Source organism: Nocardia cyriacigeorgica GUH-2 (assembly GCF_000284035.1).
GTDB lineage: Bacteria > Actinomycetota > Actinomycetes > Mycobacteriales > Mycobacteriaceae > Nocardia > Nocardia cyriacigeorgica_B.
On sequence record NC_016887.1, the window covers coordinates 627,101 to 683,795 of the forward strand.

The 56,695-nt window shown below is 68.3% G+C and carries 52 protein-coding genes and 4 tRNA genes (2 of these 56 cut by a window edge); 30 read left to right on the forward strand and 26 right to left on the reverse strand.

Features of this window, described 5'->3' with window-relative positions:
* Positions 1-196: the end of a phosphoribosylformylglycinamidine synthase subunit PurL gene (gene purL / locus NOCYR_RS02960; protein WP_193364730.1), read on the forward strand. The gene continues 2,126 nt to the left of window position 1, outside the view; the window shows 196 of its 2,322 coding nt (coding positions 2,127-2,322); the start codon falls outside the window, past its left edge; its stop codon occupies positions 194-196.
* Between the two features lie 129 nt (positions 197-325).
* On the opposite strand, the gene NOCYR_RS02965 is transcribed toward purL, so the two are convergent.
* On the reverse strand, positions 326-616 hold the full coding sequence (locus tag NOCYR_RS02965) for a YiaA/YiaB family inner membrane protein (RefSeq protein ID WP_014348876.1): 291 nt from the start codon (positions 614-616) through the stop codon (positions 326-328).
* 124 nt (positions 617-740) lie between these two features.
* Between NOCYR_RS02965 and NOCYR_RS02970 the strand changes: the two genes are divergently transcribed.
* Together NOCYR_RS02970 and NOCYR_RS02975 are read left to right on the forward strand one after the other, a co-directional pair.
* The gene (locus NOCYR_RS02970; protein ID WP_014348877.1) at positions 741-2,477 is read left to right on the forward strand and encodes an alpha/beta hydrolase; all 1,737 of its coding nucleotides are present in this window, start codon (positions 741-743) and stop codon (positions 2,475-2,477) included.
* Positions 2,474-3,091, forward strand: coding sequence for a CPBP family intramembrane glutamic endopeptidase (locus tag NOCYR_RS02975; protein WP_014348878.1), 618 nt, complete (start codon positions 2,474-2,476; stop codon positions 3,089-3,091). Before NOCYR_RS02970 ends, NOCYR_RS02975 begins: the two co-directional genes overlap by 4 nt.
* A gap of 18 nt (positions 3,092-3,109) precedes the next feature.
* On the opposite strand, the gene NOCYR_RS02980 is transcribed toward NOCYR_RS02975, so the two are convergent.
* Together NOCYR_RS02980 and NOCYR_RS02985 are read right to left on the reverse strand one after the other, a co-directional pair.
* Complete coding sequence (locus NOCYR_RS02980; RefSeq protein WP_148280514.1) at positions 3,110-3,511, reverse strand: sterol carrier family protein; 402 nt, start codon at positions 3,509-3,511, stop codon at positions 3,110-3,112.
* A 170-nt stretch (positions 3,512-3,681) separates the two neighbouring features.
* Entirely contained in the window at positions 3,682-5,211 is a 1,530-nt protein-coding gene (locus NOCYR_RS02985; RefSeq protein ID WP_231856020.1) for a YhgE/Pip domain-containing protein, read from the reverse strand.
* Positions 5,212-5,400: 189 nt separating this feature from the next.
* Here NOCYR_RS02985 and purF point away from each other — a divergent pair, with 189 nt between their 5' ends.
* The gene (gene purF, locus NOCYR_RS02990) at positions 5,401-6,981 is read left to right on the forward strand and encodes an amidophosphoribosyltransferase (protein ID WP_014348881.1); all 1,581 of its coding nucleotides are present in this window, start codon (positions 5,401-5,403) and stop codon (positions 6,979-6,981) included.
* Positions 6,982-7,056: 75 nt separating this feature from the next.
* The gene (gene purM, locus NOCYR_RS02995; RefSeq protein WP_014348882.1) at positions 7,057-8,136 is read left to right on the forward strand and encodes a phosphoribosylformylglycinamidine cyclo-ligase; all 1,080 of its coding nucleotides are present in this window, start codon (positions 7,057-7,059) and stop codon (positions 8,134-8,136) included.
* A 419-nt stretch (positions 8,137-8,555) separates the two neighbouring features.
* Here purM and NOCYR_RS03000 read toward each other — a convergent pair whose 3' ends face one another.
* The 4 genes from NOCYR_RS03000 to NOCYR_RS03015 all read right to left on the reverse strand — a co-directional run bounded on the left by NOCYR_RS03000 (position 8,556) and on the right by NOCYR_RS03015 (position 11,774).
* Positions 8,556-8,771, reverse strand: coding sequence for a DUF3073 domain-containing protein (locus tag NOCYR_RS03000; RefSeq protein ID WP_048832696.1), 216 nt, complete (start codon positions 8,769-8,771; stop codon positions 8,556-8,558).
* A 164-nt stretch (positions 8,772-8,935) separates the two neighbouring features.
* A complete protein-coding gene (locus NOCYR_RS03005) occupies positions 8,936-9,889 on the reverse strand; it encodes an asparaginase (protein WP_014348883.1) in 954 nt (317 codons plus the stop codon).
* Positions 9,886-10,614, reverse strand: coding sequence for an MOSC domain-containing protein (locus tag NOCYR_RS03010; RefSeq protein WP_014348884.1), 729 nt, complete (start codon positions 10,612-10,614; stop codon positions 9,886-9,888). The genes NOCYR_RS03005 and NOCYR_RS03010 overlap by 4 nt, the downstream gene beginning before the upstream one ends.
* A gap of 44 nt (positions 10,615-10,658) precedes the next feature.
* Positions 10,659-11,774 (reverse strand): YgfZ/GcvT domain-containing protein, encoded by a 1,116-nt coding sequence (locus NOCYR_RS03015; RefSeq protein ID WP_014348885.1) that lies wholly within the window; start codon positions 11,772-11,774, stop codon positions 10,659-10,661.
* 118 nt (positions 11,775-11,892) lie between these two features.
* Between NOCYR_RS03015 and NOCYR_RS03020 the strand changes: the two genes are divergently transcribed.
* The 5 genes from NOCYR_RS03020 (at position 11,893) to cydC (ending at position 19,225) form a co-directional block, all read left to right on the forward strand.
* Positions 11,893-12,813, forward strand: coding sequence for an aminodeoxychorismate lyase (locus NOCYR_RS03020; protein WP_048832699.1), 921 nt, complete (start codon positions 11,893-11,895; stop codon positions 12,811-12,813).
* Positions 12,814-12,930: 117 nt separating this feature from the next.
* The gene (locus NOCYR_RS03025; RefSeq protein ID WP_014348887.1) at positions 12,931-14,424 is read left to right on the forward strand and encodes a cytochrome ubiquinol oxidase subunit I; all 1,494 of its coding nucleotides are present in this window, start codon (positions 12,931-12,933) and stop codon (positions 14,422-14,424) included.
* 9 nt (positions 14,425-14,433) lie between these two features.
* Positions 14,434-15,465, forward strand: coding sequence for a cytochrome d ubiquinol oxidase subunit II (gene cydB, locus NOCYR_RS03030; RefSeq protein WP_014348888.1), 1,032 nt, complete (start codon positions 14,434-14,436; stop codon positions 15,463-15,465).
* Between the two features lie 3 nt (positions 15,466-15,468).
* Complete coding sequence (locus tag NOCYR_RS30240) at positions 15,469-17,547, forward strand: ABC transporter ATP-binding protein/permease (protein ID WP_014348889.1); 2,079 nt, start codon at positions 15,469-15,471, stop codon at positions 17,545-17,547.
* On the forward strand, positions 17,540-19,225 hold the full coding sequence (cydC, locus tag NOCYR_RS03040; protein ID WP_014348890.1) for a thiol reductant ABC exporter subunit CydC: 1,686 nt from the start codon (positions 17,540-17,542) through the stop codon (positions 19,223-19,225). Before NOCYR_RS30240 ends, cydC begins: the two co-directional genes overlap by 8 nt.
* A gap of 286 nt (positions 19,226-19,511) precedes the next feature.
* Here the strand turns inward: cydC and NOCYR_RS03045 are convergent, their stop codons facing one another.
* The 6 genes from NOCYR_RS03045 to NOCYR_RS03075 form a co-directional block, all read right to left on the reverse strand.
* On the reverse strand, positions 19,512-20,219 hold the full coding sequence (locus NOCYR_RS03045) for an FABP family protein (RefSeq protein ID WP_014348891.1): 708 nt from the start codon (positions 20,217-20,219) through the stop codon (positions 19,512-19,514).
* A 214-nt stretch (positions 20,220-20,433) separates the two neighbouring features.
* Positions 20,434-20,739, reverse strand: a complete 306-nt coding sequence (locus NOCYR_RS03055; protein WP_048832701.1) for a DUF1416 domain-containing protein — start codon at positions 20,737-20,739, stop codon at positions 20,434-20,436.
* 5 nt (positions 20,740-20,744) lie between these two features.
* The gene (locus NOCYR_RS03060; protein ID WP_014348894.1) at positions 20,745-21,578 is read right to left on the reverse strand and encodes a sulfurtransferase; all 834 of its coding nucleotides are present in this window, start codon (positions 21,576-21,578) and stop codon (positions 20,745-20,747) included.
* Between the two features lie 29 nt (positions 21,579-21,607).
* A complete protein-coding gene (locus NOCYR_RS03065; RefSeq protein WP_014348895.1) occupies positions 21,608-22,096 on the reverse strand; it encodes a DUF4395 domain-containing protein in 489 nt (162 codons plus the stop codon).
* 291 nt (positions 22,097-22,387) lie between these two features.
* Complete coding sequence (locus NOCYR_RS03070) at positions 22,388-22,822, reverse strand: thioredoxin family protein (protein WP_014348896.1); 435 nt, start codon at positions 22,820-22,822, stop codon at positions 22,388-22,390.
* Entirely contained in the window at positions 22,819-23,622 is an 804-nt protein-coding gene (locus NOCYR_RS03075) for an LmeA family phospholipid-binding protein (RefSeq protein WP_014348897.1), read from the reverse strand. Before NOCYR_RS03075 ends, NOCYR_RS03070 begins: the two co-directional genes overlap by 4 nt.
* A gap of 148 nt (positions 23,623-23,770) precedes the next feature.
* Between NOCYR_RS03075 and NOCYR_RS03080 the strand changes: the two genes are divergently transcribed.
* The 6 genes from NOCYR_RS03080 (at position 23,771) to pstB (ending at position 29,731) form a co-directional block, all read left to right on the forward strand.
* Entirely contained in the window at positions 23,771-24,535 is a 765-nt protein-coding gene (locus NOCYR_RS03080) for a winged helix-turn-helix transcriptional regulator (RefSeq protein ID WP_014348898.1), read from the forward strand.
* A gap of 115 nt (positions 24,536-24,650) precedes the next feature.
* The gene (mshD, locus tag NOCYR_RS03085; protein WP_014348899.1) at positions 24,651-25,571 is read left to right on the forward strand and encodes a mycothiol synthase; all 921 of its coding nucleotides are present in this window, start codon (positions 24,651-24,653) and stop codon (positions 25,569-25,571) included.
* A 283-nt stretch (positions 25,572-25,854) separates the two neighbouring features.
* On the forward strand, positions 25,855-26,964 hold the full coding sequence (pstS, locus tag NOCYR_RS03090; RefSeq protein WP_014348900.1) for a phosphate ABC transporter substrate-binding protein PstS: 1,110 nt from the start codon (positions 25,855-25,857) through the stop codon (positions 26,962-26,964).
* 13 nt (positions 26,965-26,977) lie between these two features.
* Positions 26,978-28,030 (forward strand): phosphate ABC transporter permease subunit PstC, encoded by a 1,053-nt coding sequence (gene pstC, locus NOCYR_RS03095; protein WP_048832703.1) that lies wholly within the window; start codon positions 26,978-26,980, stop codon positions 28,028-28,030.
* Positions 28,030-28,935: a phosphate ABC transporter permease PstA gene (gene pstA, locus NOCYR_RS03100; protein WP_014348902.1), complete on the forward strand. Its 906-nt coding sequence runs from the start codon at positions 28,030-28,032 to the stop codon at positions 28,933-28,935. The genes pstC and pstA overlap by 1 nt, the downstream gene beginning before the upstream one ends.
* Before the next feature lie 19 nt (positions 28,936-28,954).
* A complete protein-coding gene (gene pstB / locus NOCYR_RS03105; RefSeq protein ID WP_014348903.1) occupies positions 28,955-29,731 on the forward strand; it encodes a phosphate ABC transporter ATP-binding protein PstB in 777 nt (258 codons plus the stop codon).
* A 72-nt stretch (positions 29,732-29,803) separates the two neighbouring features.
* On the opposite strand, the gene phoU is transcribed toward pstB, so the two are convergent.
* The 3 genes from phoU to dusB all read right to left on the reverse strand — a co-directional run bounded on the left by phoU (position 29,804) and on the right by dusB (position 34,371).
* Positions 29,804-30,466, reverse strand: coding sequence for a phosphate signaling complex protein PhoU (phoU, locus tag NOCYR_RS03110; protein WP_014348904.1), 663 nt, complete (start codon positions 30,464-30,466; stop codon positions 29,804-29,806).
* Positions 30,467-30,531: 65 nt separating this feature from the next.
* Positions 30,532-32,991, reverse strand: coding sequence for an LCP family protein (locus tag NOCYR_RS03115; protein WP_231856021.1), 2,460 nt, complete (start codon positions 32,989-32,991; stop codon positions 30,532-30,534).
* Positions 32,992-33,225: 234 nt separating this feature from the next.
* On the reverse strand, positions 33,226-34,371 hold the full coding sequence (dusB, locus tag NOCYR_RS03120; RefSeq protein WP_014348906.1) for a tRNA dihydrouridine synthase DusB: 1,146 nt from the start codon (positions 34,369-34,371) through the stop codon (positions 33,226-33,228).
* 192 nt (positions 34,372-34,563) lie between these two features.
* Between dusB and NOCYR_RS03125 the strand changes: the two genes are divergently transcribed.
* On the forward strand, positions 34,564-35,178 hold the full coding sequence (locus NOCYR_RS03125; RefSeq protein ID WP_014348907.1) for a lipase chaperone: 615 nt from the start codon (positions 34,564-34,566) through the stop codon (positions 35,176-35,178).
* Positions 35,179-35,209: 31 nt separating this feature from the next.
* Here NOCYR_RS03125 and NOCYR_RS03130 read toward each other — a convergent pair whose 3' ends face one another.
* The 3 genes from NOCYR_RS03130 to NOCYR_RS03140 all read right to left on the reverse strand — a co-directional run bounded on the left by NOCYR_RS03130 (position 35,210) and on the right by NOCYR_RS03140 (position 38,134).
* A complete protein-coding gene (locus NOCYR_RS03130) occupies positions 35,210-36,181 on the reverse strand; it encodes an acyl-ACP desaturase (RefSeq protein ID WP_014348908.1) in 972 nt (323 codons plus the stop codon).
* Between the two features lie 313 nt (positions 36,182-36,494).
* Positions 36,495-37,340 (reverse strand): pentapeptide repeat-containing protein, encoded by an 846-nt coding sequence (locus tag NOCYR_RS03135; RefSeq protein ID WP_014348909.1) that lies wholly within the window; start codon positions 37,338-37,340, stop codon positions 36,495-36,497.
* Between the two features lie 721 nt (positions 37,341-38,061).
* Positions 38,062-38,134 (reverse strand) — tRNA-Lys (locus NOCYR_RS03140).
* Positions 38,135-38,903: 769 nt separating this feature from the next.
* Here NOCYR_RS03140 and NOCYR_RS03145 point away from each other — a divergent pair.
* The 6 genes from NOCYR_RS03145 (at position 38,904) to NOCYR_RS03170 (ending at position 41,359) form a co-directional block, all read left to right on the forward strand.
* Entirely contained in the window at positions 38,904-39,569 is a 666-nt protein-coding gene (locus NOCYR_RS03145) for a TetR/AcrR family transcriptional regulator (protein ID WP_048832707.1), read from the forward strand.
* A 95-nt stretch (positions 39,570-39,664) separates the two neighbouring features.
* A tRNA-Glu gene (locus NOCYR_RS03150) sits at positions 39,665-39,737 on the forward strand.
* Positions 39,738-39,767: 30 nt separating this feature from the next.
* Positions 39,768-39,841 (forward strand) — tRNA-Asp (locus NOCYR_RS03155).
* A 58-nt stretch (positions 39,842-39,899) separates the two neighbouring features.
* Positions 39,900-39,973 (forward strand) — tRNA-Phe (locus NOCYR_RS03160).
* Between the two features lie 304 nt (positions 39,974-40,277).
* A complete protein-coding gene (locus NOCYR_RS03165) occupies positions 40,278-40,460 on the forward strand; it encodes a hypothetical protein (RefSeq protein WP_048833881.1) in 183 nt (60 codons plus the stop codon).
* 179 nt (positions 40,461-40,639) lie between these two features.
* Positions 40,640-41,359, forward strand: coding sequence for a polyprenol monophosphomannose synthase (locus NOCYR_RS03170; protein ID WP_218582357.1), 720 nt, complete (start codon positions 40,640-40,642; stop codon positions 41,357-41,359).
* Here NOCYR_RS03170 and NOCYR_RS03175 read toward each other — a convergent pair whose 3' ends face one another.
* Both NOCYR_RS03175 and NOCYR_RS03180 read right to left on the reverse strand, forming a co-directional pair.
* On the reverse strand, positions 41,360-42,826 hold the full coding sequence (locus NOCYR_RS03175) for an HAD-IB family hydrolase (protein WP_014348912.1): 1,467 nt from the start codon (positions 42,824-42,826) through the stop codon (positions 41,360-41,362). It abuts the gene before it with no gap.
* On the reverse strand, positions 42,826-45,279 hold the full coding sequence (locus NOCYR_RS03180; protein ID WP_014348913.1) for a glycerol-3-phosphate 1-O-acyltransferase: 2,454 nt from the start codon (positions 45,277-45,279) through the stop codon (positions 42,826-42,828). The genes NOCYR_RS03175 and NOCYR_RS03180 overlap by 1 nt, the downstream gene beginning before the upstream one ends.
* Before the next feature lie 175 nt (positions 45,280-45,454).
* Here NOCYR_RS03180 and NOCYR_RS03185 point away from each other — a divergent pair, with 175 nt between their 5' ends.
* On the forward strand, positions 45,455-46,768 hold the full coding sequence (locus NOCYR_RS03185; protein ID WP_014348914.1) for a salicylate synthase: 1,314 nt from the start codon (positions 45,455-45,457) through the stop codon (positions 46,766-46,768).
* Positions 46,769-46,842: 74 nt separating this feature from the next.
* Here NOCYR_RS03185 and NOCYR_RS03190 read toward each other — a convergent pair whose 3' ends face one another.
* Positions 46,843-48,483 carry a (2,3-dihydroxybenzoyl)adenylate synthase gene (locus NOCYR_RS03190; protein WP_014348915.1) on the reverse strand — a complete coding sequence of 547 codons (1,641 nt, stop codon included), beginning with the start codon at positions 48,481-48,483 and terminating at the stop codon, positions 46,843-46,845.
* Between the two features lie 138 nt (positions 48,484-48,621).
* Between NOCYR_RS03190 and NOCYR_RS03195 the strand changes: the two genes are divergently transcribed.
* The 3 genes from NOCYR_RS03195 (at position 48,622) to NOCYR_RS03205 (ending at position 51,409) form a co-directional block, all read left to right on the forward strand.
* Positions 48,622-49,503 carry an oxidoreductase gene (locus NOCYR_RS03195; protein ID WP_014348916.1) on the forward strand — a complete coding sequence of 294 codons (882 nt, stop codon included), beginning with the start codon at positions 48,622-48,624 and terminating at the stop codon, positions 49,501-49,503.
* 89 nt (positions 49,504-49,592) lie between these two features.
* A complete protein-coding gene (locus tag NOCYR_RS03200) occupies positions 49,593-50,063 on the forward strand; it encodes a carboxymuconolactone decarboxylase family protein (RefSeq protein ID WP_014348917.1) in 471 nt (156 codons plus the stop codon).
* Positions 50,064-50,317: 254 nt separating this feature from the next.
* Positions 50,318-51,409, forward strand: a complete 1,092-nt coding sequence (locus tag NOCYR_RS03205) for a 3-deoxy-7-phosphoheptulonate synthase (protein WP_014348918.1) — start codon at positions 50,318-50,320, stop codon at positions 51,407-51,409.
* 30 nt (positions 51,410-51,439) lie between these two features.
* On the opposite strand, the gene NOCYR_RS03210 is transcribed toward NOCYR_RS03205, so the two are convergent.
* Positions 51,440-51,976, reverse strand: coding sequence for a class I SAM-dependent methyltransferase (locus NOCYR_RS03210; protein ID WP_014348919.1), 537 nt, complete (start codon positions 51,974-51,976; stop codon positions 51,440-51,442).
* Positions 51,977-52,099: 123 nt separating this feature from the next.
* Positions 52,100-52,750 (reverse strand): GNAT family N-acetyltransferase, encoded by a 651-nt coding sequence (locus tag NOCYR_RS03215; protein WP_014348920.1) that lies wholly within the window; start codon positions 52,748-52,750, stop codon positions 52,100-52,102.
* A gap of 108 nt (positions 52,751-52,858) precedes the next feature.
* Here NOCYR_RS03215 and NOCYR_RS03220 point away from each other — a divergent pair, with 108 nt between their 5' ends.
* Complete coding sequence (locus NOCYR_RS03220; protein WP_048832709.1) at positions 52,859-53,782, forward strand: sigma-70 family RNA polymerase sigma factor; 924 nt, start codon at positions 52,859-52,861, stop codon at positions 53,780-53,782.
* Between the two features lie 49 nt (positions 53,783-53,831).
* Here NOCYR_RS03220 and NOCYR_RS03225 read toward each other — a convergent pair whose 3' ends face one another.
* Positions 53,832-54,035, reverse strand: coding sequence for a hypothetical protein (locus tag NOCYR_RS03225; RefSeq protein ID WP_014348922.1), 204 nt, complete (start codon positions 54,033-54,035; stop codon positions 53,832-53,834).
* Between the two features lie 200 nt (positions 54,036-54,235).
* Between NOCYR_RS03225 and NOCYR_RS03230 the strand changes: the two genes are divergently transcribed.
* The gene (locus tag NOCYR_RS03230) at positions 54,236-55,414 is read left to right on the forward strand and encodes a pyridoxal phosphate-dependent aminotransferase (RefSeq protein ID WP_014348923.1); all 1,179 of its coding nucleotides are present in this window, start codon (positions 54,236-54,238) and stop codon (positions 55,412-55,414) included.
* A gap of 120 nt (positions 55,415-55,534) precedes the next feature.
* On the opposite strand, the gene NOCYR_RS03235 is transcribed toward NOCYR_RS03230, so the two are convergent.
* Positions 55,535-56,179 carry a LysE family translocator gene (locus tag NOCYR_RS03235; RefSeq protein WP_014348924.1) on the reverse strand — a complete coding sequence of 215 codons (645 nt, stop codon included), beginning with the start codon at positions 56,177-56,179 and terminating at the stop codon, positions 55,535-55,537.
* 156 nt (positions 56,180-56,335) lie between these two features.
* Between NOCYR_RS03235 and NOCYR_RS03240 the strand changes: the two genes are divergently transcribed.
* Positions 56,336-56,695, forward strand: partial view of a DNA repair helicase XPB gene (locus NOCYR_RS03240; protein ID WP_014348925.1) — the start only. Its footprint extends 1,299 nt past the window's final position; the window shows 360 of its 1,659 coding nt (coding positions 1-360); the start codon lies at positions 56,336-56,338; the stop codon falls past the right edge of the window.

The following is a 56,695-nucleotide window of genomic DNA, read 5'->3' on the forward strand; positions in this document are numbered from 1 at the left end:
CGTCGCCGTGCCGCGCTCGGAGGAGACCCGGTTCACCCGCATGTGCACCGCGCGCGAACTGCCGTGGGTGCGCATCGGCGTGGTCGATCAGGGCTCGGATTCGATCGAGGTGCAGGGACAGTTCACGGTGCCGCTTGCCGAACTGCGCGAGGCGCATGAAGGCACGCTGCCCAAGCTGTTCGGCTCGGCCGTCTGAGCCGAGTCCCACTGGGACCGAACACGACACGAACGCTCACCCGCCGGACCCGGACCCCTCGATGACCGGGCCCGTGCGGGTGAGCGTTCTGCTGTACAGGCGAACCGCCTGGGTGGCGCCCGTGCGGGCTCAGGCGACGGACTTGAACGGATCGTGCTCGGCGATCAGCTTCTCCATCCGCGCCTCGTCGATTCGTCCACGCAGGGAATCGGCTTCGTGCTTGTCCCTGACCACCTTCGCCAAGGTGAAGGTGCTGGTCACCAGGAACAGCACTGTCATGCCGAGGAATCCGCGCTGCCACGGATCCAACGGCAGGTAGAAGATTCCGACGCCCGCCCCGAACAAGCTGACGCCGAACGCGATCGCGGCCTGGGCGATGTAGGCCGAAGTGGTTTTCGGCGCTGCGTTTGGTGTGCTCATGGTTATCGAGTGTGCGATGTGCGTGGCCGCGGCGACCGCGTACAACTACTCGAGTGCGATGGGTAGTTGCCGCGCCGTGCGTGGGTAACGCACCGGCGTTGTCGGGGCCTGCCGCCATACTGTCTTGGTGCTCGAAACGGCGTCCACCCTCACGAAGCTGCGCTCGCGCGGCGTCGCAGCGGTGCGCCGGGCCGAGGTGGTCATCGACCTCAACTATGTCGGGCTGGTGGTCGCGACGGTGTTCTTCGCGCTGTCGGTGACCCCGTCGCTGGTGCCGCGCGACTGGATGTTCCAGGGCCTGATCAGCGGTATCAACGCCGCCATCGGATACGGCGTCGGCTGCCTGCTGGAATGGCTTTTCCGGCTGTGGGTGCGGCCGCGGCTGAAGATCCCGGCGCCACCCACCTGGGTGCGCTACGGGGTGAAGTCGGCGATTCTGCTGACCGCAGCGGTTCTCGCGGCGTACATGCTGGTGCAGTCGGCGCGCTGGCAGCGCGAGATCACCGCGCTGATGGATATGGAAGGCACCACCACGCCTGCCTATCTGCGCACGGGACTGCTGAGCCTGGCTGTCGGTGTGCTGGTCGTCGCAGTGTATCGCACGGTGCGTGAGCTGATCCTGTACCTGGCGCGTCAGCTCAACCGCTGGGTGAAGGTGCCGCGCGAGCTGGCGCCCGCCGCCGGATTCCTGGTGCTGGTGCTGCTGGCGGTCACCCTGTTCAACGGCGTGGCGACGCAGGCGTTCTTCGCGGTCGCCAACCAGGCGTTCAGCGTGCGCAACGACCACACCTCCGAATACGCGGTGCAGCCGCAACTGCCGGAGAAGTCGGGCAGCCCGATGTCGCTGGCGAAATGGGACACTCTCGGTTTCGAGGGCCGCTGGTTCGTCTCGCACGGTCCGAACGCCGCGAGGATCGCCCAGGTCACCGGTAAGCCGGCCAAGGAACCGATCCGGGCCTACGTCGGGTTGGAGTCGGCCGAGAACGGCCAATCGCAGGCCGAACTCGCCGTCGCCGAACTCGAACGCGCGGGCGCCTTCGAGCGGCAGGTGATCGTGGTGATCACCACCACGGGCACCGGCTGGGTGAATTCGATGGCGGCGGGCGCGATCGAGTACATGTACGGCGGCGATACCGCGCTGGTCGCCACCCAGTATTCGTACCTGCCCAGCGTGCTGTCGTTCCTCGCAGACAAGAGCAAGGCCGCCGCGGCGGGGCGCGAGGTGTTCGACGCGGTGTATCAGCACTGGTCGGCGCGACCGGAGCAGCAGCGGCCGAAACTGTTCGTCTACGGCGAGAGCCTCGGATCGCAGGGCTCGGAGGCGGCGTTCGAAGGACTGGCCGATCTGCGGGAGAAGGTCGACGGCGCGCTGTGGGTGGGGCCGCCGAACTCGAATCGGCTGTGGCAGCAGTTCGTCGCGCGCCGCGATCCCGGTTCGCGGGAGGTGGAGCCGGTGTACGCCGACGGGCTGGTGGTCCGGTTCGCCGCCGACGCCGCCGATTTCGCCAGGCCCGGCCCGGAATGGCGGGCACCACGCATCGCCTACCTGCAACATCCATCCGACCCCATCGTCTGGTGGTCGGCGGATCTGATCTTCTCGCAACCGGATTGGCTGTCCGAGCCGCGCGGATCGGATGTCTCCGGGCGCATGCGGTGGGCGCCGTTCGTCACGTTCTGGCAGGTCACCGCCGACCTCACCAACGCACAGGGCGTCACCGACGGGCACGGCCACCGCTACGGCAGCCTGGTACTCGACGGCTGGGCGGCCATCGCCACGCCGCCCGGCTGGAATCCCGAGCTGGCCGAACGCATCCGGTACGAGATCGAGATCTCCGAAGCCTATGAGCGGCAGATCAAATGAGGGGACGGGTCGCGTTCGCGGTGAGCCTGCCGCTGCTGTGGAGCAACGGGGTGGTGCCGCGGCTGCCGGAGGATATGCGGCTGCGCACGCTGGTGAATGCCGGTGCCGCGACCGGCTATGCGCTGGCCTTCGGTGCGCGTCCGAACTGGTGCTCGGCACGCGGCCGGCGCTACGGGCTGGGCAGTGCGGGGATCGTCGCCGCCGGTTACGGTGCGGCGCTGGCCATCCCGGCCGTGCGCCGTGAGCTGGCCGAGCGCCCAGACCGCGCGCCTGGAGTCTCGACCGCCGAATGGGTGGGCATACACATTCCGCTGGGCACCGTCTACAGCGAGGAACTGATCTTCCGCGCGACCCTGGAGCCCTTGCTGGACAAGACCTTCGGGCCGCGCATCGCAACCCTGCTCGGCGCCACCACCTTCGGGCTCTGGCATATCGCCCCGGCCCGCGCCACCGGGGAGAATGTGGCGGTCACCGTCGGCGCCACGGCCGCCGCCGGTGCGCTGTTCGGCCTGCTTCGCCGTTGCACCGACAGTGCCACCGCCCCTGCCCTACTGCACTGGGCGATCAATGCTGGTGGGGCGCTCGCGGCCCGATTCGCCGTCGGCAACCGCTGACTACAACAAGCGGGACTCCTACTCGGGGCCTGCGTCCACCCGAAGGATCGGCAGCCAGCGGGATACTTCGTCGGCGCGGTTGCCGGAGGCGGTCAGCTTGCCGTCGTCGCGCACGGCGGCGAAATCCGCCAGACCGGTCGCGAGCAGCAGCCACGTGCGCGGATCGGTTTCGACCACATTGGGCGGGGTGCCGCGGGTGTGCCGGGGACCTTCGATGCATTGCACCGCCACGAACGGCGGCACCCGGACCTCCACCGAATGCCCCGGCGCCGATTCGGCCAGCGCGCGCGCCGTCATCCGTACGGCGGCACCGAGCTCGCCCCGCGCAGGGACAGCCGCCTCCTCATCGAGCAGCCACGGCCGCACCGCCGCGACCGCCGCACGCATTTCTTCCGGTTTCACCGCCGCACGTCGAACCACGGGCCGACCATACTGCGGCCCGCCGACGCGCCCGCGTACGGCTTCGACCGACCGTGGCCCAACCAGGCCTGCGCCCTGCCGGAAACCCCGCGTGCTCGCCGATGGGTTGTCGGTGCCTGTCGGTGGACCGGTCTGCGCCTCGGGCAGCGGCCTGCCTGTAGCCGGAGCTTTCAGTCCTTACCAGTACCGGCCGAGCCGCTCTTGCCCGACGATTCGGCATCGGCATCGGCATCGGCATCGGCATTGGTATCGCCATCGGCGTCAGGTGCTGCGGTGGGACCAGCCGATCCCGGCTTCGTCTCGGTCGTCCCTTCCTCGTCATCGCCCGCGGGCCCGGATCCCGACCTGCCGACACCGGAACCGACCGCCTGCGCTCCCGCAACAGCCACCCGGTTCTCCCGATGCAAACCCTTGTAGTCGTAGAACCGGGTGATCACCGCGCCGAACACGATGGCGATGGCCAGGCCGAGCAGAGCCATCCAGACGCCGCGGCTCAGGCCCGCGGAGAAGCTGCCGTCGAAGTAGAGGATCGAGCGCACGCCGAGGAAGACCTGATGCATCGGTTCCCAGGCGGCCAGCCAGTGGAAGTACTTGGGGGTGGCCTCGATGGGCACGGTGCCGCCGGAGGAGGGCAGGCCCAGGATGATGAACAGGATCAGGTTCACCAGGAGGCCGGCCGAGCCGATGGCGGCGAGGATGGACAGGCCGGTCATGCCGACGGCGGTCAAGGCCAGTGCGCCGTAGAGGAACAGCCCCAGCGGATGGTCGATCGGCATGCCGAGCAGCTTGGCCACACCCAGATAGATGGCCGAGACGAGGGTGGCCGCGACCACCATCACACCCCATTTGATGAGCAGCGTGTGGAAACGGGAGATCGGCGTCGGCGGGAAATGCACGTACCAGGGCCCGTATTCGGTCGGCACGAAGCCCAGTGCGGCGTCGATCATGGTGTGGATGACCATCGCGCCGACCACGCCCGCCAGCAGAATCAGCAGTGCGTAGAAGAAGGCCGTCAGGCCTTGGCCGGTGCCGTCGGGCAGCGGACGGTACTGCTGGTAGACGATCTGCACCGGGTCTTCCAGCGCCACCCGAGCCGCGCCGCTCGGCTCCGGGCTCGGCGGTGCGCCCGGTTCCGGCGCGAGCTGCGCGTTCACCTGATCGGTGAGCTGCTTGCCGACCTGCTGACGCACCTGAGTCAGAGCCTGATCGCCGACCCGCAACACGATCTGGGTGCCGAACGCGCCCATGCGCGGGTTGGTTTGCAAGGTGATGATCGGTCGTTCGATATCGCCGGGAACGATGCTGCCGACACCCAGAATGCCGAGTCGCTTACTGAAATCGCTCGGGATGACCATCGCGCCGTAAATCTGGCCCTGCTGCATCATCCGCTCGGCCTCGCTGATGCCGACCACCCGCAGATCGATCTTGTCTTCGGGCATGCCCTGCTGTAGCGCATCGGTGATCTGTTTGCCGTAGTTCACCTGCTGCTGCGCGTCGGGCGGGCCTGTGACGTCCCCGACATCCTGATTCACCAGCGCGATGGGGAAGTCGTGCAGGTTCCCCTCGGGGTCGGCGACGTAGTCGAGGTACATCACCCCGAGCAGTGCCGTGAGCAGGGCCAATACGCCGATCGGCAGCAAGATGCGCATTCCGAGGCGGCGATCGGTTCGATTCGCCGCTGCGCTGTCGGAAGTCGTCACGGATCGCACGGTAACAGCCGGATGGGCCCGATACCGGGGACTGCGCCGCACCGGTTAACTGCCCGTATGCCTGGATCCGCACCGGCGACGGGCACGCCGAGCCGCCCCATTTGGCGGCGGCGGTCATCGGCGGGCGGTTCGACCCGTAGAATGACGGTGCCCCCAGCCCGCCCGAACAGGGAGCACACGGTGACCAACGCCGACCTGCCGGTTGTCAGCAATCCCGCCCCCGCGGATCAGGACGAGAATCCACCACGCGAGGAGTGTGGTGTCTTCGGAGTCTGGGCGCCCGGCGAAGACGTGGCCAAACTCACGTATTACGGCCTGTATGCGTTGCAGCACCGTGGCCAGGAGGCGGCGGGCATCGCCGTCGCCGACGGTTCGCAGGTGCTGGTCTTCAAGGATCTCGGCCTGGTCAGCCAGGTGTTCGACGAGCAGACCCTGGCCGCGATGCCGGGCCACGTCGCCGTCGGGCACTGTCGCTACTCCACCACCGGCGCCACCACCTGGGAGAACGCCCAGCCGATCTTCCGCACCACCGCGGTCGGTTCCGGTTTGGCCCTGGGGCACAACGGCAATCTGGTGAACACGGCCGAATTGGCCGATCGGGCAAGGGAACTCGGCGTCCTCGGCGGAATGCCGCGCGGCGGGCGCCCGGGACCGGTGGCCGCAACCTCCGACTCGGATGTGATGACGGCGCTGCTGGCCCACGCCGCCGCCGATTCCAGCATCGAGCAGGCCGCGATGAAGCTGCTGCCCACCCTGAAGGGCGCCTTCTGCCTGACCTTCATGGACGAGCGCACCCTCTACGCCGCCCGCGACCCGCACGGGGTGCGCCCGCTGTGCCTGGGCCGGCTCGACCGCGGTTGGGTGGTCGCCAGCGAGACCTCCGCGCTCGACATCGTCGGTGCCTCGTTCGTGCGTGAGATCGAGCCGGGCGAGCTGCTGGCCATCGACGCCGACGGCGTGCGTTCGCTGCGTTTCGCCACGCCCGAGCCCAAGGGCTGCGTCTTCGAATACGTCTATCTCGCCCGCCCCGACAGCACCATCTCCGGCCGTTCGGTGCACGCCACCCGGGTCGATATCGGCCGCAGGCTGGCCAAGGAGCATCCGGTCGAGGCCGATCTGGTGATCCCGGTGCCCGAGTCCGGTACTCCCGCCGCGGTCGGTTACGCGCAGGGCTCCGGTGTGCCGTACGGGCAGGGCCTGATGAAGAACGCCTATGTGGGCCGTACCTTCATCCAGCCCAGCCAGACCATCCGTCAGCTCGGTATCCGCCTGAAGCTCAACCCGCTGCGCGAGGTGATCCGCGGTAAGCGGCTCATCGTGGTCGACGATTCGATCGTGCGCGGCAACACCCAGCGCGCGCTCATCCGGATGCTGCGCGAGGCGGGCGCCCTGGAGATCCACGTGCGCATCGCCTCGCCGCCGGTGAAGTGGCCCTGCTTCTACGGCATCGACTTCGCCTCGCGCGCCGAGCTCATCGCCAACGGCGCAGGCTCCGACGACAGCTACGCCGACATGGTGGAGAACGTGCGCCGCTCGATCGGCGCCGACAGCCTCGGCTACATCTCCACCGAGGGCATGATCGCGGCCACCGAGCAGCCGCGGTCGCGGTTGTGCTGCGCCTGCTTCGACGGCGATTACCCGATCCCGCTGCCGACCGAGGCGTCCATCGGCAAGAACGTGCTCGAGGGCATGCTCAGCGGCAAGTCCGAGACCGAACTGCTGGGCCGCAATGCCAACGCCAGTGCGTTGAGCAGGCCCTGAACTCGCCCCGCCGACGCGCGACGGTAGCGTGATCAGGCAATTATCCGCCGATTCGGTTTGGAGCAATCACCGACAATGAGTGAACAGACCCCCAGTGGTGCCGGAGCCTCGTATGCCGCGGCCGGTGTTGACATCGAGGCCGGCGACCGCGCAGTCGAGTTGTTCGCACCGCTGGCCCGCAAGGCAAGCCGCCCCGAGGTGCAGGGTGGCCTCGGCGGTTTCGCCGGTCTGTTCGCGCTGAAGGGTGGCTACAAGGAGCCGCTGCTGGCGGCCTCCACCGACGGCGTCGGCACCAAGATCGCGGTCGCGCAGGCGATGGACAAGCACGACACCGTCGGCCTGGATCTGGTGGCCATGGTGGTCGACGATCTGGTCGTCTGCGGCGCCGAGCCGCTGTTCCTGCAGGACTACATCGCGGTCGGCAAGGTCGTGCCCGAGCGGGTCGCCGAACTCGTCTCCGGTATCGCCGACGGCTGTGTGCGCGCCGGTTGCGCGTTGCTCGGCGGTGAGACCGCCGAACATCCCGGCCTGATGGATCCCGACGATTACGACCTGTCCGCGACCGGCGTCGGTGTGGTCGAGGCCGACGCGGTGCTCGGTCCCGAGCGGGTGCGTCCGGGCGATGTGGTGATCGCCATGGGTTCCTCGGGCCTGCACTCCAACGGCTACAGCCTGGCCCGCAAGGTGCTGCTCGATATCGACCGCATGTCGCTGACCGGGCATGTCGAGGAGTTCGGCCGCACCCTCGGTGAGGAGCTGCTCGAGCCGACCCGCATCTACGCCAAGGACTGCCTTGCGCTGATCGCCGAGACCGATGTGCGCACCTTCGCGCACGTCACCGGCGGCGGCCTGGCCGCGAACCTGGCCCGGGTGCTGCCCGCCGGCCTGGTCGCCGAGCTGGACCGCGGCACCTGGAATCCGGCGCCGGTGTTCAAGATGATCGCCCAGCGTGGCCGGGTGGAGCGTCCGGAGATGGAGAAGACGTTCAACATGGGCGTCGGCATGGTGGCCGTGGTCGCGCCGGAAGACGTCGATCGCGCCCTCGCGGTGCTCACCGCCCGGCATATCGAATGCTGGACGCTGGGCACGGTCACCAAGGCCAAGGATGCCGGTGCGCCGCGTGCGGTGATGGTGGGCGAACACCCGCGGTTCTGAGTTGTCGATAGCTTCGTCAGCCGGTCGGCCCACGGGTCGGTCGGCTGATTCTTTCTTGGGTGTGCCGGCTGAGGTTAATCGGCCCGGAGATATTCGCCCGCAGGGATGTGCTGAGCGAGGGGCCTAGCGCTGGGCGTCGGGGTGGCGTTCCGGAGGGTCGCCGAGGAGCGAGTTCGCCTATCTCGGACGATGTCCGGACGGCGGGGCATCGGGACCGCCCGAGCTGCGCTGCGGGCGCCGATGCTGTCGGAGTACCTCGAGAGCCGGTGCGAGTGATCGAACCGAGCTCTCGATCAGGTCTCGACCAGGAGCAGTCGAGACCCGATGTCGGGCGAACCTCGACGGCCGGCTACGCCGACCGGATGACAACAACTGAAGGGGGAGGCGCCTCGGCCTCCCCCTTCATGCGTCGCATCCGGTCAGCGTCGCCAATCGTCGTAGTCGTCGTCCTCGCTGTTCCAGCGGGACAACGAATCATCCGCGTCGTGCTCATCGGACAGCACACCACTCCGCTGAGAGTGGGGGCGGCTACCCGACAGCTCGCGCTGAAGGCTCGCGAAGTCGGTCGACGGCGAGCTGTACTTCAGCTCGCGCGCAACCTTGGTCTGCTTTGCCTTAGCCCGGCCACGGCCCATGGCTGACCCCCTCGCGTCACAGCGGGGCGGCCTGGGGATTGGTGGCGGCCCCGTTCGAATTAATACTCTTCCTGACAGACACTCTAGCGCGTGTGCGGCGGTCGCGCTTCCAGGAGTGGGGGAACAGGTGCCGAACCGAAGCCGTTTGCCCGATGCTCGCCCGGCTACAGCACGCCGGGGATCGCACGGATGACGCCGACGCGGGCACCGCCGCCGAGGACCGGCGGTGCCGCCAATTCGGCGAGGGCATCCGACCACGCGACGCCGATGCGTTGCAGAATCGCCAGCGTCAGCGGCATCCGGGCCCGGTCCGCGCCGTCGTCGATCTTGTAGGCGAAGGCCGTTCCGTCCGGTAGCGCACCCGCGTGCACGCCGTCGGCGCCGATCTTGCACACCAGGCCGGGGGTGGCGTTCATGGTCAGCAGGTCGGGTGCGTTGGTGCCGGAAATCACTCGCGGGTGGGTGCGGATGGCGTCGGCGACCCGGCGTTCGGGGGTGCCCGGTTCGGCGGTGGCCAGCGTGGCGAAGGCGCGGGCCAGGTTGATCAGTGAGACCGGAATGATCGGCAGGCCGCAGCCGTCGATGCCGAGGTCGGTCTCGGGTTCGCCGGTCAGCTCGACGACGGTGGCGAGCACGGCCCGTTGCAGCGGGTGCGCGCTGTCGAGATATCCGGTGGTGGGCCAGCCGTTGATGGCGCAGGTGGCCAGCATCGCCGCATGTTTGCCCGAGCAGTTCATGAACAGCCGGCTCGGCGGACGCTCGTGGCACAGCACCGAGGCCCGGGCGCGTTCGTCCAGCGGCAGGTCCGGCGGGCACTCCAGGGCCGACTCGTCGAACCCGAATCGGTCCAGCAGCCGCTTGACCAGCTCCACATGGTCGGGCTCGCCGAAGTGGGAGGCGGTGGCGATGGCCAGCTCGGCGTCGTCGATCGGATCGAACCCGTTGCGCAGCAGGGTCACCGCCTGCATCGGCTTGTTGGTCGAGCGCGGGAAGATCGGCACGTGGATCTCGCCGAGCTCGCAGCGGGGCTCGCCGTCGGCGCCGAGGACGACCACCGATCCGCGATGCACGCACTCCCGGAATCCGGACCGTACGACCTCGACCAGTTCGACGCTCACGCTCGCGCTCCTGCCTTCAGTGGATCGCCGTCGTCGCGGCGCTGGGCCGCGCGTTCGGCATTGGCGCGGCGGCGGTTGTGGCGGTCGATCTGCATCCGGACGTCGTCGGAGACGGTCGGCTCGACGGCCAGCAGCCGCTCGAGCCGCTCCGGGTCGGCGCCGGTGAACACATCGCGCACGGTGATGCCGTGCTCGGGCACGTGCACCACGTGGACGGTGTCGCCCGCGCCGATCGTGCCTTCGGTGAGCACCCGGAAATAGGTGCCGGTATCGGAGCGCAGGGTGAAGCGTTTGACCCACTGGCGCTCGCCGCTCCAGTGCTGGAAGGTCGCGCACGGCACGCGGGGCTCGCTCACCTCGAGCAGGGTGTGGTCAGGGCCGACGGGTCCGGGGCCGATGGCCAGGCGCGCACCGATGACGGCGTCGCTGACCGGCAGGCCGCGAATGCGCAGATTCTCGCCGAACCAGCCCGCGGGCAGGTCCCGATCGAGTTCGGTGGCCCACCGGTGCGCGTCTTCGTCGGCGTAGGCGTAGACGGCCTTGTGCGGGCCGCCATGGTGGTCGGTATCGCAGACGTGGTCGCCGTCGAGGCCGAGCGCGCGCACCGCGACCCGATCCGGCCGCGGCCGCTTGTCGATCGCTGAGCGGCCCACCCGGCCCGGCACCTCGATTTCGGCGTGCAGCACACACACCGCGAGCACCTCTCCGGTGTCACCGACGCGCATAGACGAGCTCCTCTCCCCAGGGGCGGATGGCGGCGGGCCCGGGCTCAGCGGCCACGGAGCCGATCGACCGCGACGCGGCCCGCCTGCGGGGTGTCGTCGACGACCACCGAATCCGGGTCGATGGCGGCGGCGGCCGGGCCCGCTTCCAGCTTCGCGTCGACCGGGACGGCCCGCTTGACCAGCGCCAGCGCGATCGGACCGTATTCGTAGTGGTCGATGACGGTGCCGATGCGGCCGACCGAGCGTCCGCCCGCGGTCACCGCGTCGCCGGGTGCCGGGCGGTCGTCGGCCGAACCGTCCAGGTGCAGCAGCACCAGCTGACGGGGCGGCTTGCCGAGGTTGTGCACCCGCGCGACGGTCTCCTGGCCGCGATAGCAGCCCTTGTCCAGGTGCACCGCGCCGTGCTCGGTGACGCCGCCGATCCAGCGGGCCTCGTGCGGGATGGTGCGATCGTCGGTGTCGACGCCGATCCGGGGGCGCAGGGCCGTCACCCGCAGGGCTTCGAAGGCCCACATGCCTGCCGGTACCGCACCGGCCTCGGTGAGGGTGGTCCACCAGGTAGTGAGCCGTTCGCGGGGGATCACCAGGTCGAAGGAGTCGGCGGTCGGCCAGGGCATCCGGCGCAGGAAACCGCCGTCGGGCAGCGGCACCGCTTCGTAGACATCGGGAAGAGTGTCGATGCCGAGCGCGCCGGTCAGGGTCTGGACCTGCGGGCCGAGCAGGCTCAGTACCGCGTGATCGGTGGCCTCGCGCGGTTTCGCGTCGGCCCAGAAGACCATCTTGGTGAGGAAGTCGAGCAGCGCCGGGCCGCGTTCGGCCTCGGTGTCGATCCAGACGGTGCCGTCGAGGTCGGTGAGCACGAAATGGTGCTGCACGCGGCCGTTGAGGTCGAGGTCGAGGTTCTCGGCGGAGTGGCGGTCGGGCAGGTTCGCGACATGCTGGCTGGTGATGGTGTGCAGCCAGCTCAGGCGTTCGGCGCCGGTGATGGCGAGTACGAAGCGATGCGAGCGGTCCACGATCGCGACCTGCTGCACGGCGGCGCGTTGTTCACCGAAGGGATCACCGTAATGCCACGCGACGGCGGCGTCGGGGGTTCCCGGCGCTCCCGCGACGGCTCCCGGAACAGCTAGGACAGGGCTGGGTGCGGCGACCACGGACACGCAACCCACTCTAGGCGAAAGCTCTGACACGGTTCCGCCGCGCACGGCCGGCGGCCCTCTTGGCGGCGATGAGCCCGTAGCCCGTCGCGGCGGGCCGGTGTGGCCTACGCTTCATCGCATGGTGGATCGAGTTCTTGTAACACTCGACGGCGAGGTCCGAGATGCGGACGCGCCGTTGTTGTTTGCCGACGATATCGGCGCATTGCGTGGTGATGGCGTTTTCGAAACGATTTTGGTCCGTGAGGGCAATCCGTGCGCCCTCGAATTCCATCTCGCGCGGCTGCGCCGCTCGGCCCAGGCGCTCGATCTACCGGAACCCGAACTCGGCCGCTGGCGCGAGGCGATCGAGACCGCGGCCAAGGAATGGGGCGCCGAGCAGGAGGGGCTGATGCGGCTGGTGCTGACCCGCGGCCGCGATGCCGACCTCAACAGCGTCAAGGCCTCGGTGACCTCCGGCGAGCTGTCGGAGACGGTGCCGGTGCCGACGTCGTATGTGCTGGTTGTCGGCGTGCCGGCTCGTGTCGCCAAGGCCAGGACCGAGGGCGTCTCGGTGGTGACGCTGGCGCGCGGTATCTCGATCGATCTGGCGCAGGCCGCGCCGTGGCAGCTGCTCGGCGCGAAAACGCTGTCCTACGCGACGAATATGGCCGCGCTGCGGTTCGCCGCCCGGATGGGTGCCGACGATGTGATCTTCACCAGTACCGAGAATCGGGTGCTCGAGGGTCCGCGCTCCACCGTGGTGATCGTGCGGGACAAGCAATTGATCACCCCGCCCGCGAAGAACGGTGTGCTGCCGGGGGTCACCCAGCGCGCGTTCTACGCCGAGGCGGAGAAGGCAGGCTACGACTGCCGCTACGAATCGCTCTACACCGCTGACCTGCTCACTTGCGACAGCATCTGGATGCTGTCGAGCATCACCCTGGCCGCCCGGGTGAACTCGCTGGACGGGCTGCGGATGTCGGCGCCGGACAATGCCGCCGAGATCGTCGAGCTGGTCGAGCGCGGTATCGAGCGGGTGGGGTCGATCGCCGACTGGTGAATCCCGGGCCCGACCGGCCCGCGAACGGTCGGCGTGTCGTGTCGCGCGACACGTTGACCGGGCTGACCTGCCGCGTAGTCTTTACTACGACACGTCGTAGATCGCCAGGAGGTCGGTGTGAGTGCCTTGGACGTCTCGCGGTGGCAGTTCGGCATCACGACCGTCTACCACTTTCTGTTCGTGCCGCTCACCATCGGCCTCGCCCCGCTCATCGCGGGTATGCAGACCGCATGGGTGATCACCGGCAAGGAACACTGGTACCGGCTCACCAAGTTCTTCGGGAAGCTGTTCCTGATCAACTTCGCCCTCGGCGTTGCCACCGGCATCGTGCAGGAATTCCAGTTCGGCATGAACTGGAGCGAGTACTCCCGCTTCGTCGGCGACGTCTTCGGCGCACCGCTGGCGCTGGAGGGCCTGGTCGCCTTCTTCATGGAGTCCACCTTCATCGGACTCTGGATCTTCGGCTGGTCCCGGCTACCGAAACTGCTGCACCTGGCGACCATTTGGATGGTGGCCATCGGCGTCAACGCCTCGGCGTACTTCATCATCGCCGCCAACTCGTTCATGCAGCACCCGGTCGGCGCCCGGTACAACCCGGAGACCGGGCGCGCGGAGCTGACCAGCATCGTCGAGCTGCTCACCAATAACACCGCGCTCGCGGCGTTCCCGCACGTCGTCGCGGGATCGTTCCTCACCGCCGCCACCTTCGTCGCCGGCATCTCGGGCTGGTGGATGGTGCGCAACGCGCGCAGCGGCGACGAGAAGAAGCTCGCCGACGCCCGCACCATGTGGCGGCCGGCGGCGCGGGTGTCGCTGCTGGTGATCGTGTTGTCCGGGGTGGCGCTGATCTACACCGGTGACGTCCAGGGCAAGCTGATGTTCGAACAGCAGCCGATGAAGATGGCGTCGGCGGAATCGTTGTGCCACACCGCGACCAACCCCGACTTCTCGGTGCTGACCGTCGGCACGCACAACAACTGCGACAGCGTCACCCACGTCATCGAGGTGCCGTATGTGCTGCCGTGGCTGGCCGAGGGCAAGTTCACCGGCGTCACCCTCGACGGCGTAGTCGACCTCCAGCAGGCCTACAACGAGAAGTACGGCGTCGGCGACTACCGGCCCAACCTGTTCGTCACCTACTGGTCCTTCCGCGCCATGATCGGCCTGGCCGGCGGCTCGGCCCTGCTCGTCTTCGCCGGGCTGTGGGTGACCCGGCGCGGGCGGGTGCCCGATCAGCGCTGGTTCTCCTGGCTGAGCCTGCTCGCCATTCCCACCCCGTTCCTGGCCAACAGCGCGGGCTGGGTGTTCACCGAGATGGGGCGCCAGCCCTGGGTGGTGGTGCCCAACCCGACCGGCGATCCGAACCTGCGGCTGCTGGTGCAGGACGGTGTGTCGAACCATTCCGCGACCACGGTCTGGATCTCGCTGATCACCTTCACGATCCTGTACGGCCTGTTGGCGATGGTGTGGTTCTACCTGATGCGCCGCTACGTCATCGAGGGGCCGGAGAAACCCGCCGAACCCAAGGGCGGCCCGGACGATACCGGGGCGCCGGGTGCGAAACCACGCACCGAAGAGCCTGCCGTCGAACAGCTTTCGTTCGCCTACTAGGAGCCGACGATGGATCTGCAAGAGTTCTGGTTCGTTCTGATCGGCGTGCTGTTCACGGGGTACTTCGTGCTGGAGGGTTTCGACTTCGGCGTCGGCATGCTGATGCCGGTGCTGGGACGGGCCTCCGATACCCGGCGGCGCGTGGTGCTCAACACCATCGGCCCGGTCTGGGACGGCAACGAAGTGTGGCTGATCACCGCCGGTGGCGCCATGTTCGCGGCCTTCCCGGAGTGGTACGCCAGCCTGTTCTCCGGGTTCTATTTCCCGCTGCTGTTGCTGCTGGTCGCGCTGATCCTGCGGATCTGCGCCATCGAATACCGCGGCAAGATCGATGATCCGGTCTGGCGGGCCCGCTGCGACCTCGGCATCGGCATCGGATCCTGGGTGCCCGCGCTGGCCTGGGGCTGGGTCTTCGCCAATATCGTGCGCGGCGTCCCGCTCGACGCCGACCACCAGATGACCGGCTCGTTCCTGGACCTGCTCAGCCCGTACGCGCTGCTCGGCGCGCTCACCACCGGCCTGCTGTTCGCACTGCACGGCGCGGTGTTCCTGAGCCTGAAGACGGGCGGCGAGGTGCGCGAGGCCGCCATGCGCACCGGGCGGCTGCTGCTGGCGCCCACCGCGCTGGTGGTCGGCGGCTTCGGGCTGTGGACCCAGCTCGCCTACGGCGCGGACTGGACCTGGATCCCGCTCGGGCTCGCGGTGCTCGGCCTGGTCGGCGCGGCGGCGGCGCACTTCGCGCAACGCGACGGCTGGGCGTTCACCGGGACCGCGCTGGTGGTGGCGGCCGCGACGGTGCTGCTGTTCGGCTCGCTGTTCCCGGACGTGCTGCCCTCGACCATCGACCCCGCGTTCAGCCTGAACGTCGACAACGCCTCGTCCACGCCGTACACCCTGAAGGTGATGAGCTGGGCGGCGCTGATCGTGACGCCGGTGGTGCTGCTCTACCAGGGCTGGACCTACTGGGTGTTCCGCAAGCGGATTACCGTGGAGCAGATCCCGCCCGGTATCGGTCTGTCGCGCCAACCCGTCGAGGAGTAGGTCATGGCCCGCCGCCCGCCCGTCGACCCGCGTCTGTGGCGGTACGCGCGTTCGGCCCGGCGCTATCTGGCGCTCAGTGTCGGGCTCTCGGTCCTGACCACCGTCGCCATCGTGGTGGCGGCGGTGATGATCGGGCGGGTGCTGGCCGGGGTGATCACCGATCCTGCGGTCCGCACGATCGGCGCGTGGACTGTCGAGTTGATCGTGCTCGCGGTGGCCGTTGGCGGGCGGGTGCTGGCGACCTGGGTGCAGGCCAGAATCGCGCACCGGGCCGGCGCCTCGGTGGTCGCCGAACTCGAACAGTCGGTGCTCGAAGCGGGGGCGCAGCTGCCGCCGCGGGAATTGGAGTCGCGCCGAACCGAATTGGCGGTCGTGGTCGGCACCGGCCTGTCCGGGCTGCGCGGCTACCTCGTCGGCTATCTGCCGGCCCTGCTGCTGGCGGTGCTGGTGCCGCCGGTGGTGTGGATCGTCATCGCGCTGCACGATCTGACCTCCGCCATCATCGTGGTGATCACGCTGCCGCTCATCCCGATCTTCATGATCCTCATCGGGCTGCTCACCGAGGGACGGGCGCGCGCGACGCTGGACGCGACTACGCGGCTGTCGGATCAGTTGCTCGACCTGTTTGCCGGCATGCCGACTTTGCGGGCGCTGGGGCGCGAGAGTGCGGCGGGTGAACCACGCACCATGGCGGGGCGGGTGCAGGAACTCGGTGACGCACTCCGCCGGCGCACCATGTCCGCGCTGCGCATCGCCTTCCTGTCCTCGATGGTGCTGGAGATGCTGGCCACGCTGTCGGTCGCGCTGATCGCCGTCTCCATCGGCCTGCGCCTGGTGTTCGGTGAGATGAGCCTGTACGCGGGCGTCGTCGCGCTGGTGCTGGCGCCCGAGGTGTATCTGCCGCTGCGGACCGTGGGGGAGCGGTTCCACGCGGCGCAGGACGGGATGGCTGCGGCGGATAAGGCGTTCGCGGTGCTCGATCCGGGCGGTTCGGATGGGGAGGCGGACGACTCGGCAGCCGAGGGCGATCGCCGGATCGACTCCTCGACCCACCGTTCGGCGGACGACGGCGGATCCACCGATCTCATCGATCGAGCGACTGAGCCCCCTGGCAGCGCGCGCTCGTCCGAGACTTCGCTGCACGAGGCGAGTGGCCCGGGCAACCGCCCGGTGCAGGCCGGTCCGGCCGTCGACAGCAGCGATCCGGGCCGTGGACGTGCCGGGAGCGAGCGTTCGACCGAGACTTCGATCCATGTCTCGAACGGGCCCGGCGGGCGCGCGTCCGACGCGCCACGCCAGGACGTTGCGAGGCACGGCGCCGCGCAGAATGGCGCCGCGGTGCATTCCGGTGGATCTGATGCGAAGCCGTCCGCCGGCCTCATCGAACTGCGTGATCTCGCTGTCCGCGCCCGCGATGGTCTCGCGCCGGATGGTCTGTCGGCGGTGCTGAAACCGGGTGCGGTGACGGTGCTGACCGGGCCGAACGGATGTGGGAAATCGACTGTGCTGCAAGCTGTGCTCGGGCTGATCACCCCGGATCGCGGTGCGGTGCGGGTCGACGGAACCGACGTGCGCGACCTCGATTCGGCGCGGTGGTGGTCGCGGGTGGCGTGGTTGCCGCAGCGTCCGGTGCTGGTGCCGGGCACCCTGCGGGAGAACCTCGAACTGCTCGGCGCCCGCATCACCGAACCGCCGCGCAAGCAGTCGGCTCGCGTGCTGGACGAACTCGAGGCCGCCTGCACGGCAACCGGTTTCGACGCAGTGCTGGACGAGCTTCCCGACCGCTGGGACACCCGGGTCGGCGCCGGCGGTGCGGGCCTGTCTCTCGGCCAGCGTCAACGCATGGCGCTCACTCGCGTTTTGGCCGCCGACCGTCCCATCCTGCTCCTCGACGAGCCCACCGCCCACCTCGACGCCGAGAGCGAGGCCACCGTCCTGACCGCCCTCACCGCCCGCGCCCGCACCGGCGCCACCGTCGTCATCGTCGCCCACCGCCCGCCCCTGCTCGCGGTGGCGGACAACGTGATCGAGGTGCCCGCCTCCACGACCGTGGCGGCAGGGGAGGAGCGCAGCCATGGGTGAATTCGTGACCGACCTGCGCGGGATGTGGGCGATGCTGAGGCTGTCGCCGTGGCGGGTGGCGGTGGCCATCGCGTGGGGTGTGCTGGCGCTGGGCAGCGGGCTGGCGTTGGCCGCGTTGGCGGCGTGGTTGATCGCGCGGGCCTGGCAGATGCCGCCGGTGCTGGATCTGACCGTCGCGGTGGTGGCGGTGCGGGCGCTCGGTATCTCGCGCGGGCTGTGCCGGTATCTGGAGCGGCTGGCCACCCATGATGTGGCGTTGCGCGCGATGACGACGGCGCGGACGTCCACCTACCGCACCCTGGCACGGTCGAATCTCTGGATCCCGCGCCGGAATTCGAGCCCGGGGGCATCGGGTCGATCGACCACCCACCTGCGCCGCGGTGACCTGCTGGTGCGGGTCGGCAGCGATATCGACGATCTCGGTGCCGTGGTGGTCCGCTCGTTCGTGCCGATCGCCGTTGCCGCGATCCTGTCGATCGCCGCCGTGGTGCTGCTCGGGCTCATCTCGGTCGCCGCCGCCGCGATTCTGGCTGTGGCGCTGATCGTTTCGGGTGTCCTCGCGCCCTGGCTCTCGGCGCGCGCGGCCGCCGCGGCCGAACGGGCGGTGCGCGCCGACCGTGCGGAGTTCACCGCGCAGGCGCTGACCGTGCTGGATCACGCCCCGGAGCTGCGCGTCGCCGGCCGCTTGGACGACGCCCTCGCCGCCGCCGCGACCGCGAGTAAGCGGGCCGTCGCCGCCGAGGACGCCGCCGCCTCCCGCAGCGCCTGGTCGGCCGCCGCCACCCCGCTGTCCATCGGCGCCAGTGTGCTCGGCGCCCTGCTCATCGGCATCACCCTCTACGGCCCCGACGGCGGCGCGCCGGGCGCCATGACCCCGATGGCCCTGACCATCCTGGTCCTGCTGCCCCTGTCCGCCTTCGAGGCCGTCGGCCCCCTCCCCGCCGCCGCCCAAACCCTCACCACCGCCCGCGCCGCCCTGCACCGGCTGAATGCGGTGCGCGCATCCGATGACAGCCAAGTAGCGTCGGACCGGATGGAGCCCGGCACACTCCCCAGCCCGGTGACCGAATTCCCCGCCCGCCCGGACGCCCAGCGAATCGCCATTATCGGCCCCAGCGGCGCAGGCAAAACCACCCTGCTGATGGCCTGGGCGGGCCTGTTCGGCACCCCGGTCCCCGGCGTGACGTTCTTCGCCGAGGACGCCCACCTCTTCGGCACCAGCGTGTTGGAGAACCTGCGGGTCGCACGCGGCGATCTCACGGCCGAGGAGGGCGAGCAAGCGCTGCGGGCGGTGGGCGCGGGCCCCTGGCTCGACTCCCTGCCCGGCGGCATCCACACCGATCTGGTCGGCGGGGCGGCAGCGGTCTCGGGTGGTCAGCGCCGCCGGATCCTGCTCGCGCGGGCGCTCATCTCCCCGGCCCGGGTACTGCTGCTCGACGAACCGACCGAGCACCTGGAGGCCGAAGCGGGTGCGGACCTGCTGCGTGCCCTGCTCGACGCCCACAGCGGCCTGGTCGAACCCGGCCGCGCTGTGGTGGTCGTCACGCACCAGCTCCCGCCGGACCACCGCGCCGATCTGGTCTTGCACGTCGACGCATCAGGCCAGGTCAGCGCCGTTTCCGCCGCAGCGGACGGCATCGTGTCCGCCCCGCGCGAAATTCCGTTGCCGACCTCGTGACCCCTGGCTAGATTCGTCAGTACACAAGGAAGGAGGTGGTCTGAAGAATGTTTGACTCTTGGACACGTGAGGTGGCTGCCCGCTAAGGCACCACCGCTGTACGGATTCCGTTCGGCATGGCGCTGATAGCGAATCCCAGGCAGTCACCCGGCCCCCGAGTCCCCGATCTTGTCCGATCGGGACCGATGTGCCCCGGCACACCGGTACGGCTCGGGGGTCGTTCCATATCCGGGCAAAACAAAAGCGCGGCACCCCGAACAGGGATGCCGCGCTCGAAAAGCTCAGCTCAGCCGATATACCGCTGCAACCGCGCGGACAGCCGGGGCTCCAGCGGCCCGTCCGCCACCACACGCTCCTCGACGTAGGCCAGATCCCCGCCCTCGACGATCCCGTACAGCCGCTTGGCCCCGCCCACGACCACACCGGACTGGCTGCGGATCACCACATCGGTGGCCAGCTCCCAGGACGACTGGGTCAGCGCCTGACCGTAGAACAGCTCGACGATGCCGGAGCTGTGCGTCAACAGCAGTTCGATGACCTCGTCATCGGCGTCGGTGCCGACCCGCCAGTACCCGCTCTCGCGCAGATCGGGCCCGCCGTAGCTGCCGTCGGCTTCGATGATCCAGGAGCGGGAGTCCCAGGCCAGGAAGTCACCGCCGTCATGGGAGACGACGATCTGCTGGCCGAACTTGTAGTCGCCGCGCTCGGGATCGTTGCCCTCGCCCTCACCGCGCCACACGCCGACCAGCGGCAGCAGCGCGAGCATGGCCGAACTCAGATCCGGCCCGAGCCGCAGATTGGCGGTGTCCTCGGGCAGCGGCAGGTCCGGCAGCACCGGGATATTGCGGGCGCCGGTCGATTTCGCCCGCTCGGCGGCGTCGGCCACCGCCTGATCACCGCTACGGCGCTCCGGACGCGGGGCCGGAGCGTTGCCGTTCATGTGTTCACTCGCGTGCTCGGCCGGATCGGAACCTTCGCTCGCGAGATCGCTCATGACTCGGTGAACAGCCGGTAGAAGACGTACAGGCCGAACCACCCGATGAGGATGGACACGGCCACCAGCAGAATCTCGAAGAAGAGGACCACACCTGGAGTCTAGCTATTGCCATGCGGCCGGACGCAAACGCCCCCAGTGGCACAGCCCCGACGCACAGCGGCCCCGCAACCTCCGATGACGGAGACTGCGGGGCCGCTGAACGGCTGCGAGATTACTTCGCGACCGCGACGTCCACGCTGTGGATGCCCGCGCCCTCGGGGCGGACCTCGGCCGAACCGTTGCCTGCCGAGCTCAGCGCGCGCACGGTCCACGAACCGGGCGCGGCGAAGAACCGGAAGTCACCGGTGCCCGATGCCACGACCTCGGCGGTGAAATCACCGTTGCCGTCGAGCAGGCGCACGAACGCGCCGCCCACCGGCTGACCGTCGGCACTCAGCACGCGGCCGGTGATGACCGTTTCCTTCTCCACATCCACGCCCGCGGGAATGGCCTGACCCTGGGTAGGTGCTGCACACATATTGATTACGCTCCCAACTCGATCGGTGCGCCGACGAGCGAACCGTATTCGGTCCAGCTGCCGTCGTAGTTCTTGACGTTCTGGTGGCCCAGCAGCTCCTGCAGCACGAACCAGGTGTGCGAGGAACGCTCACCGATGCGGCAGTAGGCGATGGTGTCCTTGGAGCCGTCCAGGCCGGCCTCGGCGTAGATCTTGGCCAGCTCTTCGTCGGACTTGAAGGTGCCGTCCTCGTTAGCGGCCTTGCTCCACGGCACGTTGATGGCGCCGGGGATGTGGCCGGGACGCTGGCTCTGCTCCTGCGGCAGGTGCGCGGGAGCCAGGATCTTGCCGGAGAACTCGTCCGGGGACCGGACGTCGACCAGGTTCTTGGCGCCGATGGCCGCGATGACCTCGTCGCGGAAGGCGCGGATCGACAGGTCCGGCGCGGACGCCTTGTACTGGGTGGCCGGGCGGCTCACCGGCTCGGTGGACAGCGGACGGCCGTCGAGCTCCCACTTCTTACGGCCACCGTCGAGCAGCTTGACGTTGTTGTGGCCGTACAGCTTGAAGTACCAGTACGCGTAGGCGGCGAACCAGTTGTTGTTGCCGCCGTAGAGGATGACCTCGTCGTCGTTGGAGATGCCGCGCGCCGAGAGCAGATCGGAGAACTGCTCCTGGTTCACGAAATCACGACGAACCTGATCCTGCAGGTCCTTCTTCCAGTCGAGCCGGACGGCGCCCTCGATGTGACCGCCGTCGTAGGCGGAGGTGTCCTCGTCGACCTCGACGAAGACCACGCCGGGGGCGTTGAGGTTCTCTTCGGCCCAGTCAACGGAGACCAGGACATCGGAGCGGGCCATGTTGTTCCTTTCGGTGGTGACTTGCAGGGTCAGTTCGGTGCCGGGGTCCGGCGGAAACGGGCTACCACGGGGTAGATCTTGCAGCCCAGGCAGATCCCGAACGCCGCGTTCAGAAACGCGGCGAACAGTGCGAAGCCGGCGAAGAGCGCGCCGACGACGGGGGCGCCGAGCACGAAGCCCAGCAGGCTCACGGCCGCGAAGGCCAGGCCGAGTAGTTGGGCGAACTTCAGCGGAGCTTCGGGTTCGGTTTCGGTGACCGGGCCCGAGCGCGGGGCGATGAGGTTCGCGTAGATGCGGCCGTACGGGTGTCGTCTTGGCCCGTTGACGGCGCCGAGGGCGAATACCACCGCCTGGGCCGCGATCAGCACGGCGGCGACGGCGGGGGAGAGGGCGGCGGCGATCAGCACCAGAATCAGGACGCCGGTGGTGACCCATGCGACGAACCGCGGTCCGCGGACGTCGACGTAACCATCGGGAATCGTCCTGGTTCCGGAAGCTTTGAGGGAATTGGTGGACATCGTGCGTACTCCTGCGCTCGAGGTGCTGTTCGGCGGGAAATTTGCCAATTCGCCGGGGGATCAAGGGATCTCTCGCGCGGCGAACGCTGGTCGGCGTCAGGAAATCTGAGCGGGCCGACCGATCAGCGGCACAGGCAGCAACAACCACCGAGCCGACACAGATCAACTGTGCGGCGTCGGGTGAGCATCAGCTCGCGGTGGGTTTGCACGGAAGGCAGTTTACCCAATTCTCGAGGGGAATTGGACCCCGGGTTGATCGAGAGGCTCGCTCCGCAGGTCCACGGCGGGTTTTCAGACCGTCAGCGGAGACAGCGCGCTGCGCAGATCGCCGGCTTGCGGCACACCGGAGATGCGGAAGCGTTCGCGGCCCTCGGCGTCGAAGACGAACGTGGTGGGCAGCGACATCACATTCAGCGCCTTGGCGAGCGTGGGGTCGGCGTCGATATCGATCTCGATATCGCGCGGCGGCTGCGGCGAATCGGCCAAATCCTCGGTGACACCGGCGACTACGCGACGCACCGCCGTGCACGGGCCGCACCATTCGGCGGAGAAATGCAGTACAGCCGGGCCGGATCCGGTGACGCCGGCGGCGGCCAGCAGTTCGGCTCGCTCGTCGGTGTCCTTGTCGAGCGTGGCCGGGCGGACGGTGCCCTCACGGCCGCGCAGGTAGAGCCCGACGGCGATACCGGCCAGCAGCATCACCACCAGAATTGTGATTTCGATCATTGTCGCCGCAATCTGTCGAGATCGATCGTCACGTTCTCACCCTGGCCCTCGACGACGATCTGGCCGCCGAGCGCGAAGACCTCGGTGGGCCGGATGCCGAACGGAAGTTCCTTCGTATCGATGGTACGGGTGAATCGGGCCAGCACGGCAGGAGCGTCTTCCTCCGGGACGACGACGCTGGAGGTGTCGTCCGGGCTGCGGTAGAAGCCGGTGGCGATGACCCGGATCTGATCGCCGTCCAGCAGCAGATCGGCCTGCACGCTGACCCGCTCGCCGGCGATGGTCGCGCCGAACTGCCCGGTCGGCGCCTTGGGCAGGGTGCCGGTCAGCACCAGGGCGCCCGCGGTGGTCATACCGGAGCCGCCGGAGCCGCCGGTGCCATCGGATTTGTCCGCCGGACGGGAGTGAACTTGCAGGTCGGGGATGCCGAACAGGCGGCCGAGCTCGACCGGCTCGACCCGCATGCGCACATCGACGCGGTCCACCGGGACGCTGCGGACCCGGCCGTCGACCAGGTCGCCCAGCGGCAGCCGCATCCCGGTCAGCGTCGCCTCGACGGCGATCTCACCCGGGATGTCGGGTCGCATGCTGCGTGCGGTGATCTGGATGTTGTCGTAGCGGCCGTTGAACGCCTGACGCAGGAAGGGGAAACCGTGGAAGGTCACCTCCGGGTCGGCGCTCAGATCGGCGCCCTCGCGCAGGGAGCGGGACACGCGGTACTCCGAATACGCGGCGGCGCCGAAATCGATGACCACCGCCAGTCCCGCGAGACACAGCAGCCCGATAATCAGCTTGCGCATGGAATGAACAGTAACTGGACCGCTCACCCGGATGACAAGCTCGTCGGCGCATACGCGCTAATCTTGCATCCGATCACCTGTGACCAGCGACGTGGCACGCGGCGACGATGCCGGGCTTTCGCGTAGCTACGAAATGGGAGGAGTGCTTGTGGAGCTGCTCCTGCTCACGTCCGACCCCAACCCGGAATCGGTGCTGCCCTCGCTCGCGCTGCTGGCGCACACCGTCCGGCCCGCCCCGACCGAAGTGGCCTCGCTACTCGAGGCCGGCACCGCCGATGTCGCTCTGGTGGACGCACGCACCGATCTCGCGGCCGCCCGCGGGCTGTGCCGCTTGCTCGGCAGCACCGGTTCCTCGGTGCCGGTGGTCGCGGTGCTGACCGAGGGCGGCCTGGTCGCCGTCAATGCCGACTGGGGGCTGGACGACATCCTGCTGCCCGGCACCGGACCGGCCGAACTCGATGCCAGGCTGCGGCTGCTCGTCGGCCGCAACGGCGGCGTCACCAGCCCGGAGAGCACCGGCAAGATCACCCTCGGTGAGCTGGTGATAGACGAGGGCACCTACACCGCCCGGCTGCGCGGTCGCCCGCTCGATCTCACCTATAAGGAATTCGAGCTGCTGAAGTATCTGGCCCAGCACGCGGGCCGGGTGTTCACCCGTGCCCAGCTGTTGCAGGAGGTGTGGGGCTATGACTTCTTCGGCGGCACCCGCACCGTCGACGTGCATGTGCGGCGGTTGCGCGCCAAGCTCGGCAGCGAGTACGAGTCGTTGATCGGCACCGTCCGCAATGTCGGCTACAAGGCGGTGCGGCCCGCGCGTTCCACCGCCAAGGGCGAGGCGCCGGCCTTCGCCGAGGACGAGGCCGATGGTTCGGACGGAACTCCGCTGACGCCGATCAACGGTACCGCTCAATAACGGCACGTTAGATAACGAACCGCTCGCCAACGGTGGGAAATGTCCGTTTTGCCGCTACATTGGCGGTAGCGCGACCCCGGAATCTCCGACGACACAGTGGATGGGTGGTATGCGAGTGAGCGACATGACGATGCGCTGGAGCGACCGGCTCGACGCCGGCTCGGCCGAGCAGGTGCGTGCGCTGCTGGAACGGGCGGCCGAGGCCGACGGCGTGGCCGCCGTCTCCGAACAGGCCGTGCTGTCGCTGCGTGAGCCCGGTGCGGCTCGCCACCTACTCGGGCTGCGCGACGAGACGGTGATCGGCTACGCGAACCTGGTGCCCGCGCGGGGTGAGCACCCGGCGATGGCCGAGGCCGCCGTCGATCCCGCCGCGCGCGGCATCGGCTACGGCACCGAATTGGTGGCCGCCGCGCTCGAGGCCGGCGGGGCGGGAGCGCGGGTGTGGGCGCACGGCAACCTGCCCGCGGCCCAGGCGGTGTCGGCGCGGCTCGGCCTGACGATCGCGCGCGAGCTGTGGCAGATGCGCCGCGATCCGGCAACCGGGGAGCTACCGGAACTGGCGGTGCCGCAGGGCATTCTGCTGCGCACCTACGCCGGTCCCGACGACGACGCCGAACTGCTGCGGGTCAACAACGCCGCCTTCGCCTGGCATCCGGAGCAGGGCGGCTGGACCGAACGTGAGATCGCGGTGCGCCGGGACGAGCCGTGGTTCGACCCGGCGGGGCTGTTCCTCGCGGTGGACGCGGGCGATCCCGCGCGGCTGCTGGGATTTCACTGGACCAAGGTGCACACCGAGCTCGATCCGCCGCTGGGTGAGGTATACGTGGTCGGGATCGATCCGGCCGCGCAGGGCCGGGGTCTCGGTCGTCTGCTGACCCTCGCCGGGCTGCACTACCTGCGTGACCGCGGGCTGGGTGCGGTGCTGCTCTACACCGAGGCCGACAACGCGTCGGCGGTGCACACCTACACCCGGCTCGGCTTCACCGTCGCCCATGTCGACGCCGCCTACACGGCCGGCTCGAGCGGCGATCGGTAATCCGGACGAACCGGACACGAGCACCTCACCCAACTGAACGGTAATCGGACGATTCGGGGAGTTCGAGTAAATGTGGGGCAAATGTCACACCGGTCAGCGCGGTTATCGCCGGGCTGTTCACTTTCCGTTCACCCAGCCTGGTCCAACTGTCAACCGGGCGAATCTACGTTACTTGTGGGCAGCACGCGCTGCCTGGTGCGCAAGTTCCCCGCGAACCGCACCACATCACCCGCCCGGGCCGGTGAGGGGCCGGGCGAGTAGTTACGCAACAAGCGGAGGAATTGTGAAGTTCAAGCGCAGCAGCGCACTCGTCGGTGTGCTGGCCGCCGGTGCCATGACGCTCGCCGGTTGCGGCAGCGACGACAACACCTCGGCCGGTGGGACCGAGGCGAACACCAACGTCGCCTGCGGCGGCAAGGAATCGCTCAAGGCCAGCGGCGCGTCCTCGCAGAAGAACGCCATGGAGCGTTTCACCTCGGCCTACGAGACCAACTGCGACGGCCACACCCTCGACTACACCTCCAGCGGCTCCGGCGCGGGCGTCAGCGAGTTCATCGGTGGCCAGACCGATTTCGGTGGCTCCGACTCGCCGCTGAGCGCCAAGAAGGACGAGCCCGCCAAGGCCCAGGAACGCTGCGCCTCGCCGGCGTGGAACCTGCCGACCGTCTTCGGCCCGATCGCCATCACCTACAACATCGACGGCGTCACCGATCTCGCGCTGGACGGCCCGACCGCCGCCAAGATCTTCAACGGCACCATCAAGACCTGGGACGCCCCCGAGATCAAGGCGCTGAACCCGAACGCCGCGCTGCCCGCCGAGCCGATCGCGGTGATCTTCCGCAGCGACGAGTCCGGCACCACCGACAACTTCCAGCTCTACCTCGACGCCGCCTCCGACGGCGCCTGGGGCAAGGGCGCGGGCAAGGTCTTCGCCGGCGGTGTCGGTGAGGGCGCCAAGGGCAACGAGGGCACCTCGGCCGCGGTGAAGAACACCAAGAACTCGATCACCTACAACGAGTGGTCCTTCGCCAAGGCGCAGAACCTGTCCATCGCCAAGGTGATCACCTCCGCAGGCCCGGAGCCGGTGACCCTGTCGGCCGAGTCGGCCGGTAAGGCGATCGACGGCGTGAAGATCAAGGGCGAGGGCAACGACCTGGCCCTGGACACCTCCTCGTTCTACAAGCCCACTCAGGCCGGGGCCTACCCGATCGTGATGGCCACCTACGAGATCGTGTGCTCCGATTACGCCGACGACAATGTCGCCACCGCCGTCAAGGCGTTCCTGACCTCGGCCGTCACCAACGGCCAGGAGGGACTGGAGGAGGCCGGGTACATCCCGATCCCCGACCAGTTCAAGACCAAGCTGACCGCCGCGATCAACGCCATCTCCTGATCGCCGTCCAGCCATGACCGTGCACCCTGAGGTGGCCCCTGCCGGTTCGTCGAAGTCGACGGGCCGGCAGGCGGCTGGAGATACTGCGCCTATGTCGAGCGAACCCAAGCCCGAGACACCTTCTGTCAAGGGACGACAGCCCCACAGCCAGCGGACCGAAACGATCTTCCGGTCGCTGGCCACGGCAGCGGGCGCGACGATCGTCGGCGCCATCGCGCTGATCGCGCTGTTCCTATTGATTCGCGCGGTTCCCTCGGTCATGGCCAACGAGGCCAACTTCTTCACCAGCGCCGAGTTCTCCACCACGAACGCCGACCACCTGCGGTTCGGCATTCGCGATCTGTTCATGGTCACGGTGCTGAGCTCGATCTTCGCGCTGGTCGTCGCGGTGCCGATCGGCGTCGGCATCGCGCTGTTCCTGACCCATTACGCGCCCACCCGGATGGCCAAGCCGTTCGCCATGCTGATCGATCTGCTGGCCGCGGTGCCCTCGATCGTGTTCGGTCTGTGGGGCTTTCTGGTGCTGGCGCCGCAGATCGAGCCGGTCCAGCGTTTCCTCAACGAGAACCTGGGCTGGTTCTTCCTGTTCGCCGAGGGCAATGTCTCGATCTCCGGTGGCGGCACGATCTTCACCGCGGGCGTGATCCTGGCGGTGATGATCCTGCCGATCATCACCTCGGTCTCGCGTGAGGTGTTCGCGCTGACCCCGGTCTCGCATATCGAAGCGGCGCAGGCGCTCGGCGCGACCAAATGGGAAGTCGTGCGGATGACGGTGCTGCCCTACGGCCGCAGCGGTGTGATCGCCGGGTCCATGCTCGGCCTCGGCCGCGCGCTCGGTGAGACCATCGCGGTGCTCATCGTGCTGCGCACCGCCGCCCAGCCCGGCAGCTGGTCGCTGTTCGACGGCGGCTACACCTTCGCCTCCCGGATCGCCGCCTCGGCCGCGGAATTCAGCGCCGCGCTGCCCACCGGCGCCTACATCGCGGCAGGCTTCGTGCTGTTCGCCCTGACCTTCGTGGTCAACGCGCTGGCCCGGTTGGCGTCCGGCGGAAAGGTCAACTCCTGATGACTACCACCACCACGCTCGACAAACCGGTCAAGGCGCCCACCTTCCGGCATGTGAGCACCGGCCGCCGCATCCGCAATAACATCGCCACCGGCCTGATCACGCTGTGCTTCGGCATCGCGCTGATCCCGCTGGTGTGGGTGCTGTGGATGGTGATCAGCAAGGGCTTCGAGGCGATCGTCGCCCCCGAATGGTGGACCCATTCGCAGAAGGGCGTGCTGCCGGACGAGACCGCAGGCGGTGTGTACCACGCGATCTACGGCACCATCGTCCAGTCCGCGGTGGCCGCGATCATCGCGGTGCCGCTGGGCATCATGGCCGCGATCTTCCTGGTCGAATACGGTCGCGGCCGGCTGGCCAAGGTGACCACCTTCATGGTCGACATCCTCGCCGGCGTGCCCTCGATCGTCGCGGCGCTGTTCATCTTCGCGCTGTGGATCGCGACCCTCGGCTTCCCGCAGAGCTCGTTCGCGGTCTCGCTGGCCCTGGTGCTGCTGATGCTGCCGGTGGTGGTGCGCAGCACCGAGGAAATGCTCAAGCTCGTCCCCGACGAACTGCGTGAGGCGTCCTACGCCCTCGGTGTGCCGAAGTGGAAGACCATCGTGCGCATCGTCATCCCCACCGCGCTGCCCGGCATGATCAGCGGCATCCTGCTCGCCCTGGCCCGCGTCATGGGTGAGACCGCGCCGGTGCTGGTGCTGGTCGGCTACTCCAAGTCGATCAACTTCAACATCTTCGACGGCAATATGGCCTCGCTGCCGCTGCTGATCTACCAAGAGCTGGCGAACCCGGAACCGGCAGGCCGGCTGCGGGTGTGGGGCGCGGCGCTGACCCTGATCCTGATGATCGCGCTGCTGTATCTGGCCGCTGCCGCGGTCAACAAACTGCTCACGCGGAACCGATAGAAGCGAACGGATACCCACGATGGCCAAGCGGATCGATATCAAAGACCTGAACATCTACTACGGCAAATTCCACGCCGTGGCCGACGTATCCCTGACCGTGCTGCCGCGCAGCGTCACCGCCTTCATCGGACCGTCGGGTTGCGGTAAGTCCACCGTGCTGCGGTCGCTGAACCGGATGCACGAGGTCACCCCGAGTGCCCGCGTCGAGGGCGCGGTGCTGCTCGACGGCGAGGACATCTACGGCTCGCAGATCGACCCGGTCGGTGTGCGCCGCACCATCGGCATGGTGTTCCAGCGCCCGAACCCGTTCCCCACCATGTCGATTCGCGACAATGTGGTGGCCGGGCTGAAGTTGCAGGGCGTGCGCAGCAAGGCCGAACTCGACGAGGTCGCCGAGCGCTCGCTGCGCGGGGCGAACCTGTGGAACGAGGTCAAGGACCGGCTCGACAAGCCGGGCGGCGGCCTGTCCGGCGGTCAGCAGCAGCGTCTGTGCATCGCCCGCGCCATCGCGGTCTCGCCCGACGTGCTGCTGATGGACGAGCCGTGTTCGGCGCTGGACCCGATCTCCACCCTGGCGATCGAGGACCTGATCACCGAGCTGAAGAAGGAATTCACCATCGTCATCGTCACCCACAACATGCAGCAGGCTGCGCGCGTGAGTGACCAGACCGGCTTCTTCAACCTGGAGGCCCAGGGCAAGCCCGGCAAGCTGATCGAGATCGACGACACCGAGAAGATCTTCTCCAACCCGTCGCAGAAGCAGACCGAGGACTACATCTCCGGCCGCTTCGGATAGGCAGGCAGCCGGTCTCGACCGGCTTCCGGCAATACAGAAAGGGCCCGCGTGATCCGCGGGCCCTTTTCTCGTCTACACCTCGGCGTCGTCGTCCGGCGGTAGTTCACCGGTGACCAGGAAGATCACCCGGCGGCCGATCTCGACGGCGTGGTCGGCGAAGCGTTCGTAGTAGCGGCCGAGCAGCGTGACATCCACGGCCGCGGCCACGCCGTACTTCCAGTCGCGGTCCATCAGCAGGGTGAACAGGTGGCGGTGCAGGTCGTCCATCGCGTCGTCCTGCTGGTTGAGCTGGGCCGCGCGCTCGGGGTCGCGGGTTTCGAGCACCTCCTTGGCGCTCTCACCCATGCTGACGGCGATCCGGCCCATCTCGGCGAAGTAGCCGTTCACCGATTCCGGCACCGCATGGTTCGGATGACGCCTGCGGGTCACCTTGGCCACGTGCAGGGCCAGCGCACCCATCCGGTTGACGTCGTTGACGATCTGGATGGCGCTCACGACCTGACGCAGATCGCCGGCCACCGGCGCCTGCAACGCCAGCAGCGCGAAGGTGCGCTCCTCGACGTCGGAGATCATCTCCGAGATCCGGTCGTATTCACTGATCACCTGTTCGGCCAACGTCAGATCGGCCTGGAGCAGCGACTGGGTGGCCCGGTCCATGGCCGAACCCGCGAGACCGGCCATCTCGCCCAGCAGCTGAGCGAGACCGGCCATTTGCTCGTTGTAGATGACACGCATGAAAACTGACATTAGTTCGCGGCGCTGTCCAAGTCACGAACAGCGGGTGAAATGCCGGGGCCGCGTCAGGCGCAGATGTCGTCGGCGGCGTTGATGTGCTCGAGATCCTCGGGCAGCGCGGTCTGGGTGGGGCTCGACGGTGCGGCCGCGATATCGGTGATTTCCTCGCCGACGGCGGCCGGTTCGCTGATCACGCCCTGGTAGTCGGTGCCGAGCACGACCTCGATGATGCCGCCGAGCTCGCCGGCGTCGGCGGGCGACATGGTCGCACCAGGGATCGCGCTGGCAACCGTTGCCGCCTCCGTCTCGTAGCCCTCCTCGTACCGCACGATGGTGGAATCGGTGGTGCCGCCGGTGTAGTTGCCGGTGTTGTAGATCGGGAAGCCCACATTGTTCAGCTTGTTGGCTACGGTGGCGGCTTGGCCGCTGATCCCGGAGCCATTGGAGACCAGCAGCGACACGGTGCTCGGGTCCACGGCGACGTAGGAGGGCGGCACGGGGGGTGTGGGCGTATCGGCCGGGGTCGGCGCGGCCGCGCCCGGCTTCTCGCCCGGCAGTGGCCGGTCGTCGCGGATCGCCTTGAAGATGGCCTTGATGTCGGATTCGCGGGGGATCTCGTTGCCGTAGGCGTTGGTGCCCGAGGTCGGGATGGTCAGGAAGGTGACCGCGCCCGCGTTCACGTCCGCCAGCGATCGCCCGAGCGTCAGCAGGTCGTCGGGCTTGACCTTGTCGACGAACGTCGCCTGGGTGAAGGCCTTGATGAAACCGTTCAGCTTGCCGAGGTCGAGCAGGACCTTGCTGGACAGCGCGGTGCGCAGCAGCGAGGCCAGGAACTTCTGCTGCCGGTTGATCCGGTCGTAGTCGCCGCGGATCTCGCCGTAGACCTTGCGGGCGCGCACATAGTTCAGCGCGGTGGCTCCGTTGATGATCTGCTTGCCCGGCTTCTCCAGCACGGTGCCCAGCTCGCCGTCGATCAGCGGTTCGGTGGTGCAGACCTGCACACCGCCGACCTGGTCGACCATGGCCTCGAAACCGGCGAAATCGATGCCGATGAAGTGGTTGATGGTGCTGCCGGTCAGCCGCTGGATGGTGGAGACCAGGCAGCGCGGGCCGCCGAGGGCGTAGACCGCGTTGAGCTTGTCGCCGATGAACGGTTCGTAGGTTTCCTCGGTGTAGTCGTTCTTGGCGTTGTCCCAGCCTTTGCATTCGGGCCGGCTGACGTCCAGGTCGCGCGGGAACGACACCACCACCACGCGCTGGCGGTTCTTCGGCACGTGTACCAGCAGGACGGTGTCGGCGCGCGCGCCCTCGGCGTCCTCGATCGTGCCCGCGCCCAGTTTGCCGTTGGCGCCCGCCCGGGTGTCGGTGCCGACGATCAGGTAGTTCTCGTCGCCGAGCTGGGCATTGCCGTCGATGACGTCCTCGGAGTTGTCGCCGAGCGCCGACACCTGGGTGAAGCCGTTGCCGCTGGCCCGCAGATAACTCCAGCCGCCGCCGGTGATCAGCAGTGCGACGGCAGCGGAGATGGCCAGCGCAGCTCGCCCGGCCATCCGGGCCTTGCGGTGCTTGCGCAGCTTGCTCTCGGCCAGCCGCGTGCGTTTCGGGGCTCCGACGGCCTCCGGAGTGGCGGTGTCGGTGGTCGGCCAGTCGCCGGTCTTGCCGCGCCCGCGACCGGGGCGCTTGGTCTGCTCGACCGGCGCGATGACGTCGGTGACCTCTTCGGGCGGCTCCGCGGTGCGTCGAGTGGTGTCCGCGGTGCCCGCGATGTCCTGCACGACGGGGGACGCGCCGGTCTTTCCCGCACCGCGCGCGGGTGTGCTGCCGGATTGCCGGCCGCGGCCGGCGGCGGCCGCCGGTGCCGCCGAAACGGGAGCACCGGACGCGGCTTGACGGCGTTTCGGGTCCGGGCGATTCGGCCCGGCCTCCGGATCACCGGACCGGCGGGTGGGTTCGGCCCTGCGCCCGGTGGCCTCGGGCTGACGCCGCATCGCCCCGGTCTCCCGGCCACGGGGCGCGGGCTCGCCGGGAGGACGGGAAGCGTCGGCGAGAGTGGGGTCGACGGCCCGGCGCTGGGTCGGTTCGCCGCGGCGCTGCGCGGCCCGCCTGCCGTCATCGGCCGGCGGCGGTGCGGCGGGGCGCTGGTTCGCGACCGTGCGCCGCTGAGTGGGTTCTGCTCCGGCGGGTGGCTGGGCCGGGCGCGGCTGTCGTGCTCCGGGCGCGGGCCGCTGTGCCGGTGCTACCGGCTGGCGGGACGCGGTATCGGGTCGCTGCGCCGGCGCCGGACGCCCCTGGGCCTCACCGCGGCCGGGCTCGGCCGATCGGCGGCGGCTGATGCGTTCGCTGTCGACCCGGTTGACCAGATCCTGGACCGAGATCGAGGGGGATTCGGCGTCCGCGGGGTCGGCGTGGCGGGCTCTGCGTGGCGCGTCGAATCCGTCCCGTTCGGGGGAACCCGCCGCGGGATACCGCTCCCACGGGGCGCGACCTCCGGGCCGTGGCGCATGCCCGTGCCGATCGTCACCCACCAACGAACCTCGCTTTTCGTTCTGCCTCAGTGCCCGGCCGGACTGCTGTGCTCCAGTCTTACCGCTGTTCGGCCGCGCGTGGCGATGTTGCCGCCGCTACCGGCCGACCGAAGTGATTCCGCAATGATAACGATTCCGCCACGGTCGGCCACCCGACGAGAAGCCCGCTCGACCGAAACGTCATATGCCGAAGCGAATGCTGAACGGTTGCCCGCAGCGGTGACGCGGGGCGGGTCAGCCGCCGCTGTGCATGAGGTCCGCGCCGGCGGGGACGGCCGGATCGTCGGGATCGTCGAGCCAGCCGTGCGGCAGCGCCACCTTGCCCGGCGAGCCCTGCCGCCCGCGCGGGCCCTCGGCGTCACGCGGGAACGGCACGGTGGGGTCGAGCTGTCCGATGAGGTCCTCGAGCTGCACCAGACTCGACACGGTCGCGAACGACCGGCGCAAATCGGCACCGACCGGGAAGCCCATCAGATACCAGGCCATGTGTTTGCGCAGGTCACGCATGGCCTTGTCCTCGCCGAGGTGTTCGGCCAGCAGGGCGCCGTGCCGGTACAGCACCTCGCCCACGCGGCCCAGGTTCGGCGGTTCGGGCAGCGGCTCGCCGCGCAGCGCGGCCTGCAATTCGGCGAACAGCCACGGCCGGCCCAGGCAGCCGCGGCCGACCACGACGCCGTCGCAGCCGGTCTCGTCCATCATCCGCACGGCGTCGTCGGCGGAGAAGATATCGCCGTTGCCAAGCACCGGAATCGTGGTGACGGCTTCTTTGAGCCGGGCGATCGCCGACCAGTCGGCCTGCCCGGAATACCGCTGGGCGGCCGTGCGCGCGTGCAGCGCGACCGCGGCGGCGCCCTCGGCTTCGGCGATCCGGCCTGCGTCGAGGTAGGTGAGGTGATCGTCGTCGATGCCGATGCGGAACTTCACCGTCACCGGGACGCCGGCGGGCTCGGCCCCGGCGACCATCGCGCGCACGATCCGGGCGAACAGCGCCCGCTTGTAGGGCAGCGCGGCACCGCCACCGAGCCGGGTGACCTTGGGCACCGGGCAGCCGAGATTGAGGTCGATGTGGTCGGCCCAGCCCTCGCCGACGATGATGCGCACCGCCTCGCCCAGCGTCGCCGGGTCCACGCCGTAGAGCTGCATCGACCGCGGATGTTCGTCCTCGTCGAACGACATCATGTGCAAGGTCTTCTCATTGCGTTCCACCACCGCGCGCGCGGTGATCATCTCGCACACGTAGATCGAGGTGGGACTGCCGAATTCGCGGCAGAGTTTGCGGAACGCCAGATTCGTGATTCCGGCCATCGGCGCGAGCACCACCGCCGGATCGACCGGATACGGCCCGATCCGCAGCTGGGTGCTCAGCTCGCTCGTCGTCATCGTCACGCCCTCCAGTGTCTCATCCGTCCTGCACTGCTCAGCGCGACGATCGGCTCACACTCCGCCCGGCCGGTCAGGTGGTGTATGTGACCCTCGGTTCGAGGTACTTGTGACCAAGTCGTTAGCCTGGTGTTCGCAAGGCATCGCCGCCGGGGAGTTTGTGCGATGCGGTATGGGATCGAAAGAGGATCAATGACCGAGCACTCCGGAAGCGGCGCCACCGCGACCATCGAGAAAGAAGCCGCTACGGCTGCGACGGCGCCGACACCCGACAACAACCGACCAGGCACCGTTTCGGTGCAGGTCTCCACCATCGTGCGCGGCGCCGTCATCGGTGCGCTCGCGGTCGCCGTGGTGGTCTTCGCCGCGCTGTGGTGGTCCGCGCGCGGCGAGGTCGCCGACCGCGAGGCCCGCGATGCGGCGGTGGCCCGCGCCGAACAGGTCGCCACCGACTACGCCGTCGGTGCCGCGACCGTCAACTACCAGGACATCAACGGCTGGGTGAGCAGCCTCAAGGCCGGCACCACCGATCAGCTGGCCGGCAAGTTCGACTCCACCGCGCCCAAGCTCGAGCGCATCCTGGTGCCGCTGAAGTGGACCTCGACCGCGGCGCCGATCACCGCGAAGGTGGTCTCCGAGCAGAACGGCGTCTACCAGGTGAGCGTGTTCGTCAACGTGAACTCCACCAACGCCCAGACGCCGGACGGTGCGCAGACCACCGTCAGCTACAACGTGACCGTCGATGAGAATTCCGACTGGAAGATCACCGATGTGGGCGGCGTCGACGGTGCGCTGCCGCTGAAGTAACGGCCTGCACGCTTTTTCGTATCGCTGCGGATCAGCTCGCGGCGGAGCTCGCCAGTTCGCGTTCGCGCTTGGCGGCCTCGCGGGCCAGCATCCGGTCGCGCTGCTCTTCGAACTTCACCACGTCCTTGCCCAGCTTCTCCAGGAAGTTGCCGAGCCGTTCGCGGACGGCCTCACCGCGCGGGGTGAAGTCGGTGCGATCGAAGATGTTCCACTTCTTCAGCACCGGCTCCACCACATCCTCGAGGTGCTGGCGCAGGTCGTAGATGCCGTGCTTGGCCATCAGCACGCCGTTGCGGCGGAAGTTGGGCATGCCGGCGCCGGGCATCTGGAAGTTCTCCAGGATGAGCGTGATGGCCTCGAGCGTCTGGTCGGGCGCCAGGTCCAGGGCCGCACCGCACATGTTGCGGTAGAAGATCATGTGCAGGTTCTCGTCGGCGGCCACGCGCTGCAACATGCGGTCGGCGATCGGGTCGTCGCAGACCTTGCCGGTGTTGCGGTGCGAGACGCGGGTGGCGAGTTCCTGGAAGGTCACGTAGGCGACCGAGTGCAGGAAGCCGGCGTCGGCCTCGGCGGGGGAGGCGAACCCGTTGGTCATGTGGATCATGCGCGCCTCTTCCAGCGCGACGGGATCGACGCCGCGGGTGACCACCAGGTAGTCACGCATGACGATGCCGTGCCGGTTCTCCTCGGCGGTCCAGCGGCCGACCCAGGTGCCCCATGCGCCGTCCTGGGAGAAGTTTTCGGCGATCTCCCGGTGGTACGAGGGCAGATTGTCCTCGGTCAGCAGGTTGGTGATCATCGCGGCTTTGGCGACTTCACTCAGTTTCGACTGTTCCGGATCCCAATCGACGCCGCCGAGTGCGGCGAAATTGCGGCCGTCGTCCCACGGGACGTAGTCGTGCGGATGCCATTCCTTTGCCAGGGACAGGTGCCGGTTGACGTTCTCTTCGGCAACCGGCTCCAACTCCGTCAGCAGCTCGAGTTGAGTCAGATCCCTTGCCATGTATCAGCCCTTCATCTATGCGGTCTTGCGGGTCGCCCCCCTCAGGTTTGACCGTTGCCGATGCGGCCATACCTTACGGCACCGTAGGTGTGATGCGAAACGCATCCAGCCACGGAATTCTCGGGGTGATGGACGTCATACGCCGCCGTTGGCGCTCGGCAACTACTAGCGAGTGTATGACTTGGTCGCGCAGCGCCGGGTCTATCGGCGCGGGGCACACGGACGTTAGCGGACCAGGTGATCTTGTGCGATACCCCTCAGCCGGGGCCGGCGGTGTGGTTGGCCGCGATCTTCGGGCTTGCGCTGGATAGCGCTACGCCGAGGGCGGAGGTGTAAACTCCGCCGGCCACCGGGTTCGGTTGTCATAGGCGATGCCGGTGAGGTCCGCTCCAGTGAGATCTGCGCCGGTGAGGTTCGCGCCCGCAAGGCGCGCGCCGGCGAGGTTCGCATCGTAGAGGCTTGCATTGGCGAGGTTCGCGTCGAAGAGCCACGCTGACTTCAGGTCGGCACCTCCGAGGCTGGCTTCATTGAGATTGGCCCCACCGAGGTTCGCGTTGCCAAGGTTTGCGTGGTGGCCGGTTACTCGGGAGAGGTCCGCGCCGATGAGCAGGGCAGCGCCCATGTCCGCATCGACAATGATCGCGCTGGTGAGTTTCGCGCGGGTCAGGTCTGCCCGGGCAAGGTTGGTGTTCATGAGCCTGGCGCCGGTCAGGGTGCCGTCTGCAAACTGTCCGAAGGACAGGCATGTCCCGGAGAGATCGAGCGGGTCACGGTCGCTTTCAGCGGCACGTCGAGCAATGACGCGCGTCGCGGCGTCCACATCCGCGGGCGCTGCGCGGCGGGCTTGCTCCCCGAACCCTGCGGACCGGCAGTTACCGGCGTTCGTCTGAGTACGCAGAAACGCTGCGATGACCTCGAAGACTGTCGGATGATCACGCGGGGAGTCCTTCGCGAGCCTTTCTAGAAGGTAGATGCCCGATATCCGGATGCTCATCTGATCGGAGGCGAGTTGCTCGGTTGCGAGTCGGAACCGGTCGGTCGTCGCGGTTTGCTCGGCCAGGGCGTACTGATCGTTGGTGGCCTGGAGGGATTGCGCCGTGAACCATAGGGCTGCGACTGCGGCGCCGGATGCGCCGAGCGTGGCGACGGTCGCCGCCATGGCGCCGATCTTCGACCAACCTGCCCAGCGCAGGACGCGCCGCGGCCATGAAGCCGGCTCGGCCGGCGGCTGTATGGGTGGTGTCTGTGGACGAATGGAACGTGGTCGACCTGCTACCCGTCGCCGCGCCGGCGTTGTACCCCCCCGTTGGCATACTGCGGCCCTTTCGTGAATCGGAGTAGTGACGGTAGCCGCCTTTCGCCGAACGCGCCATGTCGCAACTAATTCCGCGAGTTTCGACCGGACGACCAGCGCGGGCGTGCCTAGCTGCCCGCGATCAGGCCTCGAAAATCTCGAGCAAGTCCATCACTCCGGATTCGAATGACCGGCCGCAGTTTATGAGTTTCCTCACACACCATCCGGTGGACGACTTCGGTGTTTGCCGCCTGGTGCCGGTCTCGGGGTCGCGGCGCTGCCGTTCTTGTTGTTCGCGTCCTATATATGCCCCGGCCGGTCCTCGGTCGCCGGCGGCCACTCGTCCGCAAGTCGTCCGATCTGCCGGGCCTGCTGCGCCGCGCCTCGGCGGATCTGCCCCGTGGCTGCCCGCGTCTTCGCCCGTGCCGGCTCGGCGGCAACACCCGGCGGGGCTGGTCCTGGCGCGGGCGCGTAACCCGGCCGGCTACCTCGCCATGCCCGCCGAGCGGCACGGAACCGGGTGCAGCGGACGGATTCACCCCGGAAACACCTCGGGCGCCCGATGCTGAACCGGACGCCCGTGCGGTGCCCCCACCAGGGCTCGAACCTGGGACCTGCGGATTAAAAGTCCGTAGCTCTACCAACTGAGCTATAGGGGCGCGGTTGGCAAGTGTAATGGGCAAGCCTGGTTTCTCGTAACCGGGGCCGGTGGTGAGTCGCCGGGGGCGGGGCAGGGCGGCTCGGGGGTGGTGGTGCGGCTGGTGGGCGGGGTTGGTGTCGCGGGGGGTTGCGGGGGTCGGTAAGGGCGGCCTTGGCTGCCGTTCGAGGGTCGGGATATCATTCAAACATGTTGCATACCAAGGAGTTTGGATATCCGCGTGCGCTGGGCGGTCGATGTCGGCGGCGGTGCCGGGTGTAATGGATTCCGGGTACGGAACACGGTAGCCGAATTCGTCAACGACGCTGTGTCGCTTGCCGATTCGGTGTGCGCCGGTCCATCCTAGTTGTTGCGTGATGTTAGCTGTGGCCGGTGCCGGCCGGTCCGGCAACCTCACTCTTACGGTTTGCCGCGTGTCGGGTGACAATTCCGGGTACCGTGGCGAATCGGTGAATTCGGGGCTTCCCATGAGTTGACGCCGCCAGGAGGCAAATCGGGGACGACGGAAAGCGCGACGACGAAAAGGCCCGGATGCGCACCCCCTGCGGCGCACCCGGGCAGGAAAATTATACCAGTCGGTGTGTTTCGGGTTTCTCGCCTAGTTTTCGTACCAAAAGTCTGTATTCGGGGCGAAAACCCTGTTGTAAGTGTTGATAAAACTCATAACTTCGCGCCAATGGCCTGTTTCCATTCGGGCTCGCCTTGGCAGCGAAGGAGCCCGCCGGGGTGGAACCCCTTGGGCTCCATAAGGCTTCGGAGGCGTTTCGAAGATGGCACGGCAGCAAGAGCGGGCCCGCCGGACACGTGCGGCGATAATCAGGTCTGCCGCCGTTGAGTTCGGTAAGAGCGGCTACGCCGCCGCATCGCTCAACCGCATACTGGAAGGATCGCGAGCCACCAAGGGCGCCATGTACTTCCATTTCGATTCCAAGGAAGACCTGGCCCGAGCGGTCCTCGATACCGCACTGGATCGATACCGGTTCTCCGCCGATCGCTGGCTGGCGCGCACCGATCTCGGTCCGCTCGACGTCATGCACGGCATGCTCGACGAGATCGCGCTGCGGCTCGAGCACGACATCATCGTGCAGGCCGAGTTCCGGCTCATCATCGAGCCCGACTTCTACCGCGAGGTCCCCAACGGCGGCGGCCGCATCATCGCGCGCGCCACCCGCGCCCTCGCCGTGCGCGCCATCGAACAGGGGCAGCTGCGCGCCGACGCCGACCCCGACCGCTTCGCCCGCACCCTCGCGGCCGCGCTGGCCGGCCAGCGCTACTTCATCGACCTGTTCGGCAACGGCGTCGATCTGCGCTCGCGCTTCCAGGAGGCACTCGAGGTGGTGATCGAGTCCATGTCCACCCCGGAATGGGTGGAACGATTCCGCCGCGAGGGCTGGCGTGCGGGCGCTCGCCTGGAAGAGCTCGGTTTAGCGCTCTGACCAGCCGGTTTGGGAAACCTCGCAACCTTGTCATAAGCTATGCGAGCTCCCAACGGACAGCCGTTGTAAAGCCGGTCCGGAGAAATCCGGGACGAGCCCCCTTCGTCTAGCGGCCTAGGACGCCGCCCTTTCAAGGCGGTAGCGCGGGTTCGAATCCCGTAGGGGGTACAGTCTTCGGACTGTGAAGCAGTAGAGCAAGGCCCTGTGGCGCAGTTGGTTAGCGCGCCGCCCTGTCACGGCGGAGGTCGCGGGTTCGAGTCCCGTCAGGGTCGCAAGTAAACGCCGGAGCAATCCGGCGTTTCACGTATGGCATTCCGTTCGGGTGCCTGCGGCCAGGTAGCTCAGTTGGTACGAGCGTCCGCCTGAAAAGCGGAAGGTCGCCGGTTCGATCCCGGCCCTGGCCACCCTCCGCCCTCCGTCATGCTCGCGAAAAGCGCTCGCGAATGGCGGAGGGTCTATTTATTTGAGGGGGTGCAACCCCCTATCCCCGCCCGGCGGGGCTTCGCCCCCCGGACCCCCCTGTGGTCGGTTGCGTCTTTGATTTCGTTCCCTCGGGCTCTCTTGTCCGCTCTCCTCCTGGCCATATGCTGCCCCGGTTCCGTCGGGTATCGGTTGTCCGACTTCTTGGTCGAGTCCTGGGCGTCGTCGATGCACAGGCTGGATCGGCGAATTCCGTGTTCGCCGCTCGACACGGTGGGAAGCTGGGGTATGGCTGATTCCTGGTATTACTGCCTCAAGCACAAGCGGGCCGAGCAGGGGAAACGGTGTTGGTTCGCGGATCGGCTCGGGCCGTTTCCGGATCAGGCGACGGCGGAGCGGGCGTTGGAGATCGTGCGGGAGCGCAACAGGGCCGAGGATGCGCGGGACCGGCAGTGGCGGGAGGGGGAGTGAACGAGAGTGTTCGCAAGATCACCGGATGTGCGTCCGGCGCGGTGAGATGGCAGAGTGTGGGTCTGGTGCGCTGAATTCGCGGGGAGGCGGATCAGCTACCGTTCACGAGAAATCAGACGATCGCTCGCGGCCTGCGTACGGGTTCCCGGGCGCGACCAGGTGAGCAGGGAGGGCGACCCTTGAGGGTTACCGTTGTTGTGCCGACCTACAACGAGCGCGAAAATCTGCCCGTCGCGGTGGAACGGCTGACCGCGCTACCGGTGGCCGACCTGCACGTGCTCGTCGTGGACGACAACTCGCCCGACGGCACCGGTGAGGTCGCCGACAAGCTCGCCGCCGAACTCCCCAACGTCGTGGGCGTGCTGCACCGCACCGAGAAGGACGGCCTGGGCCGCGCCTACATCGCCGGCATCACCCGCGCCCTCGACGAAGGCGCCGACGTGGTGATCCAGATGGACGCCGACCTGTCCCACCCCGCCGAGGTCATCCCGGCCATGCTGGAGAAACTGACCAGCACCGACGCCGGCGTCGTGCTCGGCTCCCGCTATGTGCCCGGCGGCTCCACCGCCGAGGAGTGGAAGTGGTACCGCAAGGCGCTGTCGGCCTGGGCGAATTTCTACGTGAACCTGATCCTGCGCCTGGGCGTCAAGGACGCCACCGCGGGCTTCAAGGCCTGGAAGGCCGACACCCTGCGCGCCATCGACGTCGCCTCGATCCGCAGCAACGGTTACTCGTTCCAGGTCGAGATGAACTACCGCACCGTCAAGAAGGGCATCACCATCGCCGAGGTGCCCATCCGTTTCGAGGAGCGCACTCTCGGTGCTTCCAAGATGAGCCTCAAGGTGCAGCTGGAATCGGCGCTCATGCCGTGGAAGCTGCTCTTCGGCCGCGCGGTCTAACTACTCCGGCCAGTCGAGCAGCGTGTCGATGAACAGCTGACGCACCCGCTCCACCTCGTCATGCATATTCGCCGGATCCCACCCGCTGACGTCGATCGGATCCAGCACCGCCACATCCACCACACCCGGCCGCACCACCATCGAATCGCGCCAGGACACCTCGCCGGCATTGCGGATCACCACCGGGATCACCGGCACCCCCGCCTGGATCGCGATATGGAAGGCGCCCTTCTTGAACGGCCCGACCTCGGGTGTGAAGGAGCGGGTGCCCTCCGGCGCCACCGCGATCGATAGCCCGTCGCGCAATGTGTGCACGACCGGTTCCAGCGACGCCTTGGCGCGAGCGGTGTCGGCGCGGTCGATGAAGGTGACCCCGACGAACCGCATCAGCGGCCCGAACACCGGATTCTTCGTCAGCTCCTTCTTGCCGATGCCGGTGACCCCGCCGCCGAGCACGGCCGGGACGATGATCACGTCGTACTGGCTCTGATGATTGAAGACGAACACCGCCGGGCGCGGTGAGCGGGCATTGTGCGCACCGGTGACCCGCAACCGCACACCAGTGGTGCGCAGCGTGGCACCGGTGCCGAATTTCATCAGGGCGTCGGCCATCCGCCTGCGGTCGCGGGTATAGGACTTGATGAGCACGCCGCCGATCGCGCCGGCGATCAGCGCGGCGAATCCGGCGATGGTCCGGACGATATCGGCCGGGCGCGAGGGATTCCGGGGGCGAAACGTCAGCGCAGGCCAGTCCCGTTCCGCGCAGATCACCGCCAGCCCGGGGTCGGGATCCACCGCGATCGGAAACCCGACCGACTCCAGCGTGGTCAGGTCGGCGGAATTCTCCATGTAGGCGAAGCTGTTGCGTAGCTCGATCCCGGACGCGGCCGCGAACTCGCGAATCGCCTCGGTCTTGCCCGAACGCCACAGGGTGCGCCCCTCGGTATATCCGGTCAGCACCCCGTCATCGGCGGCCATCCGGGTGCACAGGGTGTGCTCGATACCCAGCGCCGCCGCCACCGGTTCGACGGCGAAGCGCGGCCCGGCCGAGACCAGGACCACCGTGTGCCCGGCCGCTCGATGCGCCCGGATCAGCCGCCACGCTTCCGGATGGATGCGGCCGTAGAGGGTGCTCTTGAACAGCCGGGTGCCGAGCTCGTCGAGCTCGGTTTCGGTGCGCCCGGCGAGCAGTCGGGTCGCGCTGTGCAGAAAGCGACCGAAGGAACCTTCGTCGGGATGGTCGCGGATGCTGTCGAGCAGCCATCCCGCCACCTCGTCGTCCCGGCGCCGCGACGGCCCCCGTTTCGCTGACGCCGATGCGAGATCGTCGACCACCACACCGCCCAGCTCGAATATCGCGGCGACCGCAGGTCCCTGTGGACCCACCCGGATCGCCGTCAGCACCGAGTCCATATCGGAATGCGCGGCGTCCAGTTCCAGTGCTTCGTAGTGTTCTTCGCTGCCCACTATCGCTCCGATACCGGAAGGTTGGACGGATCCAGTGCCGCCGCGCGCGAGATCCGGATGCCGATCACCCGTAGCCATTCGGCGAATTCGGCCCGGCGCGCGGCCAGATCGGCCGTGTCGTCCGGCTCGACCAGATCGTAATTGGCGGCGAGTTTGAGCGCGCTGGTGAACAATTCGGTCGAAATGGATTCCGGGCTGTGCAACCGCTGCTGCAACATCATCTGCTTACCCACCGCGACGCATTCGTCGATGAACTGCTTGCGATCCTCGATCGCCGCGTCACCGCGATCGGCCAGCCGTTCGGCCACCACCAGCTGCGCGTCGAAGAACGAACGCAGCACCCGGTGGGCCATCATGAAGCCGGAGGCGGTGAGCTGGGCCAGGATCTCCACGCTCAGGGTGTCTCGGGTGCGGTGATTCCACTCCGGGTCGATGAGCAGCATCTCGGCGGTCAGCTGCTCGGAGAACTCGTTGCGTTCGGGGAAGAAGAATTCGAACTTGAGCAGATCCCGCAGGCGGAACGCCTCTTCCCAGCCGGTGCGCAACGGGTCGGTGTCGACGCCGTCGTCGACGTCCTGAGTGGCCTTGTCGACCGCCGCCAGAATCGACAGTTCCACGATCGCGCGGTTGACGAACCAGTGCACGGCGCTGTTGCGATAGAACGCCGCCTCCAGGTAGGCCCCGGATTCGATCGAATACACCGGCTCGAGCCCGCCGCGATACACGGTGACCACCTTGGCCAGCGACAACTGTTCCAGCACCACCTCGAGGCTCTGCTCCTCGCGCAGCGCGCCGACCTCACCGCTCGGCAGATCGCGGCGCTCGATGTAGTCGAGCACCGGGGCCAGCAGATCGCGGACCTCGCGCAGGGTGAGCGCGCGTTCGTGCACGCCGAGCAGGGCGAGGGTGGCCAGTGCGTTGACGGTGATCGGGGTGACCTCGTTGATCCCGACCGCGATCTCGAATGCCAGCCGCTGCACCGCTTTCCGTTCCAGCTCGCCCACCTCGTCGCCGGCGTCGATGATGGGCGGCGCGGTCCCGTCGGCGCGATGCAGCGGAATCGACAGCGGCGGCGCGGTGAGCGGATCACCGTGCGCGGCCAGCCGCTCCCGGGCCGAGAGCGGCGCGCCGAACCGCACGTAGACGTGGCCGGCCGAATGCTGCTGGCTGCGCACATATCTGGCCAGCCAGGCCAGACCCTCGGGCTTCTTCTTGCCGCCGGATTGTTCGCTGGCGATGGCGCCGAGCTCGTTGAGCCGCTCGTAGGTGATCGACACCGGCACCAGCATCACGTCGTCGATGCGGTTCCAGCGCACCGCGGCCGCCAGATAGTTGAGCAGGCCGTAGCGCGGTGGCCGCAGTTTGCCGGTGCGGGTGCGGCCGCCCTCGAAGTACCACTCCAGGTTGAAGCGTTTGGCCAGCAGATAGCCGAAGTACTCCTCGACGACGGCCTTGTAGACCTCGTCGTCGCCGAAGCTGCGCCGGATGAAGATGGTGCCGGTGCGCCGGGCGATCGGCCCCATCGGCCAGAACCGCAGATTGGCCCCGCCGATAACGTGGTTAGGCGGGAAATCGTTGCGGGCGAGCACATCACCGAGGACGAAGGCGTCGACGTAGGAGCGGTGCGAGGGCAGGAACACCAGCGGGTAGCGCCGGTTGAGGTCGCGCAGGGCGTCGAGCCCGGATTCGTCGCAGTCGACTTTCCAGGTGGAGGCGTGCACGGGACGCATGGCCTGGGTGAACAGGTCCGACACCAGCCTGCTCTGCGCGGCGACCAGCTCACGCAACGCCTTCTCGGCCCGGCGATACACCTCGTGCCTGCTGGCGCCGATCCGGTCGGCGATGAGGTCGAGCCTGCGCAGGAAGTCGGGCGAATCCAGGATCTCCTCGGCCACCAGGCGCGGCACCTTGTAGCGATCGCCGATGACGGTGCGTTCGGCGCGTTCCAGCGCGAGCACGCCCGCGCGCAGGATCGCCCGCGCGAACGGCTCCGAGGTACCGGCGATGTCCAGCGCCGCCGCCTCGGGGTTGTTGGCGCGCAGCTCGCTGAGCCGGGCCGGGCGGCCGGTGAGCACCACATGCCGGTCCGGTTCGCGGCGGACCAGCCTGCGCTGGGCCAGCCGGTGCGGTTGCCGCGGATTGGTCAGCGTGACCAGATCGGCGAAGGTGGTGCGCCGCACGCCTTCACGTTCGGGCGGCAGCCACAGCACCCGCACCGGAACCACCAGCGGATCGTCGGTGCGGCCGGTCAACCGGTCGGCGATGGCGCCGGCGTCGAGGTCGATCTGGGTGACGGGCGCGTCGGTGCCCAGCTCCGCGGCGATGCCGCCGTCGGCCAGCCAGGCGCCGATCAATTCGCGTTCGACTCGGGAACTCGCGTCCACCAGCGCCACCACCGAGCCGATGGCCGGCTGCTCCGCGCTGTGCGCCGGTGCGTCGCCGCGATCGATCATGTGTGGTCCCTCCGCTGAAACGACGATCCCCCTATTCAAGCCCGCCGACGGGATCCGCGCAGGAACTCCGGACCGAGAGTCGCTTCCCCGTTGTGGTCGCGGGCACAGTATCGCCCGGTACAGGTAATGCTAACCTTACCTACCGAAGTTAGGTCAGCATAACCTTGGAGGATCGTTGTCGACCACGGACGAGCGCTCGCGCGTTGAGTATGTGACCGATCCGGCGGCAGCGATGTCCCGGCTGGCGGCCGATGAACGGTTCGGCGAGTTCGTCATGTACGAACGCCCGGGGGAGTGGGTCTTCGCCGCGGACCCGATCGGCACCGTCGAACTGGACGTGCAGGAATTGCGCGTCGGCTGGAACGGCGAGACCACCGCGAGCGCGTGGGAGGGTAGCCCGGCCGCCGTGGTCGACCGTGCGCTCGGCACGCTGCCGCTGGAGGGCCGCAATGCCTACGGCTGGATCGGCTTCGAATTCTGCGCCTGGTCGCTGGGTGCGACCGAGCACCTGACCCCGCGAACCTCGCTGGTGCACCTGATGATTCCGCGGATCGAGGTCGTCGTCGGCGAGGCCGGTGTGCGGATCAACGGCGCCACCGACGCCGAGGCCGACGTCATCCACGAGCTGATCGCCGGATCGCAGGGGCTGGAGCTGCCGATTCCGCATCCGGTCGATATCCGCGTCGATCCGACCGGCTATCAGGGCCGGGTGGCCGAGGCCATCGCCGAGATCAATGCCGGGCAGTACCAGAAGGTCATCCTGTCGCGGAAGGTCGATCTGCCTTTCGCCGTCGACGTTCCGGCCACCTACCGGCTCGGCCGCGCGCACAACACCCCGGCGCGCTCGTTCCTGCTGCGCCTGGGCGGGCTCGAGGCCGCAGGCTTCAGTCCCGAACTGGTCGCTTCGGTCGACGACGACCGGGTCGTCACCACCGAACCGCTCGCCGGTACCCGGGCTTTCGGCCTCGGTGACCAGATCGACCTGGCCGCGCGCGCCGATCTGCTGGCCGATCCCAAGGAGATCGTCGAGCACGCGATCTCGGTGCAGACCTCCTTCGCCGAAATCGCCGCGGTCGCCGACCCGGGCACGCCCGCGGTGTCGGATTTCATGGCGGTGCGCGAACGCGGCAGCGTGCAGCATCTGGCCTCCACCGTGCGCGGCAGGCTGGCCGCCGACCGCTCCAGCTGGGACGCGCTGGAGGTGCTGTTCCCGTCGGTGACCGCCTCCGGTATCCCGAAGAAGGCCGGTGTCGATTCGGTGTTCCGGCTCGATCATGATCCGCGCGGGCTGTATTCCGGTGCGGTGGTGACCGTCTCGCCCACCGGTGCGCTGGAGGCGACGCTGGTGCTGCGTGCGGTGTATCAGACCACCGAGGGTGCCTGGCTGCGCGCGGGCGCGGGTGTGGTCGGGCAGTCGCGGCCCGAGCGTGAGTTCGAGGAGACCTGCGAGAAGCTCGGCAGCATCGCGCCGTACGTCGTCAAGGCGTAGGAGTACCGACAACGTCGAAGGCCGTGCGGTTGTGGGAAACACAACCGCACGGCCTTTCTCGTCGTGCTGGGCGCTCAGCCCTCGGCGGCCTGCAACGCCTTCTTGTCGATCTTGCCGACCGCCGTCACCGGCAGGCTCTCGGCCTGACGCAGCACGTCGGGCAGTTTGTAGGTGGCCAGGCCGCGTTCGGTGAGGAAGGTCTTGATCTGCACCAGCGTCGGCATCTCCCCGTGCACCACCAGCACCGCGCAGACCTTCTCGCCGAGACTCGGATCGGGCAGGCCGACGGCGGCCGCGTGCCGGACTGCCGGATGGGCCAGCAGGTGTTCCTCGAGTTCGTCGCAGGAGATGTTCTCGCCGCCGCGATTGATGACGTCCTTGATCCGGCCGGAGACCACCAGATGCCCGCTGGGCAGCTTCCGCACCAGGTCGCCGCTGCGGTAGAACCCGTCGGGAGTGAAGGCCCGGGCATTGTGCTCGGGCGCGCGGTAGTACCCGCGAATCGTGTACGGACCCTTGGTGAGCAGCTCACCTTCCTCGCCCGGCGCCACGTCGTTGCCCTCGGCGTCGACCACGCGCACGATGTCGGCGGGGGAGAGCGGACGGCCCTGGGTGGTGCAGATGAGCTCATCGGAATCGTCGAGCCGGGTGAAGTTGAGCAGCCCCTCGGCCATGCCGAACACCTGCTGCAACCGCACGCCCAAGGCGGGCGCCACCTCGCGGGCATTGACCTCGGCCAGCTTCGCCCCGCCCACCTGGAGCAGGCGCAGCGAACTCAGGTCGGGTTCCTCCCATTCCACGGCCGCGCACCACAGCTGGGCCAGCGGCGGGACCACCGCCGTCACCGTCACGCGATGGGTCTCGATGACGGCGAAGGCGTTCTCCGGGCTCGGATCCGCGACGAAGGCCACCGCCCCGCCGACGCTGACGGTGCCGAGGATGCCGGGGCAAGCCAGCGGGAAGTTGTGCGCGGCGGGCAGCGTCGCCAGGTAGACGTCGTCTGAGGTGAGTTCGCAGACCTGCGCGCTCGCCGTCGCGTTGTAGACGTAGTCGTCGTGGGTGCGGGCGATCAGCTTGGGCAGCCCGGTGGTGCCGCCGGAGACGAGCATCAGTGCGATATCGGACGGATCGATCTCGGGCAGGCTCGCGCCGCCGGCCGCACGGGTATCGCCCTGCGCCGGAATCGAATCCAAGGCGGTGAATTCGCCCGGGTCGCCGAGCACGAGCACATGACGCAGGCTCGGCACGTTCGCGCGGACCGTGGCGGCCAGCTCGCGATAGTCGAAATCGCCTGCCTGATCGGCGATCACGTACGCGACCGCGCCGGACAGGGTGGCCAGATGTTCGATCTCGGCGCGGCGGTGCGCGGGCAGGGTGAGCACCGGGATGATGCCGGCGCGTAGCACACCGAACAGCACGGTCAGGAATTCGGCGACATTGGGCAGCTGAACCACCACCCGGTCGCCCGGTTCCAGCCCGAGCGCGAGCAGGCCGTGCGCCATCCGCTCGGCTTCGGCGTCGAGCTCGGCGTAGCTGAGCGGGCGCTCGCCGATCAGCGCGGTGCGGGCGGGATGCTGCCGGGCGGTGTCGCGCAACAGGCCGTCGAGCGTGCGCCCGGACCAGTATCCGGCGGCGCGGTACTGCTCGGCCTCGGCCTCGGAAAACGGCACATAGCCATCGCGGTGGGTGCCGGATGCGGTGGAAGTGGAACTCACGTCTGCCTCACAAACGGGAAAAGGGCGGTATCGGGATACAGGTGCGCGAATCTGGTTCAGTTATGTAGGTAAGGCAACCCTATCTCAGGCAGATGTCGTTCCGGGGACGGACCGGGGACTTCGCCGTAGACTCGCCCCATGAGTGGCTGGAGCGTCGCCGACATTCCCGATCAGCAGGGCCGGACCGTCATCGTCACCGGCGCCAACAGTGGCCTCGGCGCCGTGGCCGCACGGGCCCTGGCCGGCGCCGGTGCCCGGGTGGTGCTGGCCTGCCGCAATGTGGACAAGGGCAAGGCGGTCGCCGATGACATCGGACCGCTGGCCGAGGTGCGCAGGCTCGATCTCGCCGACCTGTCCTCGGTGCGCGAATTCGCCGACTCCGTCGATCGGGTCGATGTGCTCATCAACAACGCGGGCGTGATGGCCGTGCCGTACGCCCGCACCGCCGACGGCTTCGAAATGCAGATCGGCACGAATCATCTCGGGCACTTCGCCCTCACCGGCCTGCTGCTCGGGCGAATCTCCGACCGCATCGTCACGGTGTCGAGCGATATGCACAACCTGGGCGTCATCGATCTCGACGACCTCAACTGGCAGCGCCGCAAATACCGCCGCTGGCAGGCCTACGGCCAGGCCAAACTGGCCAACCTGCTGTTCGCCTACGAACTGCAACGCAAACTGACCGCGGCCGGCTGGTCGAAGCTGTCGGTGGCCGCCCATCCCGGTTACGCGGCCACCGAACTCCAGTCGCACACCGAGTCCGTGCAGGACATCGTGATGGCGCTGGGCAATCGGCTGTTCGCGCAGAGCGCCGAGATGGGTGCGCTGCCCGAGCTGTACGCCGCCACCGCCGAGGGCGTCGAACCCGGCGGCTACTACGGCCCCAAGGGCTTTCGCGGGATGCGCGGGCATCCGGGCCGAGTGGGCTCGAGCAAGCGTTCCAAGGATCAGGAAACCGCCCGTGGCCTGTGGGAACTGTCGGAGAAGCTGACCGGGGTGCGCTACGACTTCTCGGTGTGACTCAGCTCACTATCGGCTGCTGTCACACCTGCCCGGTGCCGCGTCGTCGTCTCGGTGAAGCCAACGAATTCACCGAAAGGGCACCGACAATGGAACCGCGTCTGAACCTCTACGCCAACCCGATCGCCGCCAGCTTCGCCAAGCGTCTGGTGACCGCAGGCAAGGTGGTCAACGACTCCGGCCTCGCACCGGCCACCCACGAACTGGTCAAGATCCGCGCCAGCCAGATCAACGGATGCAGCTTCTGCGTCGATATGCACACCAAGGACGCCGCGCACGCCGGTGAAGACCCGACCCGGATCAACCTGGTCGCCGCCTGGCGTGAGGCCACGGTGTTCACCGACGAGGAGCGCGCCGCCCTCGCCCTCACCGAAGAGGCCACCCGCGTCGCCGACGGCGGTGGCGTCAGCGAGCAGACCTGGGAGCTGGTGCGGAAGTACTATGACGACAACCAGATCGGCGGCCTCATCGCGGCCATCGCGGCGATCAACGCGTGGAACCGGATGAACGCCATCGCCCACACCCCGGCGGGCAGCTATGTGCCGGGATCGCTCGGCTGAGCGATGGCCCGGGCGGGTGTGGGGCTGATCACAACGGTCCACCTCACACCGCCCGGCCCGGCACCCGGCGTTCATCGCGTGGTAGCGTGCCTTCCGTGCAGCGCGTGTATTTCTGGTTTAGCAAGCCGGCCCTGGGTGGGCCGGTCTGCGGCAACCGCGCGCGCTGACCACATTCCCACCCCGAGCCGGATGATGACCGGCTCGACGGGGTTCACCACCGTGGGTCGGCCTGGAGATAAGGAACCAATCCCACGATGACCACCGCAGTAGACGTCGATTCACGGCACTCCGATCTCGACGATCAGCGCACCCTCAGCGTCAGCCCGTTGCGTTCGCCCGCCGAGGTGCGCCTCGTGCACGCCATCACCGACGAACTCGCCGACACCGTCCGCGCCGGCCGCAAGGCCACCGTCGACGTGCTCAACGGCGACGACGACCGCCTGATGGTGATCGTCGGACCGTGCTCGGTGCACGACCCGGCCGCCGCCCTCGACTACGCGCGCCGCCTGGCCGCCAAGGCCGCCGAACTGGACGACCGGCTGCACGTGGTGATGCGGGTGTACTTCGAGAAGCCGCGCACCACCCTCGGCTGGAAGGGCCTGATCAACGATCCGCACCTGGACGGCAGCTTCGACGTCAACACCGGCCTGGGCATCGGCCGCAAGCTGCTCACCGACATCACCGCGCTCGGACTTCCGGTGGCGTGTGAGTTCCTCGACCCGATCACCCCGCAGTACATCGCGGACCTGGTCTCCTACGGCGCCATCGGCGCCCGCACCGCGGCCAGCCAGGTGCATCGTCAGCTGAGCAGTGCGCTGTCGATGCCGGTCGGCATCAAGAACGGCACCGACGGTGACGTGCAGGTCGCCGTCGACGGTGTGCGCGCCGCTGCCGCCAGCCACGTGTTCCCCGGCACCGATCTGGACGGGCGTTCGGCGCTGATCCGCACCACCGGCAACCCGGACTGCCACGTCATCCTGCGCGGCGGCAGCACCGGCCCGAACTACGACGCCGCCTCGGTGGCCGAGGCCTGCCTGCGGCTGGAGAAGGCGTCGCTGCCCAAGCGCATCGTCGTCGACGCCAGCCACGGCAACAGCAACAAGGACCATAACAAGCAGGTCGACGTGGTCACTGATATCGCCGACCGGCTCGCCGCCGGTGAGCAGGGCGTGGTCGGCGTGATGCTGGAGAGCTTCATCGAGGCCGGCCGCCAGGACCTGACCCTCGGCCACGCCGAGGACCTCACCTACGGCCAGTCCATCACCGATGCCTGCATCGACTGGAACACCACCGCCGCGCAGTTGGACAGGCTGGCCGAGGCCGTCGCCCGCCGTCGCGAGCGCTGAAGTTCCGAGGCTGCCGGTGATCGCGACGATCTACCGGGGCGTGGCGATGACGCCGAGCAGCTCACCCGAGGTGACCGTGCCGACGTCGAACCCCGCCCCGGTCAGATGGTCGGTCAGATTGCGCGGCGTCGGTGCGAGCGCTCGCGAGGTGCGATCACCGGGTTCGCCGTAGCCGTAGAACAGGTGCAGCGCACCGCCGGGCGCCAGGGACCCGCGCAGGACCGCCAGCTCGTCGGCGGGATCGCGGGTCCAGAACACATTCACATTCACCGCGAGGATCTTGTCGAATCCCCCCGGCGCCAGCTCGTCCACCTGCTCGCGGGTCAACTCCTCGAGCGCGAGCTGCCGCACCCGCACTCGCCCGGATGCGATCAGCGCCGCATGCCGTTTCGCCGCGCGCTGCAGGGCGGTCGCGGACCGGTCGATCCCGACGATGAACCCGGTATCGAGCGGCTCGGCCAATACCGCGAGCGAATCACTGGACCCGGGGCCGATCTCGAGTAGCCGGTGCGCCGGGGCGGGATCGATGATCTCCCGGAACCACAGGAAACGCGCATCGTGGGCCATACGGGGTGAAAATACGCCGTCCCTCGCCTCGACGGGCCGAACCGACTGTGAGCAAGGCGAGAATTCCCGTACCGTGATGGCGTCGCCGCCCCATCGAGGTGGGGTTGGAAGTGGGCCGTGGAATTACTCGTCGGAGACGAGGTCCACGGCTCGCGTTGTTTCGCAGCGTTCGGCCGTGCGGGAAGCTTCCGGCGCCGACTCGGCGAAGGTATGCGCGGGCCAGTCGGCGGCAGGTTCGGCCGGATCGGTCGCCAGCCGCGCCGCCATCCAGCTGTCCCGCCGGACCCCGCGCTGCACGCTGCCGAGCCTGGTCATGCCCTCGTAGTGGAATCCATTGCGGCGCACTACTGCTGCCGAGGCGTAGTTGCCGACGAAGGCGTGCCAGCTGATCCGCACCAAGCCCATGCCCTCGCCGGCCAGACCGAAATCGCAGACCAGGCGCACGGCCCGCGACATCAGCCCCATGCCCCGGTATCTCGATCCCAGCCAAAACCCGATCTCGGCGGCCGACGTGCCGCGGTCTTCCAATCCGATCATGCCGAGGACCGGCTTGTTCTCGTCTTCGCGGATCGCCCATACCGGGCTGCGGTTCGCCCAGCCGGCGTCGGCGATGTCGGTGAGGAAGCCTTCCGCTGCAGTGCGGCGATACGGCACCGGGATCGTCACCCATTCGCCGATGGAGGGCTCCTGGCACAGTGCGGTGATGGTGTCGATATCGGCCGCGCGAGGCCGCGACAACCAGACGATTCCATCGGTGAGCACGCGGTCTTCCATCGGCTCATGGTGGCACGGACCCGCCGGTCGGTTCACCGGGTTTTCCGGTGGGTGAGGGCGGTGCGGGTGGATGATCCACGGTCCGTCGCGGTCCGTAGACTCCGACTGGTGGTAGCCGCATTGCTCGCAGACCTGTTCGAATCGCATCGGTCGCATCTGCTGTCGGTCGGCTACCGATTGACCGGCAGCGTGGCCGATGCCGAGGACGCGGTGCAAGAGAGCTGGCTGCGGCTGGCGGGGGCCCGGCAGTCCGAGATCGAGGATCTGCGGGCCTGGCTGACGACGGTGGTGAGCCGAATCTGCCTGGACCGCTTGCGCAGTGCGGCGGTGCGCCGGGAAAGCTATGTCGGGCAGTGGCTGCCGGAGCCGGTGGTCACCGGGCTCGGCTCGTCGAGTGCGCCCGATCCGCTGGAAGCGGTGGTGCGCAGGCAGGAATTCCGCCTGGCCGCCATGGTGGTGCTGGATTCGCTGACCCCGGCCCAGCGGGTGGCTTTCGTGCTGCACGACGGGCTTTCGGTGCCCTTCGACGAGATCGCCGAGATCCTGGAGATCACTCCCGACGCGGCCCGTCAGCTGGCGGTGCGCGCCCGCAAGTCGGTCTCGCGGGCGCCGGAGCCGGTCACCGACGACGATCACACCGCCGCGGTGCAGCGCCTGCTCGAGGCCTTGATGTCGGGGGATGTGCAGGCGGTGACGGCGGCGCTGCATCCGGACGCGGTGATGATCGGCGATGCCAACGGCACCACGGCCACGGCGGTCAATGTGCTGCACGGAGCGGACAAGATCGCCCGGTTCTTCGTCGGGCTGCTGCACAAGTACGGCATGGTCGATGTCGGCGAGGAGTTCCTGCGCAGTATGCAGATCGTGTCGGTCAACGGCCAGCTCGGTGCGCTGGTGCCCGAGCGGGCGGGGGAGGGGCGCTATCCGGGGACGCCGCGCCGGGTCGTCGGGTTCACGGTGCGCGATGGATTGGTCTGGGGCACTTACGATATCGCCAATCCGGACAAACTCACGGGTATCCGGGTGAGCTGAGCGCCCCCGCCGGGCCGGGCCGCGCATCCCGGCCCGGCGGGTTCTTGCGCTACGGCGTGGCCGAGCCGGTGAACCAGTCACCGGTCGAGGAACCGGTGCTGTGGTCGCCGGTCGATGACCCCAGGCCCCAGTCGGGGGTGGAGGAACCGAAGCCTGCGATCAGCTCTTCGGCCACGTCGCGAAGCCGACCCACTAGGAATCCGGCGACCTCCGACGCGGCCGGATTCGCTATCAGGTCGAGGTATGAGGCCATAGACGCCCCTTTCGAGATACCCGCCGAGGCGGGCTGTGAAATAGAACACGGCGAGGCTAGCTGCCTATGGGAAAACGCACAACCATGCAGGTAGAGATGGGAAAAGAAATGTGAAACATAGCTGTTCGCTATCTGGTGGCAACGATAGCGATTCCCGGGCTAATTCTGGCGGGATTCCGCCGCGCTCTAGCCTGGCAGCTATGCGCCAGCACCCCCAGACCGTCGCCCGCCTGCGGCCCCTCGGCGCCACGATCTTCGCCGAGATGACCGAACTCGCCGTCCGGCACGACGCGATCAACCTCGGTCAGGGCTTCCCCGACTCCGACGGTCCCGCGGGCATGCTGGAGGTGGCCAGGCAGGCCATTGCCGACGGGCTCAACCAGTACCCGCCGGGTCGCGGCATGCCGATGCTGCGCCGGGCCATCGCCGCCGACCGAGCCCGCCGCTACGGCACCGAATACGACCCGGACACCGAGGTGCTGGTGACTGTCGGCGCGACCGAGGCGATCAGCGCGGCCGTGCTCGGACTGGTGGAGCCGGATCAAGAGGTGGTGCTGATCGAGCCGTACTACGACTCCTATGCCGCCGCCGTGGCGCTCGCGGGCGCGCACCGGCGCACCGCCCGGCTCGTCGCCGACGGCGATCGCTTCGTCCTGGACATCGACACCCTGCGCGCCGCGATCACCCCGAAAACCCGGATGATCATGGTGAATTCGCCACACAACCCCACCGGCGCCGTGCTCGACCGCGCCGATCTCACCGCGATCGCCGAACTGGCTTGCGAGCACGATCTGCTGGTGCTGGCCGACGAGGTCTACGAGCACCTGGTCTTCGACGGCGCCGAACACATCAGCCTGGCCACGCTGCCGGGGATGCGGGAGCGGACGCTGGTGGTGTCGAGTGCGGCCAAGACCTTCAGCGTCACCGGGTGGAAGACCGGTTGGGTCTGCGCCGCACCGGAATTGATCGACGGTGTGCTCGCCGCCAAACAGTTCATGACCTTTGTGGCGGGCGGCCCGTTCCAGCCTGCGGTCGCGCACGCGCTGACCGCGGAACTCGACTGGGTCGCGGCACTGCGAACCTCGCTGTCGGACCGGCGATTGCGTCTGTCATCCGCCCTGGCCGACACCGGCTTCCACGTCTACTCCAGCGCCGGCGGCTACTTCGTCTGCGGCGATATCCGGCCCTTCGGCGCCACCGACGGCCTCGCGTTCTGCCGCGAGCTGCCGACCCGGCTCGGCGTCGTCGCGGTCCCGGTCAGCGTCTTCACCGACCATCCCGAAGAGTGGAAGCACTTGGTGCGCTTCACTTTCTGTAAGCGCGACGAGACGCTGGATGAAGGAGTGCGGCGCCTGCGCGTCGGCGCGCCCATCGGCTGAGGCGAGCCCTCGACGCGAGGCTGAACCCGCTCGAAGGTCTCCACCGGACAAGAACCGTCCGGGCGCGAGCATCGGCCGGTACCTGGCGGCACCGACCGGTGCTGCGTCCCGAGCGGAGCGTCAGGCAGGCATCGGCCGCGCTCGGTCGGTAGCGACGACCGCCGCGATTCCCGCCAGTACGGTCCCCATGAGGTAGCGCTGCATCCGCAACCACACCGGCCGCCCGGTGAAGAACGCCGCGACCTGCCCGGCACCCAGCACGATCAATGCGTTCACCGTCAACGCGACGCCGATCTGGATCGCACCGAGGCACAGACTCTGCAGCCACACCGGCGCCGCCCCGGGATGCACGAACTGCGGGATCAACGCCATGTACATGATGGCGATCTTCGGATTCAGCAGATTGGTGACCAAGCCCATGGTGAACAGCCGCCGCACCGGATCGGCGGGCAGCGCGGCCGGCGTGAACACCGACACACCGCCGGGCCGCAGCGCCTGCCAGGCCAGCCACAGCAGATAGGCGGCACCGGCCAGCTTCAGCGCCAGGTACAGCCCCGGGACCACCGCGAACACCGCCGTGATGCCCACGACCGCGGCCAGCAGATACACCCCGAACCCGGCCGCGACGCCGGTCAGCGACACCAGCCCGGCGCGGCGGCCCTGCGACACGGTCCGCGACACCAGGTACATCATGTTGGGGCCGGGGGTGAGCACCATGCCCAGCGCGGCCGCCGCCACGCCCGTCATCGCCGCAGTCTCGATCATGTCGTCGATCTTCGCGTGCGCGGCGGTGGTCCGTCTCGGTCCAGTTCGGTGCCGGTGGACCCGTCACCGCCGGTGACCAGGGGGAGTAGCGTCGTCGCCGGGGTGGTGTCGGTGGGTTCGGGAACAATGGGTGGGAGCAGAGCACAGGAGGCACCGGTGGCCGAAGGCCCACTAATCGTTCAGAGTGACAAGACGCTGCTGCTGGAGGTCGATCACGAATTGGCCGACGCGGCGCGTCAGGCCATCGCGCCCTTCGCCGAGTTGGAGCGCGCGCCCGAGCATGTGCACACCTATCGGGTCACGCCGCTGGCGTTGTGGAACGCCCGCGCCGCCGGGCACGACGCCGAACAGGTGGTCGACGCGCTGGTGAGCTTCTCCCGGTACGCGGTGCCGCAGCCGCTGCTGGTCGACGTCGTCGACACCATGGCCCGTTACGGCCGGTTGCAGCTGGTGAAGCATCCGGCGCATGGGCTCACCCTGGTGAGCCTGGACCGCGCGGTGCTCGAGGAGGTGCTG

Coding starts and splice junctions, on each gene's coding strand:
- NOCYR_RS02965 (WP_014348876.1), bottom strand. CDS start 616: ATGAGCACACCAAACGCAGCGCCGAAAACCACTTCGGCCTACATCGCC.
- NOCYR_RS02975 (WP_014348878.1), top strand. CDS start 2,474: ATGAGGGGACGGGTCGCGTTCGCGGTGAGCCTGCCGCTGCTGTGGAGC.
- purM (WP_014348882.1), top strand. CDS start 7,057: ATGAGTGAACAGACCCCCAGTGGTGCCGGAGCCTCGTATGCCGCGGCC.
- NOCYR_RS03000 (WP_048832696.1), bottom strand. CDS start 8,771: ATGGGCCGTGGCCGGGCTAAGGCAAAGCAGACCAAGGTTGCGCGCGAG.
- NOCYR_RS03010 (WP_014348884.1), bottom strand. CDS start 10,614: ATGCGCGTCGGTGACACCGGAGAGGTGCTCGCGGTGTGTGTGCTGCAC.
- NOCYR_RS03020 (WP_048832699.1), top strand. CDS start 11,893: ATGGTGGATCGAGTTCTTGTAACACTCGACGGCGAGGTCCGAGATGCG.
- cydB (WP_014348888.1), top strand. CDS start 14,434: ATGGATCTGCAAGAGTTCTGGTTCGTTCTGATCGGCGTGCTGTTCACG.
- NOCYR_RS30240 (WP_014348889.1), top strand. CDS start 15,469: ATGGCCCGCCGCCCGCCCGTCGACCCGCGTCTGTGGCGGTACGCGCGT.
- cydC (WP_014348890.1), top strand. CDS start 17,540: ATGGGTGAATTCGTGACCGACCTGCGCGGGATGTGGGCGATGCTGAGG.
- NOCYR_RS03045 (WP_014348891.1), bottom strand. CDS start 20,219: ATGAGCGATCTCGCGAGCGAAGGTTCCGATCCGGCCGAGCACGCGAGT.
- NOCYR_RS03055 (WP_048832701.1), bottom strand. CDS start 20,739: ATGTGTGCAGCACCTACCCAGGGTCAGGCCATTCCCGCGGGCGTGGAT.
- NOCYR_RS03060 (WP_014348894.1), bottom strand. CDS start 21,578: ATGGCCCGCTCCGATGTCCTGGTCTCCGTTGACTGGGCCGAAGAGAAC.
- NOCYR_RS03065 (WP_014348895.1), bottom strand. CDS start 22,096: ATGTCCACCAATTCCCTCAAAGCTTCCGGAACCAGGACGATTCCCGAT.
- NOCYR_RS03070 (WP_014348896.1), bottom strand. CDS start 22,822: ATGATCGAAATCACAATTCTGGTGGTGATGCTGCTGGCCGGTATCGCC.
- NOCYR_RS03075 (WP_014348897.1), bottom strand. CDS start 23,622: ATGCGCAAGCTGATTATCGGGCTGCTGTGTCTCGCGGGACTGGCGGTG.
- pstC (WP_048832703.1), top strand. CDS start 26,978: ATGACCGTGCACCCTGAGGTGGCCCCTGCCGGTTCGTCGAAGTCGACG.
- pstA (WP_014348902.1), top strand. CDS start 28,030: ATGACTACCACCACCACGCTCGACAAACCGGTCAAGGCGCCCACCTTC.
- pstB (WP_014348903.1), top strand. CDS start 28,955: ATGGCCAAGCGGATCGATATCAAAGACCTGAACATCTACTACGGCAAA.
- phoU (WP_014348904.1), bottom strand. CDS start 30,466: ATGCGTGTCATCTACAACGAGCAAATGGCCGGTCTCGCTCAGCTGCTG.
- dusB (WP_014348906.1), bottom strand. CDS start 34,371: ATGACGACGAGCGAGCTGAGCACCCAGCTGCGGATCGGGCCGTATCCG.
- NOCYR_RS03125 (WP_014348907.1), top strand. CDS start 34,564: ATGACCGAGCACTCCGGAAGCGGCGCCACCGCGACCATCGAGAAAGAA.
- NOCYR_RS03130 (WP_014348908.1), bottom strand. CDS start 36,181: ATGGCAAGGGATCTGACTCAACTCGAGCTGCTGACGGAGTTGGAGCCG.
- NOCYR_RS03135 (WP_014348909.1), bottom strand. CDS start 37,340: ATGGCGGCGACCGTCGCCACGCTCGGCGCATCCGGCGCCGCAGTCGCA.
- NOCYR_RS03145 (WP_048832707.1), top strand. CDS start 38,904: ATGGCACGGCAGCAAGAGCGGGCCCGCCGGACACGTGCGGCGATAATC.
- NOCYR_RS03165 (WP_048833881.1), top strand. CDS start 40,278: ATGGCTGATTCCTGGTATTACTGCCTCAAGCACAAGCGGGCCGAGCAG.
- NOCYR_RS03180 (WP_014348913.1), bottom strand. CDS start 45,279: ATGATCGATCGCGGCGACGCACCGGCGCACAGCGCGGAGCAGCCGGCC.
- NOCYR_RS03195 (WP_014348916.1), top strand. CDS start 48,622: ATGAGTGGCTGGAGCGTCGCCGACATTCCCGATCAGCAGGGCCGGACC.
- NOCYR_RS03200 (WP_014348917.1), top strand. CDS start 49,593: ATGGAACCGCGTCTGAACCTCTACGCCAACCCGATCGCCGCCAGCTTC.
- NOCYR_RS03205 (WP_014348918.1), top strand. CDS start 50,318: ATGACCACCGCAGTAGACGTCGATTCACGGCACTCCGATCTCGACGAT.
- NOCYR_RS03210 (WP_014348919.1), bottom strand. CDS start 51,976: ATGGCCCACGATGCGCGTTTCCTGTGGTTCCGGGAGATCATCGATCCC.
- NOCYR_RS03215 (WP_014348920.1), bottom strand. CDS start 52,750: ATGGAAGACCGCGTGCTCACCGATGGAATCGTCTGGTTGTCGCGGCCT.
- NOCYR_RS03225 (WP_014348922.1), bottom strand. CDS start 54,035: ATGGCCTCATACCTCGACCTGATAGCGAATCCGGCCGCGTCGGAGGTC.
- NOCYR_RS03230 (WP_014348923.1), top strand. CDS start 54,236: ATGCGCCAGCACCCCCAGACCGTCGCCCGCCTGCGGCCCCTCGGCGCC.
- NOCYR_RS03235 (WP_014348924.1), bottom strand. CDS start 56,179: ATGATCGAGACTGCGGCGATGACGGGCGTGGCGGCGGCCGCGCTGGGC.